The organism is Streptomyces sp. NPDC002324 (genome assembly GCF_053593335.1).
The window spans coordinates 113663-162359 of sequence record NZ_JBSFCF010000021.1; the positions used below are offsets into that span (position 1 = coordinate 113663).

General features: G+C 72.0%; 44 protein-coding genes, 1 tRNA gene, 1 pseudogene and 1 riboswitch (1 of these 47 only partly in view). Of the genes and pseudogenes, 33 read left to right on the forward strand and 13 right to left on the reverse strand.

The genetic code is table 11. The features are described from left to right. The 5 genes from ispG to ACWCRJ_RS25915 all read left to right on the forward strand — a co-directional run. A protein-coding gene (gene ispG, locus ACWCRJ_RS25895; protein WP_450941528.1) for a flavodoxin-dependent (E)-4-hydroxy-3-methylbut-2-enyl-diphosphate synthase crosses the window boundary here: on the forward strand, window positions 1-538 show its 3' end. 620 nt of this gene lie to the left of the window's left edge; only the last 538 of its 1158 coding nucleotides appear in the window; its start codon lies beyond the left edge, outside the window; it ends in the stop codon at window positions 536-538. Window positions 539-579: 41 nt separating this feature from the next. Further along, window positions 580-2529 (forward strand): 1-deoxy-D-xylulose-5-phosphate synthase, encoded by a 1950-nt coding sequence (dxs, locus tag ACWCRJ_RS25900; protein ID WP_450941529.1) that lies wholly within the window; start codon window positions 580-582, stop codon window positions 2527-2529. Beyond that, on the forward strand, window positions 2526-3935 hold the full coding sequence (locus tag ACWCRJ_RS25905) for an aspartate aminotransferase family protein (RefSeq protein WP_450941530.1): 1410 nt from the start codon (window positions 2526-2528) through the stop codon (window positions 3933-3935). Before dxs ends, ACWCRJ_RS25905 begins: the two co-directional genes overlap by 4 nt. 134 nt (window positions 3936-4069) lie before the next feature. Further along, window positions 4070-4702 carry a helix-turn-helix domain-containing protein gene (locus ACWCRJ_RS25910; RefSeq protein ID WP_450941531.1) on the forward strand — a complete coding sequence of 211 codons (633 nt, stop codon included), beginning with the start codon at window positions 4070-4072 and terminating at the stop codon, window positions 4700-4702. Next, entirely contained in the window at window positions 4699-4821 is a 123-nt protein-coding gene (locus ACWCRJ_RS25915; protein WP_059080090.1) for a DUF6126 family protein, read from the forward strand. Before ACWCRJ_RS25910 ends, ACWCRJ_RS25915 begins: the two co-directional genes overlap by 4 nt. 69 nt (window positions 4822-4890) lie before the next feature. On the opposite strand, the gene ACWCRJ_RS25920 is transcribed toward ACWCRJ_RS25915, so the two are convergent. After that, window positions 4891-5688: a tyrosine-protein phosphatase gene (locus ACWCRJ_RS25920; RefSeq protein ID WP_450941532.1), complete on the reverse strand. Its 798-nt coding sequence runs from the start codon at window positions 5686-5688 to the stop codon at window positions 4891-4893. Window positions 5689-5909: 221 nt separating this feature from the next. Between ACWCRJ_RS25920 and ACWCRJ_RS25925 the strand changes: the two genes are divergently transcribed. The 4 genes from ACWCRJ_RS25925 (at window position 5910) to ACWCRJ_RS25940 (ending at window position 11349) form a co-directional block, all read left to right on the forward strand. Continuing rightward, a complete protein-coding gene (locus tag ACWCRJ_RS25925) occupies window positions 5910-7985 on the forward strand; it encodes an alpha-galactosidase (protein WP_450941533.1) in 2076 nt (691 codons plus the stop codon). Between the two features lie 302 nt (window positions 7986-8287). Continuing rightward, a riboswitch (cyclic di-AMP (ydaO/yuaA leader) is annotated at window positions 8288-8447 on the forward strand. Between the two features lie 4 nt (window positions 8448-8451). Beyond that, window positions 8452-9453 carry a peptidoglycan DD-metalloendopeptidase family protein gene (locus tag ACWCRJ_RS25930; RefSeq protein ID WP_450941534.1) on the forward strand — a complete coding sequence of 334 codons (1002 nt, stop codon included), beginning with the start codon at window positions 8452-8454 and terminating at the stop codon, window positions 9451-9453. A gap of 212 nt (window positions 9454-9665) precedes the next feature. Then, a complete protein-coding gene (locus ACWCRJ_RS25935) occupies window positions 9666-10382 on the forward strand; it encodes a DUF6250 domain-containing protein (protein WP_450941535.1) in 717 nt (238 codons plus the stop codon). A 181-nt stretch (window positions 10383-10563) separates the two neighbouring features. Further along, window positions 10564-11349 (forward strand): SGNH/GDSL hydrolase family protein, encoded by a 786-nt coding sequence (locus ACWCRJ_RS25940; RefSeq protein ID WP_450941536.1) that lies wholly within the window; start codon window positions 10564-10566, stop codon window positions 11347-11349. 212 nt (window positions 11350-11561) lie between these two features. On the opposite strand, the gene ACWCRJ_RS25945 is transcribed toward ACWCRJ_RS25940, so the two are convergent. Further along, on the reverse strand, window positions 11562-12182 hold the full coding sequence (locus ACWCRJ_RS25945; RefSeq protein ID WP_179859969.1) for a TetR/AcrR family transcriptional regulator: 621 nt from the start codon (window positions 12180-12182) through the stop codon (window positions 11562-11564). A gap of 44 nt (window positions 12183-12226) precedes the next feature. Next, window positions 12227-13408: a Glu/Leu/Phe/Val dehydrogenase dimerization domain-containing protein gene (locus tag ACWCRJ_RS25950; RefSeq protein ID WP_450941537.1), complete on the reverse strand. Its 1182-nt coding sequence runs from the start codon at window positions 13406-13408 to the stop codon at window positions 12227-12229. A gap of 180 nt (window positions 13409-13588) precedes the next feature. Here ACWCRJ_RS25950 and ACWCRJ_RS25955 point away from each other — a divergent pair, with 180 nt between their 5' ends. The 13 genes from ACWCRJ_RS25955 to ACWCRJ_RS26015 all read left to right on the forward strand — a co-directional run bounded on the left by ACWCRJ_RS25955 (window position 13589) and on the right by ACWCRJ_RS26015 (window position 25015). Then, a complete protein-coding gene (locus ACWCRJ_RS25955) occupies window positions 13589-14767 on the forward strand; it encodes an MBL fold metallo-hydrolase (protein ID WP_450941538.1) in 1179 nt (392 codons plus the stop codon). Between the two features lie 389 nt (window positions 14768-15156). Further along, entirely contained in the window at window positions 15157-17496 is a 2340-nt protein-coding gene (locus ACWCRJ_RS25960; protein ID WP_450941539.1) for an ATP-binding protein, read from the forward strand. A gap of 98 nt (window positions 17497-17594) precedes the next feature. Continuing rightward, complete coding sequence (locus ACWCRJ_RS25965; protein WP_450941540.1) at window positions 17595-18026, forward strand: roadblock/LC7 domain-containing protein; 432 nt, start codon at window positions 17595-17597, stop codon at window positions 18024-18026. Between the two features lie 2 nt (window positions 18027-18028). Continuing rightward, window positions 18029-18400, forward strand: a complete 372-nt coding sequence (locus ACWCRJ_RS25970; RefSeq protein ID WP_450941571.1) for a DUF742 domain-containing protein — start codon at window positions 18029-18031, stop codon at window positions 18398-18400. Further along, the gene (locus tag ACWCRJ_RS25975) at window positions 18378-18977 is read left to right on the forward strand and encodes a GTP-binding protein (protein ID WP_450941541.1); all 600 of its coding nucleotides are present in this window, start codon (window positions 18378-18380) and stop codon (window positions 18975-18977) included. Before ACWCRJ_RS25970 ends, ACWCRJ_RS25975 begins: the two co-directional genes overlap by 23 nt. Next, window positions 18974-19531, forward strand: coding sequence for a GAF domain-containing protein (locus ACWCRJ_RS25980; RefSeq protein ID WP_450941542.1), 558 nt, complete (start codon window positions 18974-18976; stop codon window positions 19529-19531). Before ACWCRJ_RS25975 ends, ACWCRJ_RS25980 begins: the two co-directional genes overlap by 4 nt. 198 nt (window positions 19532-19729) lie before the next feature. Continuing rightward, a complete protein-coding gene (gene tdh, locus ACWCRJ_RS25985) occupies window positions 19730-20758 on the forward strand; it encodes an L-threonine 3-dehydrogenase (protein ID WP_450941543.1) in 1029 nt (342 codons plus the stop codon). A 190-nt stretch (window positions 20759-20948) separates the two neighbouring features. Further along, window positions 20949-22148 (forward strand): glycine C-acetyltransferase, encoded by a 1200-nt coding sequence (locus ACWCRJ_RS25990; RefSeq protein ID WP_450941544.1) that lies wholly within the window; start codon window positions 20949-20951, stop codon window positions 22146-22148. Window positions 22149-22219: 71 nt separating this feature from the next. Beyond that, window positions 22220-23155 carry a LysR family transcriptional regulator gene (locus ACWCRJ_RS25995; RefSeq protein WP_450941545.1) on the forward strand — a complete coding sequence of 312 codons (936 nt, stop codon included), beginning with the start codon at window positions 22220-22222 and terminating at the stop codon, window positions 23153-23155. Window positions 23156-23165: 10 nt separating this feature from the next. Next, window positions 23166-23750 (forward strand): helix-turn-helix domain-containing protein, encoded by a 585-nt coding sequence (locus ACWCRJ_RS26000; protein ID WP_450941546.1) that lies wholly within the window; start codon window positions 23166-23168, stop codon window positions 23748-23750. Further along, a complete protein-coding gene (locus ACWCRJ_RS26005; RefSeq protein ID WP_450941547.1) occupies window positions 23747-24343 on the forward strand; it encodes a GNAT family N-acetyltransferase in 597 nt (198 codons plus the stop codon). Before ACWCRJ_RS26000 ends, ACWCRJ_RS26005 begins: the two co-directional genes overlap by 4 nt. A gap of 59 nt (window positions 24344-24402) precedes the next feature. Further along, complete coding sequence (locus ACWCRJ_RS26010) at window positions 24403-24762, forward strand: MmcQ/YjbR family DNA-binding protein (protein ID WP_046916323.1); 360 nt, start codon at window positions 24403-24405, stop codon at window positions 24760-24762. 179 nt (window positions 24763-24941) lie between these two features. Next, window positions 24942-25015 (forward strand) — tRNA-Pro (locus tag ACWCRJ_RS26015). 57 nt (window positions 25016-25072) lie between these two features. Here the strand turns inward: ACWCRJ_RS26015 and ACWCRJ_RS26020 are convergent. Together ACWCRJ_RS26020 and ACWCRJ_RS26025 are read right to left on the reverse strand one after the other, a co-directional pair. Further along, window positions 25073-26857: a SulP family inorganic anion transporter gene (locus ACWCRJ_RS26020; protein ID WP_450941548.1), complete on the reverse strand. Its 1785-nt coding sequence runs from the start codon at window positions 26855-26857 to the stop codon at window positions 25073-25075. Window positions 26858-27063: 206 nt separating this feature from the next. Beyond that, entirely contained in the window at window positions 27064-27441 is a 378-nt protein-coding gene (locus ACWCRJ_RS26025; RefSeq protein ID WP_450941549.1) for a three-helix bundle dimerization domain-containing protein, read from the reverse strand. Between the two features lie 437 nt (window positions 27442-27878). On the opposite strand from ACWCRJ_RS26025, the gene ACWCRJ_RS26030 reads away from it, so the two are divergent. After that, the gene (locus tag ACWCRJ_RS26030) at window positions 27879-29339 is read left to right on the forward strand and encodes a tetratricopeptide repeat protein (protein ID WP_450941550.1); all 1461 of its coding nucleotides are present in this window, start codon (window positions 27879-27881) and stop codon (window positions 29337-29339) included. A gap of 90 nt (window positions 29340-29429) precedes the next feature. Here the strand turns inward: ACWCRJ_RS26030 and ACWCRJ_RS26035 are convergent, their stop codons facing one another. The 8 genes from ACWCRJ_RS26035 to ACWCRJ_RS26070 all read right to left on the reverse strand — a co-directional run bounded on the left by ACWCRJ_RS26035 (window position 29430) and on the right by ACWCRJ_RS26070 (window position 36096). After that, a complete protein-coding gene (locus tag ACWCRJ_RS26035) occupies window positions 29430-29966 on the reverse strand; it encodes an NUDIX hydrolase family protein (RefSeq protein ID WP_450941551.1) in 537 nt (178 codons plus the stop codon). Window positions 29967-30066: 100 nt separating this feature from the next. Then, entirely contained in the window at window positions 30067-30780 is a 714-nt protein-coding gene (locus tag ACWCRJ_RS26040; protein WP_450941572.1) for a GntR family transcriptional regulator, read from the reverse strand. A 43-nt stretch (window positions 30781-30823) separates the two neighbouring features. After that, window positions 30824-31825: a proline racemase family protein gene (locus tag ACWCRJ_RS26045; RefSeq protein WP_450941552.1), complete on the reverse strand. Its 1002-nt coding sequence runs from the start codon at window positions 31823-31825 to the stop codon at window positions 30824-30826. 25 nt (window positions 31826-31850) lie between these two features. Beyond that, window positions 31851-32747 (reverse strand): dihydrodipicolinate synthase family protein, encoded by an 897-nt coding sequence (locus ACWCRJ_RS26050; protein WP_450941553.1) that lies wholly within the window; start codon window positions 32745-32747, stop codon window positions 31851-31853. A gap of 67 nt (window positions 32748-32814) precedes the next feature. Beyond that, a complete protein-coding gene (locus ACWCRJ_RS26055; RefSeq protein WP_450941554.1) occupies window positions 32815-34257 on the reverse strand; it encodes an FAD-dependent oxidoreductase in 1443 nt (480 codons plus the stop codon). After that, a complete protein-coding gene (locus ACWCRJ_RS26060; protein ID WP_450941555.1) occupies window positions 34247-34546 on the reverse strand; it encodes a (2Fe-2S)-binding protein in 300 nt (99 codons plus the stop codon). Before ACWCRJ_RS26060 ends, ACWCRJ_RS26055 begins: the two co-directional genes overlap by 11 nt. Then, window positions 34543-35709: an NAD(P)/FAD-dependent oxidoreductase gene (locus ACWCRJ_RS26065; RefSeq protein WP_450941556.1), complete on the reverse strand. Its 1167-nt coding sequence runs from the start codon at window positions 35707-35709 to the stop codon at window positions 34543-34545. The genes ACWCRJ_RS26060 and ACWCRJ_RS26065 overlap by 4 nt, the downstream gene beginning before the upstream one ends. 108 nt (window positions 35710-35817) lie before the next feature. Beyond that, on the reverse strand, window positions 35818-36096 hold the full coding sequence (locus ACWCRJ_RS26070; protein WP_450941557.1) for a hypothetical protein: 279 nt from the start codon (window positions 36094-36096) through the stop codon (window positions 35818-35820). Window positions 36097-36453: 357 nt separating this feature from the next. Between ACWCRJ_RS26070 and ACWCRJ_RS26075 the strand changes: the two genes are divergently transcribed. The 10 genes and pseudogenes from ACWCRJ_RS26075 to ACWCRJ_RS26120 all read left to right on the forward strand — a co-directional run bounded on the left by ACWCRJ_RS26075 (window position 36454) and on the right by ACWCRJ_RS26120 (window position 48585). Next, on the forward strand, window positions 36454-38325 hold the full coding sequence (locus ACWCRJ_RS26075; protein ID WP_450941558.1) for a glycoside hydrolase family 15 protein: 1872 nt from the start codon (window positions 36454-36456) through the stop codon (window positions 38323-38325). After that, a pseudogene (locus ACWCRJ_RS26080) lies at window positions 38324-38647 on the forward strand (potassium channel family protein); the annotation flags it as partial. The gene ACWCRJ_RS26075 and the pseudogene ACWCRJ_RS26080, both read left to right, overlap by 2 nt. 429 nt (window positions 38648-39076) lie before the next feature. Beyond that, a complete protein-coding gene (locus tag ACWCRJ_RS26085) occupies window positions 39077-39988 on the forward strand; it encodes a glutathione S-transferase C-terminal domain-containing protein (RefSeq protein WP_450941559.1) in 912 nt (303 codons plus the stop codon). A 423-nt stretch (window positions 39989-40411) separates the two neighbouring features. After that, a complete protein-coding gene (locus ACWCRJ_RS26090; protein WP_450941560.1) occupies window positions 40412-41395 on the forward strand; it encodes an amino acid ABC transporter permease in 984 nt (327 codons plus the stop codon). Continuing rightward, window positions 41392-42177: an amino acid ABC transporter ATP-binding protein gene (locus ACWCRJ_RS26095; RefSeq protein ID WP_450941561.1), complete on the forward strand. Its 786-nt coding sequence runs from the start codon at window positions 41392-41394 to the stop codon at window positions 42175-42177. Before ACWCRJ_RS26090 ends, ACWCRJ_RS26095 begins: the two co-directional genes overlap by 4 nt. 62 nt (window positions 42178-42239) lie before the next feature. Beyond that, window positions 42240-43268, forward strand: a complete 1029-nt coding sequence (locus ACWCRJ_RS26100) for an ABC transporter substrate-binding protein (RefSeq protein ID WP_450941562.1) — start codon at window positions 42240-42242, stop codon at window positions 43266-43268. Between the two features lie 58 nt (window positions 43269-43326). Next, the gene (locus tag ACWCRJ_RS26105) at window positions 43327-44091 is read left to right on the forward strand and encodes a GNAT family N-acetyltransferase (protein WP_450941563.1); all 765 of its coding nucleotides are present in this window, start codon (window positions 43327-43329) and stop codon (window positions 44089-44091) included. A gap of 14 nt (window positions 44092-44105) precedes the next feature. Then, entirely contained in the window at window positions 44106-45359 is a 1254-nt protein-coding gene (locus tag ACWCRJ_RS26110) for an LLM class flavin-dependent oxidoreductase (RefSeq protein ID WP_450941564.1), read from the forward strand. Between the two features lie 20 nt (window positions 45360-45379). After that, window positions 45380-46726, forward strand: a complete 1347-nt coding sequence (locus tag ACWCRJ_RS26115; protein WP_450941565.1) for an NtaA/DmoA family FMN-dependent monooxygenase — start codon at window positions 45380-45382, stop codon at window positions 46724-46726. A gap of 497 nt (window positions 46727-47223) precedes the next feature. Next, window positions 47224-48585 (forward strand): amidohydrolase family protein, encoded by a 1362-nt coding sequence (locus ACWCRJ_RS26120; protein WP_450941566.1) that lies wholly within the window; start codon window positions 47224-47226, stop codon window positions 48583-48585. Window positions 48586-48697 lie beyond the last annotated feature (112 nt).

Below are 48697 nucleotides of genomic sequence, written 5' to 3' on the forward strand. Positions count from 1 at the left end.
GGCCCAGTGCGACTACCCGTTGCATCTGGGGGTCACCGAGGCCGGTCCGGCGTTCCAGGGCACGATCAAGTCCGCCGTCGCCTTCGGGGCGCTGCTCGCCGAGGGGATCGGCGACACGATCCGGGTGTCGCTGAGCGCTCCGCCGGTCGAGGAGATCAAGGTCGGCATCCAGATCCTGGAGTCGCTGAACCTGCGGCAGCGGCGGCTGGAGATCGTCTCGTGTCCCTCGTGCGGGCGCGCGCAGGTGGACGTGTACCGGCTGGCGGACGAGGTCACCGCCGGGCTGGAGGGCATGGAGGTGCCGTTGCGGGTCGCGGTCATGGGCTGCGTCGTCAACGGACCCGGGGAGGCGCGGGAGGCGGACCTGGGGGTCGCCTCCGGCAACGGAAAGGGGCAGATCTTCGTGAAGGGCGAGGTCATCAGGACCGTGCCCGAGTCGAAGATCGTGGAGACCCTCATCGACGAGGCGATGAAGATCGCCGAGCAGATGGAACGGGACGGCGTCGCGTCGGGGGAACCGGCGGTCACCGTGAGCTGACAACACGGGCTGAGAGAGCACGGATCGAGAGGGGGCCCGACGTGACGATTCTGGAGAGCATCCGGCAACCGCGCGACCTGAAGGCGCTGACCGAGGCGGAACTCGGTGAACTGGCCGAAGAAATCCGGGAGTTCCTGGTGCACGCGGTCGCCAGGACCGGTGGTCACCTGGGGCCCAACCTGGGGGTGGTGGAACTGTCCGTCGCGCTCCACCGGGTCTTCGAGTCACCCGTCGACCGCATCGTCTGGGACACCGGTCACCAGAGCTATGTGCACAAGCTGCTGACCGGGCGGCAGGACTTCTCCAAACTGCGCGGCAAGGGGGGCCTGTCCGGGTACCCCTCGCGCGCGGAGTCCGAGCACGACATCGTCGAGAACAGCCACGCCTCCACCGCCCTCGGCTGGGCGGACGGCCTCGCCAAGGCCCGCCAGGTGCTGGGGGAGCGGGGCCATGTGGTCGCGGTCATCGGCGACGGCGCGCTCACCGGCGGCATGGCCTGGGAGGCGCTCAACAACATCGCGGCCGCCAAGGACCGTCCGCTGATCATCGTCGTCAACGACAACGAACGCTCGTACTCCCCGACCATCGGCGGCCTCGCCAACCACCTCGCGACCCTGCGCACCACCGACGGCTACGAGCAGTTCCTCGCCTGGGGCAAGGAGGTCCTGCTGCGCACGCCGGTCGTCGGCAAGGAGGTCTACGAGGCGCTGCACGGCGCGAAGAAGGGCTTCAAGGACGCGTTCGCGCCGCAGGGCATGTTCGAGGACCTGGGCCTGAAGTACGTCGGCCCGATCGACGGGCACGACATCAAGGCCGTCGAGTCGGCGCTGCGCCGCGCCAAGCGCTTCCACGGCCCGGTCCTGGTGCACTGCCTGACACAGAAGGGCCGAGGGTACGAGCCCGCGCTCGCCGACGAGGAGGACCACTTCCACACGGTCGGCGTGATGGACCCCTTGACCTGCGAGCCGCTCACCCCGGCCGGCGGGCCGTCCTGGACCTCGGTCTTCGGCGACGAGATCGTCCGGATCGGCGACGAGCGCGAGGACGTGGTGGCCATCACGGCGGCCATGCTGCACCCGGTGGGCCTCGGCCGGTTCGCGGAGAAGTTCCCCGACCGGGTGTGGGACGTCGGGATCGCCGAGCAGCACGCCACCGTGTCGGCGGCCGGCCTCGCCACCGGCGGACTGCACCCCGTCGTGGCGGTGTACGCGACCTTCCTCAACCGGGCCTTCGACCAGTTGCTCATGGACGTGGCACTGCACCGGTGCGGGGTCACGTTCGTCCTGGACCGCGCCGGTGTGACGGGGGTCGACGGCGCGTCGCACAACGGCATGTGGGACATGTCCGTCCTCCAGGTCGTACCCGGCCTGCGGATCGCCGCCCCGCGCGACGCCGAGCAACTGCGGACCCAGTTGCGGGAAGCCGTCGCGGTGGACGACGCCCCCACGCTGATCCGGTTCCCGAAGGAGTCGGTGGGGCCGGAGATCCCGTCCCTGGAGCGGGTGGGCGGCATGGACGTCCTGCACCGCTCGGCCTCGTCGGAGGATCCGGCGGTACTGCTGGTCGCCGTCGGCGTGATGGCGTCGGTGTGTCTGCGGGCCGCGGAGCTGCTGGAGGCGCGGGGCATCGGCTGCACGGTCGTCGACCCCCGCTGGGTCAAGCCCGTCGACCCCGCGCTGCCGTGGCTCGCCGACGCACACCGTCTGGTGGCCGTCGTGGAGGACAACAGCCGGGCCGCCGGGGTCGGTTCGGCGGTCGCCCTCGCGCTGGGGGACGCCGAGGTCGACGTGCCCGTACGGCGGTTCGGGATTCCGGAGCAGTTCCTCCCGCACGCCAAGCGTGGGGAGGTGCTGGCTGACATAGGTCTGACGCCGGTCGAGATCGCCGGGCGGATCAGCGCCTCGCTCGCCGCCAAGGGCGAGTCGGCGAAGGGGAACCCGCCTGTGCCGGAGCCGTCCGTGGCCGTGCCGTCAGAGGAGAAACCGGAATGACCACCCTGGAACCCGCCGCCGGTACCGAGGGGTTCGACCTCGCCGGACTCCTGGCCGAGCGCGGCGGGGAGCGCTACGAGCTGCACGCCCGGCACCTCAACCACCAACTCCCGCGCATGCTGCACACCATCGGCTTCGACAAGGTCTACGAGCGGGCCGAGGGCGCGTACTTCTGGGACGCGGACGGCAACGACTACCTGGACATGCTCGCCGGGTTCGGGGTGATGGGGCTCGGCCGCCATCACCCCGTGGTCCGCAAGGCGCTGCACGACGTGCTCGACGCGCAGCTCGCCGACCTGACCCGCTTCGACTGCCAGCCCCTGCCCGGGCTGCTCGCCGAGAAGCTGCTGGCCCACAGTCCGTACCTGGACCGGGTGTTCTTCGGTAACAGCGGCACCGAGGCCGTCGAGACCGCGCTGAAGTTCGCCCGGTACGCCACCGGCAGACCTCGCGTCCTGTACTGCCACCACGCCTTCCACGGGCTCACCACCGGCTCGCTCTCCGTCAACGGCGAGGACGGCTTCCGGGACGGCTTCGCTCCGCTGCTGCCCGACACGGCCGTACCACTCGGCGATCTCGACGCGCTGGCGAGGGAGTTGAAGAAGGGCGATGTGGCTGCCCTCGTCGTCGAGCCCGTCCAGGGCAAGGGCGTGCACGAGGCGCCGCCCGGCTATCTGCGCGCCGCCCGGGAACTGCTGCACCGGCACAAGGCCCTGCTGATCCTCGACGAGGTGCAGACCGGGCTCGGGCGGACCGGGGACTTCTACGCCCACCAGCACGAGGACGGGGTCGAGCCCGATCTGGTGTGCGTGGCGAAGGCACTCTCCGGCGGCTATGTCCCGGTCGGCGCCACCCTCGGCAAGGAGTGGATCTTCAAGAAGGTCTACTCGTCCATGGACCGCGTTCTCGTGCACTCGGCGAGCTTCGGCTCCAACGCCCAGGCCATGGCCGCCGGGCTCGCCGTCCTCTCCGTCATGGAGGACGAGCGGATCGCGGCGAACGCGCGGGCCACGGGCGAGCTGCTGAAAGCCCGTCTTACGGCACTGGTCGACAAGTACGAGCTGCTCAGCGACGTCCGCGGCCGGGGCCTGATGATCGGCATCGAGTTCGGCAGGCCCAGATCGCTGAAGCTGCGCAGCCGTTGGACGATGCTCCAGGCGGCCCGCAAGGGGCTGTTCGCGCAGATGGTCGTCGTCCCGCTGCTGCAGCGGCACCGCATCCTCACCCAGGTCTCCGGCGACCATCTGGAGGTGATCAAGCTGATCCCGCCCCTGATCATCGGGGAGCGGGAGGTGGACCGGTTCGTCGAGGCGTTCACCGAGGTCATGGACGACGCGCACAGCGGGGGCGGACTCATGTGGGACTTCGGCAGGACGCTGGTGAAGCAGGCGGTGGCCAACCGGTAGAAGGGCCAGGCGCGGGCGGGTGCGGGTGCGGGTGCGGGTGCGGGTGCGGGTGCGGGGCGGGAGGGCCCGTGCGGTGCTTTTGCCTCTGAGGCAAGGAATTTGCCGCAGAGGCAAAACTTCGGCTGAATGGAGGCATGAGCCCCTCCGAGGGTACGCACCCTCCCGAGCCCCCGCCGGACGAGGCACTGCCCGTCGTCGCCCCGCAGCTGCGGGCCCTGCGCCGCCGGGCCTCCCTCACCCTGGAGGCCGCGGCCCGCGCCGCCGGACTCTCGCCCGCGCATCTCTCCCGGCTGGAGACCGGACAGCGCCAGCCCTCACTGCCGATGCTGCTCTCCCTGGCCCGCGTCTACGGTACGACGGTCTCGGAGCTGCTCGGCGAGACCGTCGCCGAGCGGGACGCCGTGCTGCGCGCCCCCGACACGGAGCCCACCCGGGCGGGCGGCTGGACGTACTGGCAGGCGGGCGCGTCCGGGCGGGGGATGCAGGCCCTGCGCGTCCATGTGCCGCACGGCTCGCAGGGCGACATCGTGCGGGTGCATCCCGGCGAGGAGTGGCTCTACGTGCTGTCGGGGCGGCTGCGACTGCGCCTCGGGGACACCGCGCATCTGCTCGCGCCCGGTGACAGCGCGCACTTCGACTCCCTGACCCCGCATCGCATCGCTGCCGCCGACCACGACGGCGCCGACCTCCTGTTCGTCCACACCCTGCTGCAGAGCCCGACGGCCGCGCTGTGCCTCGGGCCGATCACTCCCGGAGAGACCCCGTGACCGACCTGGAAGAGAAGTTCCCCCGCGCCCTGTGGGTGAGGCTCATCATCTACATCGCGGTCGGCCATGTCTTCGCGGCCTTCATCTACCTGCTGTTCGAACTCGGTGCCCGGCAGTAGCCACCGGGCGACCGGTGGGGCCGGGTGTTCCGTGCGGCCGGCCGCTCCCGGCCACGATCCGGGTCCGCCCTAGTCGAGCAGGCGCTCGCGCAGCCGCTCCCGGGTCTGGGGGGTGAGCTTCAGGCCCTGCTCCAGATACGTGTCGACGTCGCCCCAGGTCTCCTCCAGGGTGTCGAAGGCTGCCTGGAGATACTCGGCGCGGGCGTCGAAGAGAGGGCTCAGCAGCTCCATGATCTCCGGGGACCAGGCGCTCGCGGAGCTGCTGCTGCGGTGCACCTTGTAGCGGCGGTGCTTGGCGTTCGACTCCAGATAGTCGGTGACGACGGCCTCGCGCTCGACGCCGAGGGCGAGAAGCGCGACGGCGATGGCGAGCCCCGCGCGGTCCTTGCCGGCCGCGCAGTGCATCAGCGCGGGCACACTGTCCTCGGCCAGGGCGTGCAGCACACGGGAGTGCTCGGCCGTGCGGTGCTTGATCATCGTCCGGTAGGAGGCGATCATCCGGCCGGCCGCCCTGCCGTCGCCCAGCAGTGCGCGCAGCTGGTCCAGGTCGCCGTCCCGGACCATCTTCCAGAACTCGGCGCCGTCCGCCGGGTCGCTCAGCGGCAGGTTCACATTGACAACGCCGGGCAGCTCGACGTCCGGGCCCTCCAGCTTCTGGTCGGCCGCGTTGCGGAAGTCGAAGACCGTGTGCAGGTTCAGCGAGGCCAGGAACGCGGTGTCCTCGTCGGTGGCGTGCGCGAGGTGCCCGCTGCGGAACAGGACCCCGTGACGCACTCGGCGGCCGTCCACCGTCGGCAGACCTCCCACATCGCGGAAATTGCGCACTCCGGTCAGCTCGGGCTCGGTCGACGGGATCTGCTGCGTCACTGGGGCTCCCTCCCATCCGTCCGTCGGCGGCATCACCGACGGGCACCCTCGACACTGAGGCGCGCCCTCGACGATACGACATGGGTGCGTACGCCAATGAGTTGTCCACAGGCGGTCGTGGCGCGCCCGTCCGAGGTTGTCCACAGGCCCCGTCGAGTGCGCGGAGCGACCTGCGATGATGTTGCCGCCTGATCGCACCTGTTCGAATCTGTGGGGGCTTGATGTTGGAAATCGGCACAGACGGCCGGACCTGGATTCTTTCCGGGCCCAGGAGCAGCTATGCCCTGCGGCTCACGGAGAACGACGAGCTGCTGCACCTGCACTGGGGTCCCCGGATCGCGCTCGCCGACGCCGAGGCGCTGGCCGCGCGACAGCAGCTGCCGTACTGGCCGTTCGAGGCCCCGGTCGACGGACACGAGGAGTACCCCGTCGAGGGCGGACCTCGCTTCACCCGTCCCGCCCTGTCCGTGCGCACGGACGAGCGGCGCGGCACCGAGTGGACCTTCCGGGAGTACGAGACGGACGGTGACGAGCTGCGATTGCGGTTCGCCGACGGCGCGCTCGGGATCACGCTGCACTACCGACTGCGCGACGACGTCATCGAGCGCTGGGTGACCCTGGTCAACGACGGGCCGGCGGTGGAGCTGCTGCGGGCCGACTCGGCGACGTGGACGCTGCCGCCGCGCGCGGACGAGCCCTGGCGGCTGTCCCAGCTGCACGGACGATGGGCGGCCGAGTCGCGGCTCGTGCGCGGCGACCTCACCTACGGCGAGAAGGTCATCGGCAGCCGGCGCGGCCACACCGGGCACCAGCACCTGCCCTGGGTCGCCCTGGACACCGACGCCACCGAGGAGCGCGGCGAGGTCTACGGCTGCGCCCTGGGCTGGTCGGGATCCTGGCGGATCGCGGTCGCACAACTGCCGGACGCCCGCGTGCAGATCACCGGCGGCGCCGGATACGACGAGTCCGGTCTGCTGCGGCTGGAGACGGGGGAGACGTTCACCACGCCCGTCTTCGCCGGCCTGTGGAGCGACGGCGGCCACGGCGGGGCGAGCCGCGCCTGGCACGCGTACCAGCGGACGTACGTCATCCCGGACGCGGACCAGGACCGGCCGGTGCTCTTCAACTCCTGGGAGGCCACCGAGTTCGACATCTCCGAGGAGCAGCAGGGGACGCTCGCGCGGCGCGCGGCGGCCATCGGGGTCGAACTGTTCGTCGTGGACGACGGCTGGTTCGGGGCGCGTACGAGCGACCGGGCCGGCCTCGGCGACTGGACGCCCAACCCGGACCGCTTCCCGAAGGGGCTCAAGCCCCTCGCCGAATACGTGCACGCCCTCGGAATGCGGTTCGGTATCTGGGTCGAGCCCGAGATGGTCAACCCGGACAGCGAGCTGTACCGGGCGCATCCCGAATGGGCACAGTTCCAACCGGGACGAAAGCGGACGGAGCTGCGTAATCAGCTCGTCCTCAATCTCGCGCGCGAGGACGTCCAGGAATACCTGTGGGAGAAGCTGGACGCGTTGCTGTCCAGTGCGCCGATCGACTATGTGAAGTGGGACTTCAACCGCTGCTTCACGGATGCCGGCTGGCCCGGCGAGCCGTATCCGCAGAAACTGTGGATCGAGCATGTGCACGCCTTCTACGCCCTGCTGGACCGGCTGCGGGCCGCGCACCCGGGGGTGGCGTTCGAGTCGTGCTCCGGCGGCGGCGGTCGTATCGACCTCGGGGTGATGGCCCGGACGGACCAGGTGTGGACGTCGGACAACACCGACCCGCTAGACCGGCTCGCCATCCAGCACGGCTTCAGCCAGATCCACCCGGCCCGGACCATGGCGGCATGGGTCACCGACAGCCCGAACAACCAGCTCAACGGCCGGGTCAGCACCCTGCGGTTCCGTTTCGTCAGCGCCATGGCGGGCGTGCTCGGCGTCGGTGGCGACCTCACCGAGTGGACGGAGGAGGAGCTGGCCGAGGCGGGGAGCTGGGTCGAGCTGTACAAGCGGATCCGGCCGGTCGTGCAGCGCGGTGATCTCTACCGGCTGCGCCCGCCGACGGGTGGCCTGAGCGCCGTGCAGTACGTCCTCGACGACGAGGTCGTGGTCCTGGCCTGGCTCCAGGCCCAGCACTACGGTGAGCAGCCCGCTCCGCTCCGGCTGCGCGGACTGGACCCGACAGAAGTGTATGAGTGCCGCGAAACGGGCGAAGTGCACCGAGGGGCCGTTCTGTTGCACCACGGGTTGCCGACGGGGTTGCGTGGCGACTTCGATGCGACGGTTATCCACCTGCGTCGCACTTGAGCGATCTGTCCGAAATAGAGCTTTAAATCCAACAAGCCCTGGAATAAAGCCTACTGGCCCGTAGGGGAGTGAGCAGCGTCATATTCGTGACGTTCCGCTGTCGCCATGTGCACGTAATTCGCGCATGTTTCCAGGGCGGTTGGGAAATGTTCAAGACCGGTCTTCGACGGAGCGTGATGGTGGATTGATGTAAGGATCAGGTAGAAAGACGCACAGGAAGTCCCAATGGTTGTCTCTGTGGGCACAAGTCGCTTACGTTCGGCGTCAATCCGGACGGACGCCCAATCCTGCCGCCGACCGGAGCCGCACACCGACCCGATCCACGGCAGGAGCGGGGGACCCACAGGAATCACCGCCTGTTCCGGTCTCCGGAAGAGGCTAGGGGTACAGCCGTGCGCGAGCACGGCCGGACATCTCCAGTCCGCACCCGACAGCTCACCTCGCAGGCGCCGGAGAGGAATTCGTCATGCCCGCGAAGGGTAAGCACCGCCGTCCCAAGTCCCAGCGTTTCACCCGCTCGATCGCCGCCGCCGGGACCGGCGGTGCTGCGCTCGCGCTGCCGCTGATCGGAGCCGCCGGCGCCCAGGCCGCCACCCCGACGGCCGCCGTGTCCGGGGCTTCCGAGAAGACGGCCACGATCGCCACCCAGCAGGCCGCGGCCGAGGCGGGCGCGCGGATCGAGCAGGCGGAGAAGGCCGCGCAGGCGGAGCGGACCGCCACCAAGAAGACGGCCAAGACCTACTCGGTGAAGGTCGGCGACTACCTCGCGAAGATCGCGGACGAGCAGGACGTCGACGGGGGCTGGAAGCGCCTCTACTCGGACAACCGCGAGGCGATCGGCTCCGACCCGTCGCTGATCCACCCGGGTCTGAAGCTGTCGATAGGCGGGCAGGCCGCGTCGGGCGGTACGCCGCAGTCGTCGAAGCCGCAGCTGTCGCAGTCCTCGAAGCCTGCCGAGTCGTCGACGACGCCGAAGCCCTCCGCACCCGCCAAGCAGGAGTCCAAGGACACCCAGGCGTCGGCCTCCACGTCGAACGGCCAGTCCTCGTCGGCCAACAGCTCCGGCTTCAGCCTGCCCATCCAGGGCGCCACCGTCGGCACGGCGTACAAGACCGCCGGCAGCATGTGGTCCAGCGGCTACCACACGGGCGTCGACTTCGTGGCCCCGACCGGGACCGCCCTCAAGGCCGTGGGCGCGGGCACCGTCGTCTCCGCCGGCTGGGGCGGCGCGTACGGCAACCAGGTCGTCATCCGGCTGGCCGACGGCTACTACGCCCAGTACGCCCACCTCTCCTCGATCTCCGTCTCCGCGGGGCAGTCCGTGAGCGGCGGTCAGCAGATCGGCCTCTCGGGCGCGACCGGCAACGTCACCGGGCCGCACCTGCACTTCGAGATCCGCACCACGCCGTCCTACGGCTCGGACCTCGACCCGCTGGCCTACCTTCGCTCGAAGGGCGTCAGCGTCTGAGGTTCCGTCCCTCAACCACACCGAAGGCCGGCCCCGCTTCTTGGGGGCCGGCCTTCGGTGTTGCGGTCGTGTGGCATGGCCGACCGAAGCCTCGACAGGGGGCGAACGGAAGTACACAGTGATCTCCGTAAGCGCTTTCTATGCGGGGGGATCCGGGTTCCGCGTCGCGTCGCGTCGTCGTTCCCCTTTCCTTCCATCGGGACAGGAGTGTCATGACCACCCGTAGAGCTTTCGGAGCCCTCGCCGCCGGTGCCGCCCTCGCGGCGCTCGCTCCGGCGGGGACGGCGGCCGCGCACCCGCGTCCGAGGCGGGGCCGGCTGATCGCCGCCGACGACTTCCGGCACGGGCTCGGGCAGTGGGCCGTGGAGTTGGAGAGGGGCGGGGTGGTCGCCGCATCGCGGGGTGTGCTGGAGGTCGATGTGCCGGCCGGGGCCACGGTCTGGTTCAAGCGGAAACTGCAAGGGCCGTACGTCGTCGAGTACACGGCCACGCCGGTCTCGGCGGGCGGGGCCAACGACAGGGTCTCCGACCTCAACAACTTCTGGAACGCCGTCGATGTGCGCTCACCCGGTGATCTCTTCGCCACCCCGCGTTCGGGCGCGCTCGCCGAGTACGACCACCTGAAGACGTACTACGTCGGGTACGGCGCCAACACGAACACGACGACACGCCTGCGCCGGTACGTCGGTGAGGCGGGCGTGCGGCCACTGATCTACGACTACACCGAGCCGCTGCTCGTCGCGAACGCGCCGCATCAGGTGCGGATCGTCTCCGACGGGTCGAAGGTCCGGTGGTGGAACAACGGCCGGCTCGTGTTCGACTACGTCGATCCCGCGCCGTACACGAGTGGGCACTTCGCCTTCCGCACCACCTGGAGCCATTTCCGGATCGAGGACTTCCGGGTGTGGAGGTTGCGCGGTCGCCGCTGAGGGGGGAGAGGGGGTGGGGATGGTGGAGTGCGGCCATCCCGACCTGGAGTATTCCGGGTTGTCCAACACTTGACCCGTGGTCTATCTCACCGTCCGTCAAGTCCTTATTACGGTCGCGTAGGTCACATGCCACGGTGAATCATGGGCCGATGTGGCAGACGATTCGAATGACAGCAGAACGATGATCGGGTCGTACGTGGCGCTGGGGGACAGCTTCACCGAGGGCGTCGGCGATCCGGGGCCCGACGGGCGGTTCGTCGGCTGGGCCGACCGGTTCGCGGTGCTCCTCGCGGACCGGGTGCCCGAGGGCGACTTCGACTACACCAACCTCGCCGTGCGGGGAAAACTCCTCGACCAGATCGTGGCGGACCAGATTCCGAGGGCTCTGGAGCTCGCGCCGGATCTCATCTCCTTCTGCGCGGGCGGCAACGACATCATCCGGCCGGGCACCGATCCCGACGAGGTCGCCGAGCGGTTCGAGCGCGCGGTGTCCAGGCTCACCTCGGCCGTCGGCACCGTCATGGTGACCACCGGCTTCGACACCCGTGACGTACCGGTGCTCCGGCATCTGCGCGGCAAGATCGCCACGTACAACCTGCATGTGCGGGCCATCGCCGACCGGTACGGGTGTCCCGTGCTGGACCTGTGGTCCCTGAAGACGGTGCAGGACCGGCGGGCCTGGGATCTCGACCGGCTGCACCTGTCGCCGGAGGGACACACGCGGGTCGCCCTGCGGGCCGGTCAGGTGCTGGGCGTCGACGTCCCGGCCGACCCCGACCAGCCGTGGCCCCCGCTGCCGCCGCGCGGCACGCTGGAGATGCGGCGGGACAACATCCAGTGGGCGCGGGAGTATCTGGTGCCGTGGATCGGGCGGCGGCTGCGGGGGGAGTCCTCCGGGGACCACGTGTCGGCGAAGGGGCACCTGTCGCCGGACGACATCAGGGTGCGGATCGGGGTGGTGGCCTGACCGGGTCGCCTCCGGCGGTCGGCCGCATTTGATGCGGGACCAGGGCTTCGGGGGGTGGCGGGGGCCTGGGTGTCGCGGGGGTGCGGGTCGGTGGGCCTGATTGCGCCCGTCGTGGTTGCTCGCGCAGTTCCCCGCGCCCCTGAGGGGGCGGGCCTGGCGGTGCTGTGTTGCCGTTCGGCGGTGGGTGCGACGGCTGCCCGGGGGCGGTGTCGTCAGCGGGTCGCCGCTGTCAGGGTTTCCCGGGTCAGACCCAGTTCGTGGGCCAGGGCCTCGTCGGCCCATTCCTGGGCTCGGGTGCGGGAGAGTGTCCCGCCGTAGGCCGTCAGCTGGACGGCCAGGCCGTCCAGGAGGGCGGTCAGGCGCAGGGCCGTCGCCGCAGGGTCCGGGCAGCTGAACTCGTCGGCCGCCACGCCCGCTTCGATGACCTCGGCCAGGGCGGCCTTCCACTGTCGGTCCAGGTCGCGGGTGACCTCGCGCAGGGCCGGTTCGCGCAGGGCGGCCGCCCAGCCCTCGATCCACAGGCGCCAGCCCTTGGCCTGGCCGGTGGGGGCGTACCAGCGGACGGCCGCGCGGAGCCGGCGCAGTGCCGTGGTGCGGCGGCCCAGCAGCTTGCGGAGGTGGGCGAGGTCGCCCTCGGCGGCGTGCCGGAAGGCCTCGGCCACCAGTCGTTCCTTGGTCGAGAAGTGGTAGAGCACCAAGGCGTTGCTCACCCCGAGGACGGCGGCCACGTCGGCGATCCGTACCGCCGCGACGCCCCGCTCCTCGATCTGCTCGATGGCGGCCCGGAGCAGCTCCGCACGCCGCTCGGCCACACTCAACCGCACCCTGCCCACGCGGCAACCCTACCCAGGCCCGCGGGCTGCCGCCGAGGGGTCGCTCAGCGGTGCCGGCCGAATCGCTCCGTGATGACCGGGACCCGGTCGGCGGCGATGGCGTGGGCGGCGGCGCGTGGGGTGGTGCCGTCGGACTCGGCCCGGGTCAGCATCAGGTCGACGAGGGCGCGCATGGAGCGGCGGGTGTGGGTGAACGCCTCGTCGGCGGTGGGGCCGATGTCACCGAAGAGGGTCCACCACCACCAGGCGTTCGTCCCGGAGTTGACCACGACGTCGGGCAGGACGGTGACTCCCCGGCCCGCGAGCAGTTCCTCGGCCTCCGGCAGGACGGGCATGTTGGCCGCCTCGACGATCAGGCGGGCGGTGACACGGTGCTCGTTGGTGGTGTCGATCGCGTAGGAGACGGCCGCGGGGACCAGTACGTCGGCCTCCGCGGCGAGCCAGGCCTCGCCCGGTGCCTCGTGGTCGGTCGGGCGGAGTGCGGCGCGGTCGACCGTGCCGTGCGTGTCGCGGGCGGCGAGCAGCGCCTCGACGTCCAGGCCCGCCGGATTCGTGATGGTGCCCTTGATGTCGGCCACGGCGACGATCGTGAGCCCGGCGCGGGCGAGGAAGCGCGCGGTGGCGCCGCCCATGGTGCCGAGACCCTGGACGGCGACCCGTGTCCCGGCGTACGGCGCGGCGGCCCGGTCCAGGGCCGTGAGCACGGACTCGGCGACGCCGCAGCCGCCGACCAGCTCGTCGAGGCCGATGCCGTCGACCTGGACCGCGAAGGCGTCCGCGAGGCGCCGCCGGGCCGCGTCCTCGTCGTCGAGGAGGGGGTACACCGCCTGGATCGTCGACACCAGGCCCGCCTCCGCCGCCGCGCGGTCCATCAGGTCCTGGGTGAGACCGAGATCCTCACCCGTGGTCCAGAAGTGCTCGATGTACGGGCGCATCGCCCGCAGGTAGCGCACGAGGACGCCGTACGACTCCGGGTCCCGGGGATCGAAGTCGATGCCGCCCTTGGCGCCGCCGAGCGGGACGTAGCGGCTCTCGGGGGCGTAGTGCAGCGCCTCCTTCATGGTCATGCCGCGGGCGAGGCCGGCGACCTCGTCGAGCGTGCAGCCCGGCCGCATTCGCAGACCGCCGCTGGAGACCCCGCGTACCAGACGGTCCACGACGAGGAAGCCCCGCCGGCCCGTGACGTGGTCGGTCCAGGTCAGGGACACGAAGGGGGGCGTGGTCATGCGGCTCCTCGGGAGGGCCTCGGGAGGCGGCGAACGGGGGGCGACGAACGAGGGCGGCGGGAACAAAGAGAGCAACTGAATAGTTGGTCAGTATTGCATCGCACGGGGTCGGGTCGGGCCCGGCGCTGTCACAGGGGCGGCCCATAATGGGATGCCTGAGCGAATTCACCAGGAGGTGCCGTGTCCGGTTCCGGATCCCGTTCTCTCAGCTCGGGGCTGCGCGCAGCGCGGCCCGCGGCTTTCGGCGCGGACCCGAGCGGTGCCCGAATGGAGCGGATCCGCAGATCCCCGCACTTCGCGAACGGGGTCTTCGTGAATCCCGAGGGCGCCCAGGTCCGTCCGTCCGGCGGTGCCGCGGCGGAGATGGCGAAAAGCTGGTTCCGCAAGGACGAGCGGGTGCGGCGGGCCCCGGCGGGGCTGATCCCCGTCCACTCCACGACCCTCGCCGACCTGGCCAAGCCCCCGGCGAGCGGGCTGCGGATCACTTGGATGGGCCATTCCAGTGTGCTCGCCGAGATCGACGGGCACCGGGTGCTCTTCGACCCCGTCTGGGGTGAGCGCTGCTCCCCGTTCGCCTTCGCCGGGCCCAGACGGCTGCACCCCGTGCCGGTGCCGCTGGCCGCGCTCGGCCCGGTCGACGTCGTCGTCATCTCGCACGACCACTACGACCACCTGGACATGCCCTCGATCAAGGAACTGGCCGGTACGGACACGGTGTTCGCCGTCCCGCTCGGCGTCGGTGCCCATCTGGAGCACTGGGGCGTCTCCGCCGACCGGATCCGCGAGCTGGACTGGCAGGAGGCGACCAAGGTCGGCGGTCTCACCCTGACCGCCACCCCCGCCCGTCACTTCTGCGGCCGGGGTCTGCGCAACACCCAGCACACGCTGTGGGCCTCCTGGGTCGTCGCCGGTGACGAGCACCGGATCTACCACAGCGGCGACACCGGATACTTCGGCGGCTTCAGGGACATCGGCGCCGAGCACGGTCCGTTCGACATCACCATGATCCAGGTCGGCGCCTATTCGGAGTTCTGGCCGGACATCCACATGACTCCCGAAGAGGGGCTGCAGACCCATCTCGACCTCCAGGGCGGTCAGCCCGGCGGCGTGATGATGCCGATCCACTGGGCGACGTTCAACCTGGCGATGCACGCCTGGGCCGAGCCGGGCGAGCGCATGATGTGGGCCACGCACGACGCGGGGGTCACCATGGCCGCGCCGCACCCCGGGCAGCCGTTCGAGCCGCGGAGCACGCCGCCGGTGAACCCGTGGTGGCGTGCCGTGTCCCAGCAGCCGGTCGGCGGCTGGGCCGCCTGGCCGCCCGTGGGGGAGCGGCTGGACCTGGTGGCGGAAAGCTGAGAAACCGATCGGGAATTCTCCCGACAGGGTGATTTTTCGATGGACGTCGAGGGCCGGGGAGCAATGCGCTCCCCGGCCCTCGACGTCTTTCAGTGACCTGTTCTGAACAGCTCTGATCAGAATTCGGATGCAAAAGGAAAGTGAGAGGAACAAGCGTCCGAAGAATAATCGGACTGTCGCACGAGGCCTCATACCAGAGCGGGACGCATTGCGAAGCTATTTGTCAACTGCGCACCGCACATGACGCGTTGGCGACTACTGTGAGTTGCCGTCGGACGACGCTGGGCCGAATTCTTCGACTCTCCCGACCGACACGCGATGGCGCATGCCCAAGTCGCCCAGACGCGGCAATCCCCCCACGCTCCAGACGGACCAGTACGAGGACGCTGATGTCTCACCTTCGCGCACCGGCCGCCCGCGCAGACCGCCGTGAGGGCGGACGGCACGGGCGATCGGCCACCCGCGCCGTCGCCTCGCTGCCCGAGATCCACATACGGCCACAGCTGATGCGCCTCGCGGTCCTGCCCCCCACCGCGGTCGCCCTCAGCGCCTGTGCCGCCGTCCTCTTCACCTTCCGCGCCGGCGGCGCCCGCCCCAGCCTCACCCTGTGGGCGGTCCTCGCCGGAGCCGCCGCGGTGGCGCTCGCCGGCATCGCGATCGGCGCCGTGGCCGCCGGGCGCACCGCCGGATCCGTCCGCGAACGCCTCGGTGCCCTGCGACAGGTCAGCACCAGGAGCGAGGACGATCTGCGCGCCCTCGTCGACGCGCTCCGGCGCGGCGACCAGCCGCCCGCGCGCGGGCCGCACGCCAAGCCCGCCGCGGGCGCCGACGACTTCGAACTGCTCACCGCCGACCTGGCCCGGGCCCACGACAGCGCCGTCACCGCCGTCGTCCAGGCCTCCCAGCTCTCCAGCCACGCGGGCAACGAACAGAAGCTCGAAGTCTTCGTGAACCTGGCACGCCGGCTGCAGTCCCTGGTCCAGCGAGAGATCTCCATCCTGGACGACCTGGAGAACGAGATCGAGGACCCGGACCTCCTCAAGGGCCTCTTCCACGTCGACCACCTGGCCACCCGCATCCGCCGCCACGCCGAGAACCTCGCCGTCCTCGGCGGCGCCGTCTCCCGCCGTCAGTGGAGCAACCCCGTCTCCATGACCGAGGTGCTGCGCTCGGCCATCGCCGAGGTCGAGCAGTACTCCCGGGTCAAGCTGGTGCCCCCGGTCGACGGCACCCTGCGCGGACACGCGGTGGCCGACGTCATCCACCTCCTCGCCGAACTCGTCGAGAACGCCACGGTGTTCTCCGCCCCCCACACCCAGGTCCTGCTCCGCGCCAACCTCGTCACCTCCGGACTGGCCGTCGAGGTCGAGGACCGCGGTCTCGGCATGCCCGTCACCGAGCAGAACAAGATGAACGCCCTGCTCGCCGACCCCGACCAGGTCAACGTCGCCAGTCTCCTCCAGGACGGCCGCATCGGCCTCTTCGTGGTCTCCCAGCTGGCCCGCCGCCACGGCATCCAGGTCCGCCTGCAGAGCAACATCTACGGCGGGGTCCAGGCCGCCTTCGTCGTCCCCCAGGGCCTCCTCGGCAGCGAGCCCGGCGACCTGCCGCTGACCCAGCCCCGGACCGGGACCCAGACCGGGACCCAGACCGGGATCCGGACCCAGCCCCACGCCGGACAGAGCACCGGCGTACGCCACCCCGACAAGCCCCGCCACACACAGGCCGCCCCACCCCAGCGGGCGTCCGGATCCGGTCCCGCCGACTGTCCGGCGGCCGACCGGTCCGGCCGCCCCGCCACCGACCGCCCCGCACCCGCGCAGCCCGGCCGTCCGGCCCCCGCGCGCCCCGAGCCCGGCCACCGCTCCACCCCGAGCCCGGCGCGTGCCTCCGTGCCCCGGCAACAGGGCCCGGGACGAGCCGGGGACCAGCAGGGGCCCGGCAGAGGCAGCGGCGGCCCGGTCCCGCTGCCCGTGCGACGCGGCGCCCGGGAGGAGCGGCCCAACCCGGCCGAGGCCGTGCCCGGCGTTCGCCCCGACGACCGGCGGACCGTCACCGAGAACGCCGGGACACCCCCCACTCCCCGGGTCGGCGGCGCCGTACGCGGCACGATGGGCAAGCCCCAACTGCCCCGCCGCCGCGCCCAGGAGCACATCGTGCCGCAGCTCCGCGGCGGCCCCGCGCCCACGCCCTCGCGGGACCCCGACCACTACATCGGCCACGACCCCGGGCTGATGGCCGCCTTCCAGCGCGGCATCGGGCTCGCCGAGGCCCGTCAGATGGAGAGCTCCGACTGGGACACGTCCACGCTGGACACGTCCACGCTGGACACCTCCACGCTGGACACCTCCACGCTGGACACCTCCACGCTGGACACGTCCACGCCGGCCCCGACCGCCATGGACCTCACGCCCCCCGCCCCCGACGCCGCCTCCCGCATCGACACGGGACAGCTGGGCTCCGGACACCTGAACACCGGGCACCCGCACTCCACACACCTGAACATCGACCTGCCCACGGGCCGCCCGGCCCCGTCGGCCCACGGGGGCACGCGCCGCGCGGACGCACGGCCCGCCGAGCCCGTCCACAGGGAAGCCCCCCACAAGGACGCCGCCCAGCCCCTGGGCGGACACCCCAGGGGCACCGCCCCCATAGCCGTACCGCCGTCGGCCCTCGACGCGGCACACGACCGCACGTCCCGGCAGGACGGGAGCGCACCGGCCGGATGACCACCCCCCTCCCCACCCCCACCCCCCTCCCCACCCCCACCACGGTCTCCACCCCCTCCGCTCCCGCAGACCAACGCACCCCAAGGAGTCGATCCACCATGGCGAGCGATGCGCCGACCGGCCATGTATCCGATCTCGACTGGCTGATGAGCGGCCTCGTCCAGCGCGTGCCGCACACCAGGAGCGCGGTCCTGCTCTCCTGCGACGGGCTCGTGAAGTCGGTCCACGGCCTCGATCCGGACAGCGCCGACCACATGGCGGCCCTGGCCTCCGGCCTGTACTCCCTCGGACGCAGCGCGGGCGTCCGCTTCGGCGACGGCGGTGACGTCCGCCAGGTCGTCGTCGAACTCGACTCGACCCTGCTGTTCGTCTCCACCGCGGGCTCCGGCACCTGTCTCGCCGTGCTCGCCGGACGCGAGGCCGACGCCGCCGTCCTCGGCTACGAGATGGCGATGCTCGTCAAGAGCGTCCGCCCGTACCTGGTCACCCAGCCCCGCCAAACCGTCCGACCCTCCGCGATGAGGCCTTGAACGTGCCCGCGGCCGGCGACGGACCTCTGTACGACGACGCCGCCGGGCGTCTGGTACGTCCCTTCACCGTCATCAACGGCCGGACCCGGCCGACCACCGCGCTCGATCTCCTCTCACAGGTGATGGCCACCGGGGCGACCCCCCTCGGCTATCTCGGCCCCGAGCACGCACAGGCACTCGACCTGTGCCGGGCACCCGTCTCGGTCGCCGAGGTCGCCGCTCACCTCAAGCTGCCGGCGGCGGTCACCAAGGTGCTGCTGTCCGACCTCGTCGACTGCGGGGCCCTCACCACCAAGCCCCCGGTTTTCCACCACAACCCGACAGACCGGTCTCTTCTGGAGGCAGTGCTCGATGGACTACGACGACAGCTCTGACCCCTTTCCCACCGCACTCAAAATCCTGGTGGCGGGCGGGTTCGGGGTCGGCAAGACGACCTTCGTCGGCGCGGTGAGCGAGATCGCGCCGCTGAGCACGGAGGAACTGCTCACCACAGTGAGCGCCGCCACCGACAATCTCGACGGCATCGAGAACAAGGTCGAGACGACCGTCGCGATGGACTTCGGCCGCATCACCCTCGATCCGCGCCATGTGCTCTATCTGTTCGGCACCCCCGGGCAGCAGCGGTTCTGGTTCATGTGGGACGAACTCTCCGAGGGTGCCCTCGGCGCGGTCATCCTCGCCGACACCCGCCGCCTGGAGGACTGCTTCGCCGCCGTCGACTTCTTCGAGCAGCGCGGCCTCGGCTTCATCGTCGCCATCAACGAGTTCGACGGCTCCTACCGCTACGACGCCGACGAGGTGCGCGCCGCCCTCGACCTCGACCCGGATATCCCCGTCGTCTGCTGCGACGCCCGGATCTCCAGCTCGGGCATCCAGACCCTGCTCACCCTCGTCCGCTACCTCCTCGCCCACACCCCGACTCAGCTCCCGAGCCACGGAGCCCACACGTGACGTACGACCCGCCGCGTCCGGTCGGCCGGCTGCTGCTCACCCCGGAGGACCGGGACGCCCCCGAGCGCGTGCGGCGGCTGCACCTGCTGGGACTGGGCGAATACGCCGAACCGGCCTTCGACGCCTTCGCGGACCGGCTCGCCGAGGTCGCCTCGGTGCCGTACGCGATGGTCAACTTCATCGACGAGCACCGGCAGTTCTTCGCCGGTCTGCATGTGTCGGCGCGGCCAACGGCGGACACCACGGTGCTCGGGGTGGACCGGCGTCTCGCCCGTGACCACGGCTTCTGCCCCTATGTGGTGGTCCGGCGCAAGGGCCTCGTCCTCGACGACGTGGCGGAATACCCGAGGTTCGCCGGGAACCCCGTCGTCGACGACCACGGCATCCGCTCCTATCTCGGCGCCCCGCTGCTCGACCGCACGGGCATCGCCCTCGGCACGGTGTGCGTCCTGGACGTCCGGCCGCGGCCGTGGGGCAGGGCGGGCCTGGAGACCATCAAGTCGATGGCCGCGGAACTGGCCGCCCGGATCGAGGGACGGGAGGCGTTCCCGTGACCGGGGAAACGGGCGGCACTTCATGGCGGATGACGCGGCCCGGCCGGGTGTGAAGGAAAGCTGCGGCGGAGGTTAAGAAATCCTCGATGGACCCGGGGTGCCGAGGTACGGCAGATTGATCGGCGATCCCACCCCTCTCCCCGGTACGGGCCTGTTCGCCATGCCCGGCGCCGGGGGCGCACCCACAGGAGCCGTAGCGTGAAGGCGCTGGTCAAGGAGAAGGCGGAGCCCGGTCTGTGGCTCGTCGACGTCCCGGAGCCCGAGATCGGCCCCGGCGACGTACTGATCAAGGTCCTGCGGACCGGGATCTGCGGCACCGACCTGCACATCCGGGCCTGGGACGGCTGGGCCCGGCAGACCATCCGCACACCGCTCGTCGCAGGCCACGAGTTCGTCGGCGAGGTCGTGGACACCGGCCGTGACGTCACCGACATCCAGGCCGGTGACCGGGTCAGCGGCGAGGGGCACCTGGTGTGCGGAAAGTGCCGCAACTGTCTCGCCGGCCGCCGTCATCTGTGCCGCGCGACCGTCGGTCTCGGGGTGGGCCGCGACGGCGCCTTCGCCGAGTACGTCGCGCTGCCCGCGGCCAACGTCTGGGTGCACCGCGTCCCCGTCGACCTGGACGTCGCGGCCGTCTTCGACCCGTTCGGCAACGCCGTGCACACCGCCCTGTCCTTCCCGCTGGTCGGCGAGGACGTCCTGATCACCGGCGCCGGGCCGATCGGCCTGATGGCGGCGGCGGTGGCCCGGCACGCGGGCGCCCGCAACGTCGTGATCACCGACGTCAGCGAGGAACGCCTGGAACTGGCCCGCAAGATGGGCGTCAGCCTGGCCCTGAACGTGTCCGAGGCCCGGATCGCCGACGGGCAGCGGGAGTTGGGGCTGCGCGAGGGCTTCGACATCGGTCTGGAGATGTCCGGACGCCCCGAGGCCATGCGGGACATGATCGCCAACATGACGCACGGCGGCAGGATCGCCGTGCTGGGCCTGGCCGCCGAGGAGTTCGCGGTCGACTGGGCCCGGATCGTCACCTCGATGATCACGATCAAGGGCATCTACGGCCGCGAGATGTTCGAGACCTGGTACGCGATGTCGGTCCTCCTGGAGGGCGGACTCGACCTCGCTCCCGTGATCACCGGCCGCTACGGCCACCGCGACTTCGAGGCGGCCTTCGCCGACGCGGCGAGCGGCCGGGGTGGCAAGGTCATCCTCGACTGGACCGTTTGAATTCCGGCTCGGTTCGCCTCCAGGGCGCCAAAGCCTGTGTCGAGAGGCCGATCGTGCTCGACCCTCCTCCGTCGGGCCTGCGCGCTCCCCCACTCTCCGCTTCGTTCGAGCGAGAGGGGCCCCATGCCCTCTCGACACAGGCGCACCCCTTCGGCTCACTCGCTCTTCGCCGCACCCTAGGAGCCCCCTGATGTTCGACTCGGTCCGTGACGACCTCCGCACCACCCTCGACGAGATCCGCGCCGCCGGCCTGCACAAGCCCGAACGGGTCATCGGCACCCCGCAGTCCGCCACCGTCGCCGTCACCGCAGGCGGCCGGCCCGGCGAGGTCCTCAACTTCTGCGCCAACAACTACCTCGGTCTGGCCGACCATCCCGAGGTGATCGCCGCCGCCCACGAAGCCCTCGACCGCTGGGGCTACGGCATGGCCTCCGTCCGCTTCATCTGCGGCACGCAGGAGGTGCACAAGGAGCTGGAGGCGCGGCTGTCGGCGTTCCTCGGCCAGGAGGACACCATCCTGTACTCCTCGTGCTTCGACGCCAACGGCGGTGTCTTCGAGACCCTGCTCGGCCCCGAGGACGCGGTGATCTCCGACGCCCTCAACCACGCCTCGATCATCGACGGCATCCGGCTCTCCAAGGCCCGCCGCTTCCGGTACGCCAACCGTGATCTCGCCGACCTGGAACGTCAGTTGAAGGAGGCCGCCGAGGGCGGCGCCCGCCGGAAGCTGATCGTCACCGACGGCGTGTTCTCCATGGACGGCTATGTGGCCCCGCTCCGTGAGATCTGTGACCTCGCCGACCGTCACGACGCCATGGTCATGGTCGACGACTCGCACGCCGTCGGCTTCACCGGCCCCGGCGGCCGCGGCACCCCCGAGCTGCACGGCGTCATGGACCGCGTCGACATCATCACCGGCACGCTCGGCAAGGCCCTCGGCGGCGCCTCCGGCGGTTACGTCGCCGCCCGCGCCGAGATCGTCGCCCTGCTGCGCCAGCGCTCCCGCCCGTACCTGTTCTCGAACACGCTCGCCCCGGTGATCGCGGCGGCCTCCCTGAAGGTCCTCGACCTCCTGGAGTCGGCGGACGACCTGCGCGTCCGCCTCGCCGAGAACACCGCGCTGTTCCGGAGCCGGATGACCGAGGAGGGCTTCGACATCCTGCCCGGCGACCACCCCATCGCCCCCGTCATGATCGGCGACGCCTCGAAGGCGGGCCGCCTGGCCGAGCTGCTCCTGGAGCGCGGCGTCTACGTGATCGGCTTCTCCTACCCGGTCGTTCCGCAGGGCCAGGCCCGTATTCGCGTCCAGCTCTCCGCCGCGCACTCGACGGCGGACGTCCACCGCGTGGTCGACGCGTTCGTGGCGGCGCGGGCCGAGCTGGAGGCCTGAGCCGGAGCCCGGGCCGGTGGCCCGGGCGGACCGGTTCAGGGGGAAAGCGCGCATTTGAGAGAATCGGTCTCATGATCGAAGCGCGGCGGCTCCACATCCTGCGTGCGGTGGCCGACCACCGCACGGTGACGGCGGCTGCCGCCGCGCTCTACCTCACCCCGTCCGCCGTCTCCCAGCAGTTGACCGCCCTGGAACAGGAGACGGGCCACCGCCTGGTCGAGCGCGGCGCGAAGGGCGTACGGCTCACCCCGGCCGGCGAGATCCTGCTCGGCCACACCCACGCGGTCCTCGCCCAGCTGGAGCAGGCGGCGGCGGAACTGGCCGCGTACAGCTCGGGCGCAGCCGGCACCGTCACGGTCGCCGCCTTCGCCACCGGGATCGCCCAGGTCGTCGCACCCGCGCTGGCCCGCCTCGCGGTGTCGGCGCCCGGCATCCGCCTGCGCGTCCAGGACGCCGAGGGCGACGCGAGCCTGCCGATGGTCCTGGACCGGCAGGTCGACATCGCCGTGGCCGTCGAGTACCGGGGCGCCCCGGCCGCCGACGACCCCCGCCTCACCCACGTCCCGCTGTACGCCGAGCCCTTCGACGCGGTCGTGCCCCTCGGCCACCGCCTCGCCGACACGGCCGAGGTGCCGCTCGCCGAACTGGCGAAGGACCCCTGGATCGGCCCCTACCCCGGCAATCCCTGCCATGACGTGGTGGTCCTGGCCTGCGAGAACGCCGGCTTCCAACCCCGTCTCGAACACTCCTCCGACGATTTCCGAGCCGTCGTCGCCCTGGCCTCCGCCGACGCGGGCGTCGCCCTCGTCCCCCGCTCGGCGCTGCGCGGCACGGACCTCACGGGCGTGGTCGTCCGCCCCGTGGTCGGGGTGGCCCCCACGCGCCGCGTCTTCGCCGCCGTCCGCCGCGGCGCGGAGGGCCACCCGCTGATCCGGCCGGTGCTGGAGGCGCTGGGGGAGGCGGCGGGATCAGACGCCCGCTGGAATGGCGTCCCGCATAAGGGATAGCATCCCGAATATGGGAAGCATCGAGGAAGTGGTCGACCCGGACCCCGTCGATCTCCGGCTGGCCGTGCGCCTGGCCGAGCTGCGGGCCGAACACGGTTGGTCCCTGGGGGAGTTGGCGGACCGCAGTGGAGTGAGCCGGTCGACCCTCTCCCGGGCCGAACGTGCGGAGACCAGCCCCACGGCCGCCCTGCTCAACCGCCTCTGCCGGGCGTACGGCCGGACGATGTCCCAGCTCCTCAGCGAGGTCGAGGCGGAGCCGGCCTCGGTCGTGCGCGCGGCGGAGCAGGCGCTGTGGGAGGACGGATCCTCCGGATTCCTCAGGCGCTCCGTGTCACCGCCGGTGCCCGGCCTGCGCGGCGAACTGGTCGAGGGGCGGCTCACGGCGGGCGCGGACCTCTCCTACGACGGCCCGCCGGTACCCGGCCTCGAACAGCACATCTGGGTCCTTGACGGCACCCTCCACGTCACCGACCGGGACGCCGAGCACCGGCTGGCCGCCGGGGACTGTCTGCGGATGCGGGTGTGGGGGCCGACGCGGTTCCGGTGCCCGGGGCCCGAGGACGCGCGGTACGCCCTGATGGTGGTGAAGCCGTGAACGAGACCGCGGCCGATCCCGAGGCGCCGTCCGAGTCCGCGTCCGGGGCGGTGATCTCCCGGCTCACCGGACGACAACCACCGTCGTTGGTCGAAGGGTTGGCGGATCTGCTGGTCGACACCGTGCGGGGCGGTGCCTCGGTCGGCTTCCTCGCGCCGCTGGACAGGGCGGCGGCGGTGGCCTGGTGGAGAGAGCGCGTCGAGGCCGTGCGGGGCGGCGGGCAGGCCGTGTGGGTGGCCCGCGACGGCGACCGGGTGCTCGGCACGGTCGGCCTCCTCTTCCCGGACCGGCCCAACAGCCGCCACCGCGCCGAACTCGTCAAGCTGATGGTCCACCGGGACGGTCGTGGCCGCGGCCTCGGTCGCGCGCTCCTCGCGACCGCCGAGCGGGCCGCCGCCGAGGCGGGCGTCACCCTGCTCCACCTGGACACCGAGACCGGCAGCCCCGCCGAGCGTCTCTACGACGGCGCCGGCTGGACCCGGATCGGACAGATCCCCGACTACGCGGCGGACCCGCACGGGACACTGCGGCCGACATCCGTCTACTACAAGCGGGTGGGCGCCGACGTCGCGCCCGCAACGGCAGCCCCATGACGGCCTTGGCCCCGGCTCCCACCGGGTGATTGTCGGTGGCGCCCGCTACGGTGCGTCCCATGCCGGATGCCGAAGACGTACGACGTGCCGCCCTCGCCCTGCCCGACACCACGGAGAAGGTCGCCTGGAACATGCCGACCTTCCGGGTGGCGGGAAAGATGTTCGCGACGCTGCCGGAGGACGAGACCTCCATGGCCGTGCGCTGCCCGAAGGAGGAGCGCGACGAACTGGTCCTCGCCGAGCCCGGCAAGTTCTGGATCGCCGACCACGAGGCGGGCTTCGCATGGGTGAGGGTGCGGCTCTCCGCCCTGGAGGACGAGCCGGAGCTGCGCGACATCCTCGCCGACTCCTGGCGCCAGGCTGCCCCGACCGGACTGCTCGACGCGCACCCGGAGTTGGGCCTCCCGGCGGCCGACTGACACGGCCCGGGACCCGGTGGCGCCGGCCGGCCTTCGGGCACGCCCGGACCGGCCTGTCACCGTCCCGAGCGGACCACGGCCCCTCGCGCCGCGACAAAACGGGTGCGCGACCACCGGTCCGAGTGCGGTATTGTTTCCGTGCACGTTCAACCAGGGGAAACCCCAGGTCAGACGGGCAACGGGACGTGGCGCAGCTTGGTAGCGCACTTGACTGGGGGTCAAGGGGTCGCAGGTTCAAATCCTGTCGTCCCGACTTTACGAAGTCGCGGTTCAGGGGCCATTTCAGAGAAGATCTGAAATGGCCCCTCGATCATTTCCGCTCCCTGCTGTCGGAACCCGGCCCGGCGGGCTGTTCCGGTGTGCCGCGAGGCGTCCAGTCCGCCCCCGAGCGCTGCCGGAAGGCGTGGACGGCGGCCTCCACGGTGGGGAAGAAATGGCGCGGGTCGATGGTGCGGGTGAGCTTGTAGCGTTCGATCTTGTGACGCACGGGGTCCTTGAGTTCGGCGAACACGAGGTGGACATCCTCGGCGTTGAGTTCCCTGTCCAGCTCCTCCAGGACGTCCGCGGCGGTGGTGTCCACGTCGGTCATCGGCTCCGCCGCGATCACGATCCAGCGCGGCCTCGGCTCCGTACGCGCCAGCCGCCGGATCTCGTCGCGGAAGGCCCTGGCGTTGGCGAAGAAGAGCGGGGCGTCGAACCGGTGGATCACCAGGCCCGGCAGCTGTTCGGCATGCGGGTACGAGCGGATGTCGTGGTACCCCTCCAGATCCCTCACCCGTCCCAGCACGGTGTTGTACGGCCACCAGGCGCGCCGGAAGACGTTGAGGACGGACAGCGCCACGGCGATGGCGATCCCCTCCAGGACGCCCAGCAGCGCCACGCCCAGGAAGGCGGCCACCGACAGCAGGAACTCCGTCCTGCGCTGCCGCCACAGCCGTACCGTCCCCGGCAGGTCGGCCAGGGAGAGCGAGGCCGTGATGACGACGGCGGCGAGGGCCGGCTGGGGCAGGTCGCGGAACATGCCCGGGGCCAGCACCAGCATCAGGACGATGAGCGCCGCCCCCACGACGCCGGTGAGCTGGCTCCTGGCACCGGCCCGCTCCGCCACCGCCGTACGGGATCCGCTGGTGCTGACGGGGAAGCCCTGGAAGAGTCCGGCCGCCAGATTCGCCACCCCGACCCCGGCCATCTCCTGGTTGCCGCGCACCTCCTGCCCACCGCGGGCCGCGAAGGCCGACGCGTTGGAGATCGTGTCGGCCAGGGACACCAGGGCGATGCCCAGCGCGCCGGCGAACAGCGGCGTGAGGTCGGCGAGCCGGATGTCGGGGATCGTGAAGGGCGGGAAGCCCTCGGGCAGTTCTCCGACCAGGTCGACGCCGTGCTCGCCCAGGTCGAGGACGGCGGTCGCGGCGATCGCCAGGACCACCATCACCAGCACGGCGGGCACCTTCGGCAGCCATCGCTGCACCACCAGGATCAGCAGGATCCCGCAGACGCCGACCGCGGCGGCGGCGGGCACCACCGCCCCGTCGGCGAGTTTCTCCACGAGGCCGACGAACTCCCCGATCAGGTGGTCCGCCTCGACCTCGAAGCCGAGCAGTTTGGGCAGTTGGCCGATCAGGATGGTGAGGGCCAGGCCGTTCATGTAGCCGATCATCGTCGGCTTGGAGATCAGGTCGGCGATGAAGCCGAGCTTCGCCACCGAGGCCAGGATCATGATCGCCGCCACCATGAGCGAGAGCACCGAGGCGAGGGCGACCGCCCGGTCCGGATCCCCGTCCGCCGCCACCAGGGGCAGCACGGTCGCGGCGATCATCGGCCCCAGCGACGAGTCAGGGCCCAGCACCAGGATGCGCGAGGGCCCGCACACGGCGTAGCCGAGCAGGCAGAGAATCGTCGTGTACAGGCCGGTGATGGCCGGCAGACCCGCCAGTTCCGCGTACGCCATGCCCTGCGGCACCAGCAGTGTGGTCAGGACGATGCCCGCGATCAGGTCCTTGCCCAGCCACTCGCGCCGGTACGACGCCAGGGCACGGATGCCGGGAACGGCCCGGAGCCGGGACAGCGCCGGACGACTGTCGTGCTGGTCGGTCACGGGCTGTCCTCTCGGCGGTCCCGCAGCTCGCGTCCCCGGCTGCCGTCCTCGGGTGCACGGTACTGGTGGCCTCGCCGGATCGGGGAAGGGCGCACCCGTTCCCGGGCAGCGGGCGGTGCCACCTGACCGACGGGCCGGGCACCGGTCGGCAGGGGGTGGCCGCGGCACCGGCCCGGGCCGCGCGGCAGACCGTCCGACCTCACTGATCAGCGCCGCTCGCCGTCGGCGTGTCCCTGTCCGTGACCGGCGGACGGGCCGCCGACGGCCGTGCCGAGCGCCTTCCGGGCCCGGCGTTCGGCCAGGATCGGAACGTAGGCCCGGAGCCGGGCCTCGCGGAACGCCTCGTAGGCCGACCTGACCGCGGCCTCGACGACGGCCTCGTCGACCGTGGGCCAGACGGCACTCAGCCGCGCCACGATGTCCCGGAGGACGAGGGCGTCCTGCGACGAGCCGGGCGTCGGCGGGCCCGGATCCGGCTCAGGCGGCCTCGCGGGATCCACATGCCCCTGGGGAGCGGGGGAGTGGCGCGCGACGTCGGTGGGGCGCAGCGTGCCGACCGCGGGCATCCCCTCGTCGGCCGTCATGACCGCACGGTCCCGGCGTCTGCCGGCCGCCGCGTCCGGCTTCCCCGGTGCGCCGGGAAGGCCCGGTCGCGTGCTCCGTTGCTGACCGTCACGCGTTCCATGCCTGACGACCTCCAGCCCCTCGCCGCCTCGGCGCACACCGTCGCGCCTGCGTGCCCAGGCTCATTCTCGGCCGGGCCGCACATGATCGCCCCCTGAGGCGTGACCTGTGAGATCGGGACACCGTCGGCCCGGACCGCGCGTGCGCTCGACACCGCGTACGACGTGAGTCCCCGCACCGACGGCGGGCGCACGGTGGTGATTCGGGGAGCGTCGGGGGTGCTCGGTGGACTGCGGGGCGCGCCGGTCGCTTTGATGGGGGTCGCGGGGTGATCCGTGCCGTCACGGGCGGCGACCGCGCGCCGACGACACCCGATACGCGCCGGAGATGAACTGCCATGGTGACCGACCGGTACGGCAACCGCCTGCACGAGTGCACCGCCGAAGGGGCGGAGCACCTGGACCGGGCCGTGGAGGGGCTGCTGTTCTTCCGGCCGGAGTTCCCGGACGCCGTCGCGGACGCGGTGGCCGCGTGCCCGACCTCGCCGCTGGCCCAGGCGTTCGCCGCCTACCTCGGGGTACTGGGGACCGAGCCCGGTGACGCCGCCCGGGCCGCCGGCCGGTTCGCGGACTTCCAAGCCGGACTGGACCGTTCCGCCCTGCCCGTACGGGAACGGATGCACATGGAGGCGGCACAGGCCTGGCTCGGGGGTGATCTGTCGGCGGCCTCGCGGATCCTGGAGGATCTGGTCGTCGTGTTTCCACGTGATCCGCTCGCCCTGGCGGTGGGCCATCAGCTCGACTTCTTCACCGGCGACGCCACCCGCCTGCGGGACCGGATCGGCGGGGCCCTGCCCGCGTGGGACGAGCACGAACCCCACCGCGGGCCGCTGATGGGCATGTACGCGTTCGGCCTGGAGGAGTCGGGCCACTACGGCCGTGCCCAGGAGATGGGCCGGGCCGCCGTCGAGCGCAACGCCCATGACATCTGGGCCATCCACGCCGTCGCCCACGTCCACGAGATGCAGGGGCGGTTCGCCGAGGGGATCGGCTTCCTCGACGCCCGTGTCGACGACTGGGCGAGCGGCAGTCTGCTGACGGTGCACAGTTGGTGGCACTACGCCCTGTACGCGCTGGAGGCGGGCGACACGGCCACGGCCCTGCGGATCTACGACGCCGTGCTGCACCACGAGAACTCGACCGGGTTCGTCATGGAACTCCTCGACGCCGCCTCGCTGTTGTGGCGCATGTTCCTGGACGGCTCGGACCAGGAGGCCCGTTGGCGGGCGCTGGCCGACGCGTGGGCCGCGCGTGAGGACCCGCCGTTCTACGCCTTCAACGACGTGCACGCCGTCATGGCCTTCGTGGGAGCGGGACGGCTGGATACGGCGGACGCGTTCGTCGCCGACCGGGTGCGCTGGCTGCGGGCGCCGCGCGACGACGGGCGCGCGCCCACCAACCGCGTGATGACCGGCCGCATCGGTCTGCCCGTGTGCGAGGCGCTGGTGGCCTACGCCCGCGAGGACTACGCGGCGGTGGTGGACCTGCTCTGGCCCGTCCGCCGCCGGCTGCACACCTTCGGCGGCAGTCACGCCCAGCGGGACGCGATCCAGCGGACCCTGCTGGAGGCGGCCCTCCGCGCCCGCCGGGACGACCTGGCGCGGCTGCTGCTCGGCGAACGCACGGGTCTGAGCCCCCACAGCCCCTACAACTGGCTCGGCCGGGCCCGGCTCGCCGACGCCCTCGGCGAAGCGGGCCGGGCCGCCCTCGCCCGCGACGCGGCGGCCGAGCTGGCGGCCCCCGCCGCGCGGATGCTGAGCGGGGACCCGCACCACGCGTATCTCGGACGCAGGCCCTGAACGCGCGCAGCCGGCCAGGGCGGCAGCCCGGGTGGCCCCTGCCGCCGGCCAGGACCGACAGCCCAGGTGCTCCGGAGGCCCGGCCGTCGGCTAGGACAGACAGCCCACGTGCGCCAGGGCCTGCTTCAGCAGCACCCCCTGGCCGCCGGGCATCTCGTTCTGCACCGAGGCCGACGCCGCTTCCCGGGGGCTGAACCACACCAGGTCCAGGGCGTCCTGCCGAGGGCGGCAGTCGCCGGACACCGGGACGATGTAGGCGAGCGAGACCGCGTGCTGACGCGGGTCGTGGAACGGGGTGATGCCCTGCGTCGGGAAGTACTCGGCGACGGTGAAGGGCTGCAGGGCGGACGGGACGCGCGGCAGCGCGACCGGTCCGAGGTCCTTCTCCAGGTGCCGCAGGAGCGCGTCGCGCACCCGCTCGTGGTGCATCACGCGGCCGGAGACCAGATTGCGGCTGACCGTCCCGTCCGGGCCGATGCGCAGCAGCAGCCCGATGCTGGTGACTTCGCCGCTGTCGTCGACGCGCACGGGCACGGCCTCGACATACAGGATCGGCATCCGGGCGCGCGCCGATTCGAGCTCGTCGGACGGCAGCCAGCCGGGCGTGGTTTCGGTCATGTCAGACATTGGCCGATCATACTTTCCACGTCAGTCGGAGCGCGCGTCGCTCCGATCACACCTGTCACTGATGCCCGCGTCCCTCCCCTCGCATGCGCGGCGCGGACGATCAGTCGGGCGCGGCCCACAAACCGCGTACATGACCGAGATGCCGGGTCATCACCGCGTGCACGGCGGCCTCGTCGCGGTCGAGAAGGGCGTCCAGGAGTTCCAGGTGCTCCTGTGCGGAGGAGAGCAGCCGGCCGGACTCGGCGAGCGCGGTCAGACCGTAGAGGCGGGCTCGTTTGCGCAGGTCACCGACCACCTCGACGAGGTGTGCGTTGCCGGCGAGAGCGAGCAGGCCGAGGTGGAAGCGGGTGTCGGCCTCGACGTAGGCGATGAGGTCCCCGGCGCCCGCGGCGGCGACGATCTCCCGGGCGGCGGGCCGCAGCGCCTCCAGGGAGACCGGGTCGGCGGTCCGGGCCAGGCCGACGGTGGTCGGGATCTCGACGAGCGAGCGGACGTGGGTGTACTCGTCGAGCTGTTTCTCCGTGACGGCGGTGACCCGGAACCCCTTGTTGGGGACGGTGTCGACCAGACCCTCCTTGGCCAGATCCAGCATGGCCTCGCGCACCGGCGTCGCCGACACGCCGAAGCGGCCGGCGAGCGCGGGCGCGGAGTACACCTCGCCCGGCCGCAGCTCACCGGCGATCAGCGCGGCCCGCAGCGCGTCGGCGACCCGCTCGCGGTAGCTGCTCTTCTTGCCGCCGAGCACCGGCAGGGCCGGGGCCGGGGGAGTGGCGGCGGCAGCGGCGGACGGGGCGCCGGTGCGCTGCGAGGCCATGGGAGGCATGCGGTCTCTCCTGGAGTCCTGAAGTCCCGGAATCCTAGAGGACGAATCCGGACGGGAACGGGTCGGAAGGGTCGAGCAGATACTGGGCCGTGCCCGTGATCCAGGCACGGCCGGTGAAGCTGGGCAGCACGGCCGGGACACCGGCCACCTCGGTCTCGCCGAGCAGCCGCCCCGTGAACCGGGTGCCGATGAAGGACTCGTTCACGAACTCGGTGTGCAGGGGAAGTTCGCCGCGCGCGTGCAGCTGTGCCATGCGGGCGCTGGTGCCGGTGCCGCAGGGGGAGCGGTCGAACCAGCCGGGGTGGATGGCCATCGCGTGCCGCGAGTGCCGGGCGGTGGCTCCGGGGGCGTACAGGTGGACGTGGTGGAGACCGCGGATCGACGGGTCCTCCGGGTGGACGGGCTCCTCCTCGGCGTTGACGGCGTCCATCAGGGCGAGCCCGGCCCGCAGGATGTCGTCCTTGCGGTCGCGGTCGAAGGGCAGGCCGAACTGCTCCAGCGACAGGACGGCGTAGAAGTTGCCGCCGTACGCGAGGTCGTAGGTCACCGTGCGTCCGTCGGCGAGGGTGATCTCGCGGTCGAGACCGGCGGAGAACGACGGCACGTTCTGCAGCGTGACCGCCTTCGCCGCGCCGTCCTCCACCGCCACCTCGGCGACGACGAGGCCCGCCGGGGTGTCCAGCCGGATGGTGGTGACCGGCTCGACGACCTCGACCATGCCGGTCTCGACGAGCACGGTCGCGACCCCGATCGTGCCGTGGCCGCACATGGGCAGATAGCCGGAGACCTCGATGTAGACGACGCCGTAGTCGCAGTCGGGGCGGGACGGCGGCTGCAGGATCGCGCCGCTCATCGCCGCGTGGCCGCGCGGCTCGTTCATCAGCAACTGCTTGACGTCGTCGCGGTGTTCACGGAACCACAGCCGTCGTTCGTTCATGGTCGCGCCGGGGATCGTGCCGATCCCACCGGTGATCACCCGGGTGGGCATGCCCTCGGTGTGCGAGTCGACGGCGTGCAGGACGAGTTTGCTGCGCATGACCGGGCCCTTCTTTCCGCTGTCGTTACGCCAGACCCGCCGCGACGGCCTTCTCGGTGGCCGCCCGGATCACGGCCTCCTGCTCCGGCAGCAGTTCCACCCGGGGCGGACGGCAGGGTCCGCCGGGCCGGCCCACGATGTCCATCGACAACTTGATGGCCTGCACGAACTCGACCTTCGAGTCCCAGCGCAGCAGCGGGTGCAACTGCTCGTACAGCCGCTTGGCCGTCGCGAGGTCACCGTCCACCGCCGCGCGGTACAGCTCGACCGTGGCGGCGGGCAGCGCGTTCGGGTAACCGGCGACCCAGCCCTTGGCGCCCGCGAGCGCCAGCTCCAGCAGCACGTCGTCCGCGCCGATCAACAGGTCCAGTTCCGGGGCGAGTTCGGCGAGCTGGTACGCGCGGCGGACATCGCCGGAGAACTCCTTGACGGCCCGGATGTACCCCTCGCCGTGCAGCTTGGCGAGCAGTTCGGGGACGAGGTCGACCTTGGTGTCGATCGGGTTGTTGTACGCCACGACCGGCAGGCCCGCCTTCGCGACCTCCGCGTAGTGCGCGAGCACCGACCGCTCGTCGGCGCGGTACGCGTTCGGTGGCAGCAGCATCACCGACGCGCAGCCCGCGTCCTGCGCCTGCTCGGCCCAGCGCCGCGACTCGGCGGAGCCGTACGCGGCCACCCCCGGCATCACCCGTGCGCCGCCGATCGCGGCGACGGCCGTCTCGACGACCTCGATCCGCTCCTCGGGCGTCAGCACCTGGTACTCGCCGAGCGAACCGTTCGGTACGACGCCGTCGCAGCCGTTCTCGACCAGCCAGGCGCAGTGCTCGGCGTACGCGTCGAGGTCGACGGAGAGATCGTCGCGCAGGGGGAGCGCGGTGGCGACGAGGACGCCGCGCCAGGGACGGTTCTCGGTGGTGGTCATACGGTTTCCCTCTCAATGGGGTGTGACATATTACTGGCGTCGCAAGTGTCGTTGCCGACGGCGGGGTTCAGGGGGTGCCGTCCTCCTCCCCGGGCTCGGGGGGCCGCCCCGCCCGTGCCAGCACGCCCAGCGGCACCGGTCGGGCGAACGGCCGCCGGGTCACCGTCTCCGCGCATCCGGCGATCCCCGCGACCGCCGGCCCGCACATCCGGCCCTGGCACCAGCCCATCCCGGCACGGGTCAGCAGCTTGACCGTCCGCACGTCCCCCGCGCCCAGCTCCCCGACGGCCTCGCGGACGGCCCCGGCGGTGACCTCCTCGCACCGGCACACGACCGTGTCGTCGGTGACCTGCTCGGTCCAGCGCGCCGGCGGCACGTACACGGTGTCGAGCACACCGAAGAACTCCCGCAGCGCCGCACGGGACTTGGTGGCCCGCGCCCACTCACCCGGGTCCGGGACCCGGCCCAGCAGGCGGGCGGCGGCCGACCGTCCGGCGATGTGGCCCTCGGCGAGGGAGAGGGCCGCGCCACCGATGCCGGTGGTCTCGCCCGCCGCCCAGACGCCCGGCACATCGGTGCGTTGCTCGTCGTCGGCCCATACGCGCGTACCGGCGGGCTCCACGCGGCAGCCGAGCGTCTCGGCGAGGTCCGTGTGCGGGAGCATGCCGTGTCCGACGGCGAGGGTGTCGCAGGGGATGCGCCGCCCGGTACCCGGCCGGACGCGCCCCTCGGCGTCGAGCGCGGCGACGGTCACGGCCTCCAGCCGGTCCTCGCCGTGCGCCTCGACGACCGTGTGTCTCACGAAGGTCCGCACCCGGCGGCGCAGCAGTTCCACCGCGTACCCGGCCCCTTCGGCGAGCTTGTCCGCCCGGCCCACCAGCGCTCCCGTACGCCGTGCCAGCGCCTTCGGGTCCGCCGACTCCACCAGCGCGGCAACTGTGACACCCGCCGCCGCGAGCCCGGTCGCCACCGGCAGCAGCAGCGGCCCGGTCCCGGCGACGACCGCCGTACGGCCGGACACCATGAGGGAGCCCTTCAGCATGGCCTGCGCGCCGCCGGCCGAGACCACGCCGGGCAGGGTCCAGCCGGGGAAGGGCAGCACCTTCTCGTAGCCGCCGGTCGCGAGGAGGACGGCGTCCGCGCGCACCTCGACGGGCTGCTCCTGGGCGGGGCCGAGCAGGGCGTGGACGGTGAAGCGCCGGGGGCCGTCGGGGTGCCGCTCCGCGCACCACACGTGGTGGTCGGGGAGGTGGGTGACGTGTCCGGCGGTGACCTGTCGTTCGAAACCGTCGCGCAGCCGCCGCCAGGTGCGCCACCGGTGGTGCAGGGCCTGCGGCCGCCGCGCGCCGAGTCCGGCCGCGGGCTGCCGGTGGAACTGGCCGCCGGGCGCCTCGGCGGCGTCGATCAGCGTGACCCGTACGCCCCCTCCGGCCGCCGCCAGGGCAGCGGCGAGGCCCGCCGGGCCGGCGCCGACGATCACCAGGTGGGGCCGCGCGGGTTCAGTGGTCATGGCCCGTCCCCTCCTGGGTGGCGATGGCGTCGCCCGGCCGGACCGGGACCAGGCAGGCCCGCTGGTTGGGGCGGCCGTTGATGGTGACCAGGCAGTCGAAGCACACGCCGATGCCGCAGAAGATGCCCCGCGGCCGGCCCGCGCCCCGGGTGGTGCGCCAGGACGTGACCCCGGCGGCCCAGAGCGCGGCGCCGACGCTCTGGCCGGGCAGGGCTTCGATGTCACGGCCGTCGAGCGTGACGGTGAAGGCGGGCCCCGGTGCGGCCCGCGCCAGTTCCAGCGGGTTCATGCCGCCTCCCCCTCGTACGTCGCGAACCGGTCCGGGCGGAACGGCGTGAGGTCCAGATCGGGCGGCCGGCCGCCGAGCACCTGCGCGATGAGCCGCCCGGTACCGGTGGCCAGCCCGATCCCGGCGCCCTCGTGGCCGCAGGCGTGGAAGAGGCCCGGGGCGCGGGGGTCGGGCCCGATCGCGGGCAGATGGTCCGGCATGTACGGCCGGAAGCCGGCGTAGGACCGCATCGCGCGCACGCCTTCCAGGAACGGGAACAGCCGGGTCGCGCCCGCCGCGAGCGCGGCGACGACGGGCAGCGAGAACGTCCGGTCGAAGCCGACCCGTTCGCGGCTCGCGCCGATCAGCACGGGCCCGGCGGCCGTGCCCTCGACCACCGGGGAGGTCTGCAGTGCCGCCGAGTCGCTGGCCACGTCGGCCACGTAGTCGGCTGCGTACACCTTGTGCCGCACCATCGGCGGCAGCGGTTCGGTGACGAGGACGAAGCCGCGCCGGGGGAGGACGGGGAGGGTGACTCCGGCGAGCGCGGCCAGTTCGCCGCCCCAGGTCCCGGCGGCGTTCACGACCGCCGGAGCGTGGAGATCGCCTCGGTCGGTCCGTACGCCGCGCACGGCACCGTCCGGCGAGCGCAGCACCTCGGTCACGGTCCGGCCGGTGAACAGCCGGGCGCCGGAGGCCCGTACGAGGTGGGCGGCGGCCAGGGTGGGCATGACCTGGGCGTCCTGCGGGTAGTGCACGCCGCCCGCGAGACCGGGCGCCAGGTGCGGTTCCAGATCGGGAAGTCGGTGGGCGGGGACGGTCACCGCCTCCACTCCGGCGGCGCGTTGCCCGGCCGCGAACCGCTCCAGCGCGGTGAGACCTTCCGGGGCGGAGGCGACGACGAGGCCGCCCTTCGCCTCGTACTCGAACGCCGGCCCCAGGCCCGGCTCGGCGGCCAGCTCCGCCCACAGCCTGCTGGACAGCAGGGCGAGTTCCAGCTCGGGGCCGGGCTCCTTGTCGGAGACGAGGATGTTGCCCTCGCCGGCGCCGGTCGTGCCGCCCGCCACCGGGCCACGGTCCACCACGACGACGCTCAGGCCCGCCCGGGCCGCGTACAGGGCGCAGGCCGCGCCCACCATTCCCGCTCCGACAACCACGACGTCGCAGGTCAGTCGCTCGGTCACGTCAGTACTATGTCACATGGCTCTGCGGCGTGGAAGCCTGTGCCGCCGCGAGCCCCGACGACGACCGTGGTCGTCAGATTCCCGTGGCCGTCAGACTCCCGTGGGCGGTCAGAGCCCGAGCCCCTGCACCATCTCGTCCACGACGATCCGGCAGCGGGGCAACGGGCGCGGGTCGGCCCGCGCGGGGAGGGGCTCGTCGTCGGTCGTGCGGGCCGCCCGGGCCGCGCGGTCCGGCGACGCGGCCACCGGGATCTCCTTCAGCCACCGCTCGACGACCCCCACCGGCAGGCCGTTGCGGCGAGCGGCGTCGCGCGCCGTGAGTCTGCCGGAGAGGATGGCCGCGAGGATGCGGATCCGCTCGGTCGGGGGAAGCTCCGAGTCGCTCAAGAGCCGGTCCTTTCCGTGAGCCGTTCATCGAGTCGTCGTCCCGTTCGCGGATGACCGTGCGCCGTGAGCAGCTTCGGACCGCGCCGGAGAGCGGCCCCTGCCGTGGCATGGCCGTCGGCCGTCCGGAAGATGAAGAACCGCGCACCGCAGATGGAGAACCGCGCACCGCCCCTCCCGGACACCCCCCGGACACCCCTCCCCGACAACACGCCCGGACACCACGCCCCGAGCCACACCCGGTCACCCTCCGGGCCGAGTACCGGAACGGCTCCCGGGCATTCCTCGCCCGCACGGTCGCGACAACTCGAACGCCCCGCCCCGCATGCCGCGAACCCGCGGCCCCTCGACACTGACCCCATGCCAGACCCCGCCCCCGACCCCCGCATCGACCCGCGCACCGGACCCGGCCGCATCGAGGACTACGCCCTCATCGGCGACCTCCTCTCCGCCGCCCTCGTCGGCAGGGACGGCAGCGTCGACTGGCTCTGTCTCCCCCGCTTCGACTCGCCCGCGTGCTTCGCCGCCCTCCTCGGCGACGAGGACAACGGCCGCTGGCGCATCGCGCCGGCCGAGGAGAACGGCCCGTACGCCCGCCGCCGCTACCGGGACGACACGCTGATCCTGGAGACGGAATGGGAGACGGCCGGCGGCCAGGTCCTGGTCACCGACTTCATGCCGTGCCGGAAGACCGGAGCCCCCAGCGTCGTACGCATCGTCGAGGGTCTCTCCGGCACCGTGGACATGCGCATGGATTTGCGGCTCCGCTTCGACTACGGCCGGGTCCTGCCCTGGATGCGCCGGCGTGACGGACATCTGACGGGGACGGCGGGGCCCGAGTCGGTGTGGCTGCGCACCCCCGTCCGGCCGGTCGCCCACGGCACCGCCCACACCGCCGTCTTCCCGGTCACGGCGGGCGAACAGATCCCCTTCGTGCTGACCTGGCACCCCTCCCACCTGCCCACACCCGACGAGGTGGACGCCTTCGAGGCCCTGCGCAGCACGGAGTCGTACTGGCGCCGCTGGCTGCGCAGGCTGACGTACGACGGGCCGTACCGTGACGCCGTCGCCCGCTCCCTGATCACCCTCAAGGCCCTGACGTACCAGCCGACCGGCGGCATCGTCGCCGCCCCGACCACCTCACTGCCCGAGGAGATCGGCGGTGTGCGGAACTGGGACTACCGCTTCTGCTGGCTGAGGGACGCGGGGATGACCCTGGAGGCGTTGCTGCGCAGCGGCTTCAAGGCCGAGGCGGACGCCTGGCGGGCCTGGCTGGAGCGGGCGGTGGCCGGACGGCCCGAGGACGTGCAGATCATGTACGGAATCGCGGGGGAGCGGAGGCTCACCGAGTGGGAGGCCGACTGGCTGCCGGGTTACGAGGGCTCGCGCCCGGTACGGATCGGCAACGCGGCCGCCGGGCAGCGGCAACTCGACGTCCCCGGTGAGGTGATGGAGGCCATCCATCTGGCCGTCGGCTGCGGACTGCGCCCGCGCCAGCACCTGGTCTCGCTGCAGGCGGTCTTCCTGGAACACCTGGAACGGGCCTGGTCCGAGCCCGACCAGGGGCTGTGGGAGATGCGCGGCGCCCCGCGCCACTACACGCACTCCAAGGTGATGTGCTGGGTCGCCTTCGACCGGGCGGTGCGGCTGGCCGAGGCCCACGCACGCCCCGGTCCGGTGGAGAGGTGGCGCGCGGTCCGCGACCGTATCCACCGCGAGGTCTGCGAGAAGGCGTTCGACCCGGAGCGGGGCACCTTCACCCAGTCGTACGGTTCCCGCGCGCTCGACGCGGCTCTGCTGCAGATCCCGCAGACCGGTTTCCTGCCGCCGGACGACCCCCGGGTGATCGGCACCATCGAGGCCGTACAGCGCGAACTCCTCACCGACGGGCTGGTGGCACGCTACTCCGCGGGCGCCGCCGACTCGCCCGACGGCCTCAGCGGCGGTGAGGGCGCCTTCCTCGCCTGCTCCTTCTGGCTCGCGGACGCCCTGCGGCTGATCGGCCGCGCGGACGAGGCCCGCGACCTGTACGAGCGGCTGCTGGAGCTGCGCAACGACGTCGGTCTGCTCGCCGAGGAGTACGACCCCCGCGCCCGCCGCCAACTGGGCAACTTCCCGCAGGCGTTCACTCACGTTCCGCTGATCCGGGTCGCCTACGAGCTGGACCGCCACGCCACGCACGCCCGCCGGGAGAACCCGAAGGCGCCGCCGCCCGGCACGAGGAGGGGGTGAGCACGGCGCACCCCGCGCCGACCTCACCTCGTACCCGAAGGCCCTGTGGTGGTCCGTCGAGACGGCCACGACCGTCGGCTACGGCGACTTCCATCCGGTGACGTTCTGGGGTCGGGTCGTCGGCGCGGTCGTCATGGGCGTCGGCATCACCACGTACGGCATGGTCACCGCCGCGATCGCCACCTGGTTCGTGGGCCGGGAGCAGAGACGCCACCAACTCAGGCACAGGGCATACGAGTTGTGCGACGAGACCGCGCATGCCCTGCATGAGCGGTTCGACCGGCTGGAGCGGATGCTCGGGGTCGGGGGTGACCGCGACTGACCACCGGGCGCCCCGTGCCAGGGGGAGGCCGACCGGTCGGTGTCCCACGCCTCGGACGCGGCGACCATTTCGCGGACACCCTCTTGACGCACGGCACGGTCGGCCCGACACTCCAGGTGGGGTATTTCCTAGTGAACAGGTAGGGAATGATGGGGCGTCTGGAGCCGGTGGTCACTCGTGTGCCGCGCGCACGCCGGCAGTCCCTCCTTCTGACCTCCCGCCGGCACATCGATCTGCTGCGCGTCTGCAGCGCGAGAAGCCCCCTGGGCTGACCCGCCCGAGCCTGCCCGACCCGCCCGAGCCGCCGACGCGGCCCGCCGCCGGCACGCGCGCGTCCGTGTACTCGCGTCACCACCGCTGCGCCGCCAACCGTGTCGGCGCGTCACCGCCCGCTCGCCAGACCGCGCGACAGAACCCCCGGGGAGACACATGTCCGCCATGCCCGTCCATGCACTGAACGCCGTCCCCTCGCCGCGGCCCCTGCCCGCCTTCAGGGGCCGGATCGGCTGCGACGCCCGCAGTGGCCACTACGCCGTGCCGCGCCGTTACCGGCTCCATCTGTCGCTGTCCTGTCCGGGTGCGCTGCGCATCGCCGTCGTCCACAGCCTCCTCGGACTGGCGGACATCTGCCCCGTGATCCTCCTGCCCGCGGTGCCCGACGGCCCCGGCGGCGAGCACTCCGCCCTGCGCCCGCTGTACGAGGCGAGCGCGCACCGCTACCCCGGGGCGGCCGTGGCGCCGGTGCTCAGCGACGACTGGTCCGGACGCATCGTCAGCACCCACGCCCCCGACATCATGCGCGACCTCGCCCGGCGCTTCGGCGGCCGCACGGCGCTGTACCCGGAGGGCGCCGAGGCCGAGATCGAGGGCGTCGCACGCCTGGTCGAGCAGGGCATGGACGGCGCCGCCCAGCGCGCCGGCCGCGCCGACGCCGACGACTCCGAGCGCCGCGCCGCGCTCGGCTCCCTGCTGCGCACCCTGCGTACGCTGGACGCCCGGCTCGCCGGACAGGAGCACCTCCTGGGCAGCGAACTCACCGTCGCCGACGTCGAGTTGTGGGTCGCGCTCGTGCGGCTCGACACGGTGCACCGCTGGCACCTGGACGCCTCCGCCGTGCACCGCGTCGCCGACCATCCGCACCTGTGGGCGTACGCGCGCCGCCTGACCGCCCACCCCGCCTTCGGCCCCCACCTCGACCTCGACGGCATCGCGCTGCGTCACCACGCGCACTGTCAGGGCCTGGAGGCGGCCGGCGCGGCCGTGCAGATCCTGGACTGGGCCTCCCATGTCCCGGACCAGGGCGTATCGTCAGACGGACAGGCGTCCCATGTGCTGGACTGACGTTGACAGCGGCCTGCCGGGCCTGAGTTACTTACGGCCACCCGCAGAGCACGAGGCCCATCGGGCCGGAAGAACGATGGTGACGGACATGTACGCAACCCCGAGGACGGCCGCATGGCGCCGCCACGGTTGCGTGCCGCTCTGCGCCGACCGCGCCGTCGATCTGCTCCGGGTCAACAGCGCACTGTGTAGCGCACGCTAGCGCGCGGTCCGGGCCCGTCCCGGCGCCGCGCTCCCGTCGAGGCCGACGGTTCTTTCGAACTCCCGAGGCACCGCACCAGCGGTCCGTCTCTCTCCGCCGGCCCCGGTTCGTGCGCATCCGTGTGTCTTCCGTGCTCTCCGTACGGCGAGCGGTCCCCGACCGCCCGTACGGCCGAAGTCGCCTGCGTCGCCCGGGGTTTCGACACTCTTCCGGAGCCCTTGATGAGTGAACCCCCAGGCACCGCCCTGTCCTTGACCGAGGCGCCGCCGCCCGCCGACACCCCGGCCGAACCCCTCGCCGCCCAGCGGGTACTGCCACTGCGCCGCCCCGGCCGCTGGATCGCCACCGCGGTCGTCCTGGTCCTCGCGGCCCAGTTCGTCCACGGCCTGATCTCCAACCCCTTCTACCAGTGGGACCGTTTCGCCTACTGGTTCCTGCGCCCGACGATCCTCGACGGACTGCTCATCACCCTCGAAGTCGCCGCCTACAGCGCGGTTCTGGGCCTGATCGGCGGTGTCCTCCTGGCTCTCGCCCGGCTCTCGAAGAGTCCGGTCCTGCGCTCGGTCAGCTGGGTCTACATCTGGGCCCTGCGCTCGATCCCGCTGATCGTGGTCCTGCTGTTCCTCTACAACTTCAGCGCCCTGTACCAGACACTCAGCCTGGGCGTCCCCTTCGGCCCGGCGTTCCTCACCTTCGACGAGTCGCGCCTCGCCACCGACATGGCCGTCGCCGTCATCGGCCTCAGTCTCAACGAGGCGGCCTACGCCGCCGAGGTCGTCCGCGGCGGCATCCTCTCCGTCGACCAGGGCCAGCACGAGGCGGCCTCCGCGCTCGGCCTGCCGAAGGGCTACCAGTTCCGCAGGATCGTCTTCCCGCAGGCACTGCGCTCGATCACCCCGAACTACGTCAACCAGCTGATCGGCCTGATCAAGAGCACCAGCCTGGTCTTCTACGTGTCACTGCTCGACCTCTTCGGCACCGCACAGGCCATGGGCTCCACCTACCCCGGCGACATCGTGCCGCTGCTGCTGGTCTCCACCGTCTGGTACCTCATCCTCACCAGCGTCGTCTCCGTCATCCAGTTCTACGTCGAGCGGTACTACGCGCGGGGCGCCACCCGCACCCTGCCGCCGACGCCGCTGCAGAGGCTGCGGGCCGGTGCCACCGACCTGCGGGCCCGCATCCGCAAGGAGGCCGCCGTATGACCGCCGGGACGCTCGACCACACGGCCGCCACCGTCGAGGTGCACGACGTGCACAAGTGGTACGGCACCCACCGGGTGCTGAACGGCGTCGATCTGACCGTACGGCCCGGCGAGGTCACCGTGATCCTCGGCCCGTCCGGCTCCGGCAAGTCCACGCTGCTCAGGGTCATCAACCACCTGGAGAAGCCCGAGATCGGCCATGTCAGCGTCAACGGCGAACTGATCGGCGTACGCCGGCACGGCGACCGTCTCAAGGAGCTGAGCGAGCGGGCGATCCTCGCCCAGCGCGGCCGGATCGGCTTCGTCTTCCAGAACTTCAATCTCTTCCCGCATCTGACCGTGCTGGAGAACGTGGCCGCGGCCCCTGTGGCGACCGGAAAGCTCGGCAGGGCCCAGGCGGACGACCTCGCCCGTGAACTCCTGGACCGGGTCGGCCTGGCCGACAAGGCGGCCGCCTATCCACGGCAGTTGTCCGGTGGCCAGCAGCAGCGCGTGGCGATCGCCCGCGCCCTGGCCCTGCGTCCCGGTGTCATCCTCTTCGACGAGCCGACCTCCGCCCTCGACCCCGAACTCGTCGGTGAGGTGCTGGCCGTCATCAAGGACCTGGCACGCGGCGGGACCACGCTGGTGATCGTCACCCATGAGATCGGCTTCGCCCGGGAGATCGCCGACCGGGTCGTCTTCATCGACGGCGGCCGGATCGTCGAACAGGGCCCGCCCTCGGAGGTCCTGGACAAGCCGCGGCACGAACGGACCAAGGACTTCCTCGGCAAGGTCCTCTGACCGAGCCCTCCCAGCTTCCCCCCACACCGCCCTCAACACACTCTCGAACGACAAGGACAGTCATGCCCACGCACACCCGGTTCTCCCGGCGCAGCCTGCTGCGCGGCATCACCGCGGCGACCGCCGCCGCCACCCTCGCCACCGGGCTCGCCGCCTGCGGGGGCGACACCGAGGCCGCGACGAAGACCGGGGCCGCCGGCACGGTCACCGTCGGGCGGCTCGCAGGCGGCGCCGCCAAGGAGACCGAGATCAAGGTCTCCGAGGTGAAGTCCATCAGCGCCAAACTGCCCGACGCCATCAAGAAGAGCGGCAAGCTGGTGATCGGATCGGGCACGCTGCCGTCCGGCAGTCCGCCACTCGGCTTCATCGGCAGCGACCAGAAGACGCTCACGGGCTCCGAGCCCGACCTCGGCAGACTCGTGGCCGCCGTACTCGGTCTCGAACCCGAGGTGCGCCAGTCGACCTGGGAGAACCTGTTCATCGGTATCGACAGCGGCAAGGTCGACGTCGGCTTCTCCAACATCACCGACACCGAGGAGCGCAAGCAGAAGTACGAGTTCGCCTCCTACCGCAAGGACGACCTGGCCTTCGAGACGAAGAAGGACAGCGACTGGAACTTCGACGGCGACTACGAGAACCTCGCGGGCAAGACGGTCTCCGTCGGCAACGGCACCAACCAGGAGAAGATCCTCCTGGAGTGGAAGGCGAAGCTGGCGAAGGAGGGCAAGAAGCCCCTCACCGTCAAGTACTTCCAGGAGAGCAACAGCATCTACCTGGCGCTGAGCAGCGGCAGGATCGACGCCTACTTCGGCCCCAGCCCCAATCTCGCCTACCACGCGGCCAAGACCGCCGGCACACCCCAGGCGACCCGGATCGCGGGCCAGTTCTCCGGCGCCGGTGAGACCCTCCAGGGCCTGATCGCCGCGACCGCGAAGAAGGGCAGCGGTCTCGCCGAGCCTCTCGCCGAGGCCATCAACCACCTGATCGACAACGGTCAGTACACCGAGTGGCTGAAGGCCTGGAACCTCCCCAACGAGTCCGTGGAGAAGTCCGAGGTCAACCCCCCCGGTCTGCCCCTCACCAACTCCTGACGATACGTCATATCACCAGCACAGCAAGCCAGTCGAATGAGGAAGGGACTCCGCCTCCGTGGCCCATCAGACCGACCTCCACGGAGGCGGAGCCCTGTCCGCACCCGCCGCCGCACTCGACATACCCGTCCTCGACAACGCCGTCTGGGCCTCCCTCGACGGCCCGCACGCCCGCTTCGCCGAACGCCTCGGCGCCGCCGCCCGCTACCCGGGCGACGTCTACGACTTCGCCGCCCTCGCCGACCCAGCGGACCCGGCCGCCTGGGCCGACCTGCACACGCTCGTCGGCGCGGAGACCGTCGTACGGATCAAACCGGTCCACGAGGTGCCGGACGGCTGGGAAGTGGTCGGTGGTGGACAGGGCGTCCAGCTGGTGGACACCGCGCTGCGGGCCGAGCACGCCCCCGAAGCGGTACGGCTCGGGCTCGCCGACGTCCCCGAGATCCTGGACCTCATCGCCCGCACCCGGCCCGGCCCCTTCCTCAAGCGGACCGTGGAAATGGGCACCTATCTCGGCATCCGGGACCGGGGCCGACTGGTCGCCATGGCCGGCGAGCGGATCCACCCGCCCGGCTGGACGGAGATCAGCGCGGTCTGCACCGACCCGGACCACCGCGGCCGGGGCCTCGCCACCCGGCTCGTCCGCGCGGTCGCCGCCGGCATCCGCGCACGCGGCGAGACACCGTTCCTGCACGCCGCCGCGGACAACATCACCGCGATCCGCCTCTACGAGTCCCTCGGCTTCACCCTGCGCCGCCGCTCCACGATCGTGGCGGTCCGAAGCCCCGGCACGCCCCGCGAGAGGGCCGTACGAACCTCCTAGGAAGGCACCCACCCGTGTCCCCAGCCGCGTCTTTCCCCTCCTCCACGCCCGCCCCCGCCTCCACGCCGTCCCCGCTGCACCTGGCCGTCGCCCTCGACGGCACCGGCTGGCACCCCGCCTCCTGGCGCGAGCCGGTGGCCCGCCCCCGCGAGGTGTTCACCGCCGCCTACTGGGCCGGCCTCGTCGCCGAGGCCGAGCGCGGGCTGCTCGACTTCGTGACCATCGAGGACGGCCTCGGCCCGCAGTCCGCGCACTTCCTGGAGCCGGACGAGCGCACCGACCAGCTCCGCGGCCGACTGGACGCCGTCCTCGTCGCCGCCCGGATCGCCCCCCTCACCCGGCACATCGGCATCGTGCCGACCGTCGTGGCCACCCACACCGAGCCCTTCCACATCTCCAAGGCGATCGCCACCCTCGACTACGTCAGCTCCGGCCGCGCGGGCCTGCGGGTGCAGATCACCGCCCGGCCGAACGAGGCCGCCCACTTCGGCCGCCGTACGATCCCGCGTATCGAGGCCTACGACAGCCCGGACGCCCAGGAGCTGGTGACCGAGCTGTTCGACGAGGCCGCCGACCACGTCGAGGTCGTGCGCCGGCTGTGGGACAGCTGGGAGGACGACGCGGAGATCCGGGACGTGGCCACCGGCCGCTTCGTCGACCGCGACAAACTGCACTACATCGACTTCGAGGGCCGCCACTTCAGCGTCAAGGGCCCCTCCATCACCCCCCGCCCCCCACAGGGCCAGCCCGTCGTCAGCGCGCTCGCCCACGACACCGTCCCGTACCGGCTGGTGGCCCGCCAGGCCGACATCGGATACGTCACGCCCCACGACACCGACCGGGCACGGGCGATCGTCGCCGAGATCCGCGCGGAGCAGCGGGCCGCCGGGCGCGCCGACGACCCGCTGCACATCTTCGGCGACCTCGTGGTTCTCCTCGACGACGACCCGGCGGCAGCGGCCGCCCGACGGCAGCGCCTCGACGCACTCGCCGGCGAGCCCTATGCGAGCGACGCCCGGATCTTCACCGGCACTCCGGTCCAACTGGCGGACCTCCTCCAGGACTTGGCCACCGCCGGTCTGTCGGGGTTCCGACTGCGCCCCGCCGTGCTGGGCCACGACCTCCCGGCGATCACCCGGGGCCTCGTGCCCGAACTGCAGCGGCGCGGCGTCTTCCGCCGGGCCTACGAGGCCGGGACCCTGCGCGGCCTGCTGGGGCTGCCCCGCCCCGCCGCCCGCTACGCCGCCGCCCCGACCGCGACCGTCTGAGCCGTAGGAGACCGACCGCCATGAGCAAACCCCTGAAGCAGATCCATCTGGCCGCCCACTTCCCGGGCGTCAACAACACCACCGTGTGGAGCGATCCCGAGGCCGGCAGTCACATCGAGTTCAGCTCCTTCGCACACTTCGCGCGGACCGCCGAGCGCGCCAAGTTCGACTTCCTGTTCCTCGCGGAAGGCCTGCGGCTGCGCGAACAGGGCGGTCACATCTACGACTTGGACGTGGTCGGCCGCCCCGACACCTTCACCGTCCTCGCCGCGCTGGCCGCCGTCACCGAGCGCCTCGGACTGACCGGCACCATCAACTCCACCTTCAACGAGCCGTACGAGGTGGCCCGCCAGTTCGCGAGCCTCGACCACCTCTCCGACGGGCGCGCCGCGTGGAACGTCGTCACCTCCTGGGACGCCTTCACCGGCGAGAACTTCCGCCGAGGAGGCTTCCTGCCGCAGGAGGAGCGCTACTCCCGCGCCAAGGAGTTCCTGGCCACGGCGAACGAACTCTTCGACTCCTGGGACGGGGACGAGATCGTCGCCGACCAGGAGACGGGCGTCTTCCTGCGCGACGCCAAGGCCGGAGCCTTCGTCCACTCGGGGCAGCACTTCGACATCGAGGGCCGGTTCAACGTCCCGCGCTCACCGCAGGGCCGCCCGGTGATCTTCCAGGCGGGGGACTCCGACGAGGGCCGTGAGTTCGCCGCCGCCGGTGCCGACGCCATCTTCAGCCGCTACGCGAGCCTGGACGCCGGCCGGGCCTTCTACACCGACGTCAAGGGCCGCCTCGCCAAGTACGGCCGCCGCGAGGACCAGTTGCTGATCCTGCCCGCCGCCACCTTCGTCCTCGGTGACACCGACGGCGAGGCCGAGGAACTCGCCAAGGAGGTACGCCGCCTCCAGGTCAGCGGTGCCACCGCCCTCAAGCACCTGGAGTTCGTCTGGAACCGTGACCTGTCCTCCTACGACCCGGACGGCCCGCTGCCCGACATCGACCCGGACGTCGGCGACACGCACATCTCCAAGGGCCGCGCCCAGGTGCGCATGTACCGCGACCCGCTCGCCACCGCCCGCGAGTGGCGGGAGCTGGCCGCCGCCCACGACTGGTCCATCCGGGACCTGGTCATCGAGACCGGCAACCGCCAGAGTTTCATCGGCTCCCCGGAGACGGTCGCGCGCACCATCGACGAGTACGTCCAGTCCGACGCCGCCGACGGCTTCATCCTCGTCCCCCACATCACCCCCACCGGGCTGGACCCCTTCGCCGACAAGGTCGTCCCCCTGCTCCAGGAGCGCGGTGTCTTCCGCACGGACTACGAGGGCCCGACCCTCCGCGACCACCTGGGCCTGGACACCCCCTCCTGACCTCCGCGACCCGGGTTCCCCCGTCCGGCGCAGCCGCACCGGCACCGCCGCCGGACGGGGCATCCCGCCCCCGCGCCCCTGGCCCTGTCGGCGCGAGAGAGCGGACGCCGTGCGAGTGCCGGCGAGCCGGCCGCCGACAGCCGCCTCGTGTGCGTGTCACGTGGCGCCCGCATCACTTGACGCCCGCCCCGTGAGGCCGTTGACTCCGCAGGGATGGGGGTGGTCGCCGTGGCGATCCGCACACACCGGCCCGACGCCGTCCGCCGGGCAGGGCGCCTCGGATCGGACCGGACGGGCGAGGAGCGCCACGAACCGGTCCGCCCCGCCCGCGCGGGGAGCGCGCGTCCCTCGGGAAGACCCCTCACCGGGACCGTCGGCGCGCCGCCTTCGTCCCGGCCGTCCCCGTCGTCGGCCGGGTCACGCGAACCGCCCGCGAAGCCGCCGCATACTGACGTTCCGTCAGCTTTCATACGCACCCACCTCTGGGAGGAACGGCGATGACCGAACGGATGCTCCTGCGCGCGGGCCATGTCGTCTCGATGGATCCGGACATCGGCGACCTGCCCCGGGGCGACGTCCTCATCGAGGACGGCACGATCACGGCGGTCCGGCGCGAGATCGACGCGGACGTGGACGCCGAGGTGCTCGACATGACCGGCCGCATCGTGATCCCCGGCTTCGTCGACACCCACCGCCACACCTGGGAGGCGCCGATCCGCGGCTGTGCCCCCGACGCCACCCTCGACGACTACTTCGTCGACGTCCTCGACACCTTCGCGCCCGTCTACACCCCCGAGGACGTGTACGCCGGCAACCTGGCCGGCACCCTGGAGTGCCTCAACGCGGGCATCACCACCCTCGTCGACTGGTCGCACATCAACAACACGCCCGAGCACCCGGACGCCGCGATCCAGGCGCTGGCGGAGACCGGCATCCGTGCCCGGTACGCGTACGGGAGCGCGAACACCTCGCTCGCCGACTACTGGTTCGACAGCAGGATCGCGGTACCCGGCGACGACGTACGCCGCGTCCGCGACCAGTACTTCGCCTCCGACGACGGCCTGCTGACCATGGCCCTGGCCACGCGCGGCCCCGGCTTCTGCACCGACGACGTCGTCACCCGGGAATGGGGCCTCGCCCGCGAGCTGGACATCCCGATCACCGTGCACGTCGCCATGGGCCGCCTCGCCGGGCGCTTCGGCATGGTCAGGCAACTGAACCAGCTGGGGCTGCTCGGACCCGACACGACCTACGTCCACTGCTGTCACCTCAGCGAGGACGAGTGGCGGATGCTGGCCGACAGCGGTGGCACGGTGTCCATCGCCGCCCAGGTGGAGACCCAGATGGGCCATGGCTGGCCGCCCGTGATGCAGGCCGTCGAACACGGGCTGCGGCCTTCCTTGAGCATCGACGTCGTCACCACCGTGCCCGGCGACATGTTCACCCAGATCCGGGCCGCCTTCGGCGCCGAACGGGCCCGGGTCAACGCCGACTGCTGGCAGGCCAACCTGCCCGTGCCGAAGACCATGTTGACGGCACGTCAGATGCTGGAGATCGCCACCCTCAACGGGGCCCACGTGGCCGGCGTGGAGGACCGTACCGGCTCCCTGACGCCCGGCAAGCGGGCCGATGTCGTCGCCCTCGACGCCACCGCCCTCAACATGGCGCCGGTGCACGACGCGGTGGCGGCCGTCACCCTCTGCGCGGACGTCTCCAACGTGGAGACGGTCATCGTCGACGGAGTGGTCCACAAGCGCGACGGCCGGCTGCTCGCGGACGTGGGCCGGGCCCGCCGCCTGGTCGAGGAGTCACGCGACCGGCTGCTGGCCGCCGTGGCGGCGAGGAAGCCGGACGCCTGACGGACCACTGACACGCGGGCCGCCGGGGGGGCCGCGGGCGGGCGGCGGGGGGGGGCCCCCGCGGGCCCGGGCCGGGGGGGGGGGGGGGGGGGGCGCCCGGCCCCCCCCCCCC

Coding starts and splice junctions, on each gene's coding strand:
- ACWCRJ_RS26045 (WP_450941552.1), bottom strand. CDS start 31,825: ATGCGCAGCAAACTCGTCCTGCACGCCGTCGACTCGCACACCGAGGGC.
- ACWCRJ_RS25995 (WP_450941545.1), top strand. CDS start 22,220: ATGATCGAAGCGCGGCGGCTCCACATCCTGCGTGCGGTGGCCGACCAC.
- ACWCRJ_RS26120 (WP_450941566.1), top strand. CDS start 47,224: ATGACCGAACGGATGCTCCTGCGCGCGGGCCATGTCGTCTCGATGGAT.
- ACWCRJ_RS26050 (WP_450941553.1), bottom strand. CDS start 32,747: ATGACCACCACCGAGAACCGTCCCTGGCGCGGCGTCCTCGTCGCCACC.
- ACWCRJ_RS26095 (WP_450941561.1), top strand. CDS start 41,392: ATGACCGCCGGGACGCTCGACCACACGGCCGCCACCGTCGAGGTGCAC.
- ACWCRJ_RS25990 (WP_450941544.1), top strand. CDS start 20,949: ATGTTCGACTCGGTCCGTGACGACCTCCGCACCACCCTCGACGAGATC.
- ACWCRJ_RS25965 (WP_450941540.1), top strand. CDS start 17,595: ATGGCGAGCGATGCGCCGACCGGCCATGTATCCGATCTCGACTGGCTG.
- ACWCRJ_RS26035 (WP_450941551.1), bottom strand. CDS start 29,966: ATGTCTGACATGACCGAAACCACGCCCGGCTGGCTGCCGTCCGACGAG.
- ACWCRJ_RS25975 (WP_450941541.1), top strand. CDS start 18,378: ATGGACTACGACGACAGCTCTGACCCCTTTCCCACCGCACTCAAAATC.
- ACWCRJ_RS25950 (WP_450941537.1), bottom strand. CDS start 13,408: ATGACCACGCCCCCCTTCGTGTCCCTGACCTGGACCGACCACGTCACG.
- ACWCRJ_RS26025 (WP_450941549.1), bottom strand. CDS start 27,441: ATGACGGCCGACGAGGGGATGCCCGCGGTCGGCACGCTGCGCCCCACC.
- ACWCRJ_RS25910 (WP_450941531.1), top strand. CDS start 4,070: ATGAGCCCCTCCGAGGGTACGCACCCTCCCGAGCCCCCGCCGGACGAG.
- ACWCRJ_RS26040 (WP_450941572.1), bottom strand. CDS start 30,780: ATGGCCTCGCAGCGCACCGGCGCCCCGTCCGCCGCTGCCGCCGCCACT.
- ACWCRJ_RS26075 (WP_450941558.1), top strand. CDS start 36,454: ATGCCAGACCCCGCCCCCGACCCCCGCATCGACCCGCGCACCGGACCC.
- ACWCRJ_RS25940 (WP_450941536.1), top strand. CDS start 10,564: ATGATCGGGTCGTACGTGGCGCTGGGGGACAGCTTCACCGAGGGCGTC.
- ACWCRJ_RS26010 (WP_046916323.1), top strand. CDS start 24,403: ATGCCGGATGCCGAAGACGTACGACGTGCCGCCCTCGCCCTGCCCGAC.
- ACWCRJ_RS25925 (WP_450941533.1), top strand. CDS start 5,910: ATGTTGGAAATCGGCACAGACGGCCGGACCTGGATTCTTTCCGGGCCC.
- ACWCRJ_RS26060 (WP_450941555.1), bottom strand. CDS start 34,546: ATGAACCCGCTGGAACTGGCGCGGGCCGCACCGGGGCCCGCCTTCACC.
- ACWCRJ_RS25930 (WP_450941534.1), top strand. CDS start 8,452: ATGCCCGCGAAGGGTAAGCACCGCCGTCCCAAGTCCCAGCGTTTCACC.
- ACWCRJ_RS25935 (WP_450941535.1), top strand. CDS start 9,666: ATGACCACCCGTAGAGCTTTCGGAGCCCTCGCCGCCGGTGCCGCCCTC.
- ACWCRJ_RS26115 (WP_450941565.1), top strand. CDS start 45,380: ATGAGCAAACCCCTGAAGCAGATCCATCTGGCCGCCCACTTCCCGGGC.
- ACWCRJ_RS26085 (WP_450941559.1), top strand. CDS start 39,077: ATGTCCGCCATGCCCGTCCATGCACTGAACGCCGTCCCCTCGCCGCGG.
- ACWCRJ_RS25960 (WP_450941539.1), top strand. CDS start 15,157: ATGTCTCACCTTCGCGCACCGGCCGCCCGCGCAGACCGCCGTGAGGGC.
- ACWCRJ_RS26090 (WP_450941560.1), top strand. CDS start 40,412: ATGAGTGAACCCCCAGGCACCGCCCTGTCCTTGACCGAGGCGCCGCCG.
- ACWCRJ_RS26030 (WP_450941550.1), top strand. CDS start 27,879: ATGGTGACCGACCGGTACGGCAACCGCCTGCACGAGTGCACCGCCGAA.
- ACWCRJ_RS26000 (WP_450941546.1), top strand. CDS start 23,166: ATGGGAAGCATCGAGGAAGTGGTCGACCCGGACCCCGTCGATCTCCGG.
- ACWCRJ_RS26055 (WP_450941554.1), bottom strand. CDS start 34,257: ATGACCACTGAACCCGCGCGGCCCCACCTGGTGATCGTCGGCGCCGGC.
- ACWCRJ_RS25905 (WP_450941530.1), top strand. CDS start 2,526: ATGACCACCCTGGAACCCGCCGCCGGTACCGAGGGGTTCGACCTCGCC.
- ACWCRJ_RS26100 (WP_450941562.1), top strand. CDS start 42,240: ATGCCCACGCACACCCGGTTCTCCCGGCGCAGCCTGCTGCGCGGCATC.